This is a genomic window from Sphingomonas oligophenolica (assembly GCF_006438955.1).
Classification (GTDB): domain Bacteria; phylum Pseudomonadota; class Alphaproteobacteria; order Sphingomonadales; family Sphingomonadaceae; genus Sphingomonas; species Sphingomonas oligophenolica_A.
Window position 1 is genome coordinate 440,267 of sequence record NZ_RCZK01000001.1, and the last position, 55,391, is coordinate 495,657.

At 66.9% G+C, this 55,391-nt stretch carries 59 protein-coding genes (2 of these 59 running past the window's edge); 33 read left to right on the top strand and 26 right to left on the bottom strand.

The features are described 5' to 3' along the window. The 6 genes from EAH84_RS02300 to EAH84_RS02325 form a co-directional block, all read left to right on the top strand. Positions 1-791, top strand: partial view of a helicase-related protein gene (locus EAH84_RS02300; protein ID WP_140867028.1) — the 3' end only. 1,711 nt of this gene lie to the left of the window's left edge; the window shows 791 of its 2,502 coding nt (coding positions 1,712-2,502); its start codon lies off the left edge, out of view; its stop codon occupies positions 789-791. Then, positions 784-1,098, top strand: a complete 315-nt coding sequence (locus EAH84_RS02305; protein ID WP_241656410.1) for a S4 domain-containing protein — start codon at positions 784-786, stop codon at positions 1,096-1,098. Before EAH84_RS02300 ends, EAH84_RS02305 begins: the two co-directional genes overlap by 8 nt. A gap of 90 nt (positions 1,099-1,188) precedes the next feature. After that, the gene (gene fdxA, locus EAH84_RS02310; protein ID WP_140867031.1) at positions 1,189-1,530 is read left to right on the top strand and encodes a ferredoxin FdxA; all 342 of its coding nucleotides are present in this window, start codon (positions 1,189-1,191) and stop codon (positions 1,528-1,530) included. Between the two features lie 253 nt (positions 1,531-1,783). Next, complete coding sequence (locus EAH84_RS02315) at positions 1,784-2,317, top strand: CarD family transcriptional regulator (protein ID WP_140867033.1); 534 nt, start codon at positions 1,784-1,786, stop codon at positions 2,315-2,317. A gap of 118 nt (positions 2,318-2,435) precedes the next feature. Then, on the top strand, positions 2,436-3,155 hold the full coding sequence (locus EAH84_RS02320; protein WP_140867036.1) for a head GIN domain-containing protein: 720 nt from the start codon (positions 2,436-2,438) through the stop codon (positions 3,153-3,155). 60 nt (positions 3,156-3,215) lie between these two features. Then, positions 3,216-3,920 carry a GIN domain-containing protein gene (locus tag EAH84_RS02325; RefSeq protein ID WP_140867039.1) on the top strand — a complete coding sequence of 235 codons (705 nt, stop codon included), beginning with the start codon at positions 3,216-3,218 and terminating at the stop codon, positions 3,918-3,920. Positions 3,921-3,924: 4 nt separating this feature from the next. On the opposite strand, the gene EAH84_RS02330 is transcribed toward EAH84_RS02325, so the two are convergent. Both EAH84_RS02330 and mgtE read right to left on the bottom strand, forming a co-directional pair. Next, positions 3,925-4,329 carry a DUF1489 family protein gene (locus tag EAH84_RS02330; RefSeq protein ID WP_140867042.1) on the bottom strand — a complete coding sequence of 135 codons (405 nt, stop codon included), beginning with the start codon at positions 4,327-4,329 and terminating at the stop codon, positions 3,925-3,927. Between the two features lie 16 nt (positions 4,330-4,345). Further along, positions 4,346-5,755, bottom strand: coding sequence for a magnesium transporter (mgtE, locus tag EAH84_RS02335; protein ID WP_140867045.1), 1,410 nt, complete (start codon positions 5,753-5,755; stop codon positions 4,346-4,348). A gap of 104 nt (positions 5,756-5,859) precedes the next feature. On the opposite strand from mgtE, the gene EAH84_RS02340 reads away from it, so the two are divergent. Beyond that, positions 5,860-6,330, top strand: a complete 471-nt coding sequence (locus EAH84_RS02340; protein WP_140867048.1) for a peptidylprolyl isomerase — start codon at positions 5,860-5,862, stop codon at positions 6,328-6,330. Between the two features lie 41 nt (positions 6,331-6,371). Here EAH84_RS02340 and EAH84_RS02345 read toward each other — a convergent pair whose 3' ends face one another. The 4 genes from EAH84_RS02345 to EAH84_RS02360 form a co-directional block, all read right to left on the bottom strand. Next, complete coding sequence (locus EAH84_RS02345; protein WP_140867051.1) at positions 6,372-7,340, bottom strand: carbon-nitrogen hydrolase family protein; 969 nt, start codon at positions 7,338-7,340, stop codon at positions 6,372-6,374. 141 nt (positions 7,341-7,481) lie between these two features. Beyond that, positions 7,482-7,766, bottom strand: coding sequence for a hypothetical protein (locus tag EAH84_RS02350; protein ID WP_140867054.1), 285 nt, complete (start codon positions 7,764-7,766; stop codon positions 7,482-7,484). A gap of 3 nt (positions 7,767-7,769) precedes the next feature. After that, entirely contained in the window at positions 7,770-8,159 is a 390-nt protein-coding gene (locus EAH84_RS02355) for a hypothetical protein (protein WP_338326024.1), read from the bottom strand. Next, positions 8,160-9,083, bottom strand: a complete 924-nt coding sequence (locus EAH84_RS02360) for a LysR substrate-binding domain-containing protein (RefSeq protein ID WP_140867057.1) — start codon at positions 9,081-9,083, stop codon at positions 8,160-8,162. A gap of 284 nt (positions 9,084-9,367) precedes the next feature. Between EAH84_RS02360 and EAH84_RS02365 the strand changes: the two genes are divergently transcribed. Next, entirely contained in the window at positions 9,368-11,662 is a 2,295-nt protein-coding gene (locus tag EAH84_RS02365) for a CDC48 family AAA ATPase (RefSeq protein ID WP_140867060.1), read from the top strand. A 78-nt stretch (positions 11,663-11,740) separates the two neighbouring features. Here the strand turns inward: EAH84_RS02365 and EAH84_RS02370 are convergent, their stop codons facing one another. Then, positions 11,741-13,045: a NupC/NupG family nucleoside CNT transporter gene (locus tag EAH84_RS02370; RefSeq protein ID WP_140867063.1), complete on the bottom strand. Its 1,305-nt coding sequence runs from the start codon at positions 13,043-13,045 to the stop codon at positions 11,741-11,743. A 122-nt stretch (positions 13,046-13,167) separates the two neighbouring features. Here EAH84_RS02370 and EAH84_RS02375 point away from each other — a divergent pair, with 122 nt between their 5' ends. From EAH84_RS02375 to EAH84_RS02395, 5 genes are all read left to right on the top strand, one after another. Next, positions 13,168-13,854, top strand: coding sequence for a queuosine precursor transporter (locus EAH84_RS02375; RefSeq protein WP_140867066.1), 687 nt, complete (start codon positions 13,168-13,170; stop codon positions 13,852-13,854). After that, entirely contained in the window at positions 13,851-14,750 is a 900-nt protein-coding gene (gene argB, locus EAH84_RS02380) for an acetylglutamate kinase (protein ID WP_140867068.1), read from the top strand. The genes EAH84_RS02375 and argB overlap by 4 nt, the downstream gene beginning before the upstream one ends. A 173-nt stretch (positions 14,751-14,923) precedes the next feature. Beyond that, entirely contained in the window at positions 14,924-15,235 is a 312-nt protein-coding gene (locus EAH84_RS02385) for a YggT family protein (RefSeq protein ID WP_140867071.1), read from the top strand. 10 nt (positions 15,236-15,245) lie between these two features. Beyond that, positions 15,246-16,130, top strand: coding sequence for a bifunctional methylenetetrahydrofolate dehydrogenase/methenyltetrahydrofolate cyclohydrolase FolD (gene folD, locus EAH84_RS02390; protein ID WP_140867074.1), 885 nt, complete (start codon positions 15,246-15,248; stop codon positions 16,128-16,130). A 4-nt stretch (positions 16,131-16,134) separates the two neighbouring features. After that, the gene (locus EAH84_RS02395; protein ID WP_140867077.1) at positions 16,135-16,764 is read left to right on the top strand and encodes a MarC family protein; all 630 of its coding nucleotides are present in this window, start codon (positions 16,135-16,137) and stop codon (positions 16,762-16,764) included. On the opposite strand, the gene EAH84_RS02400 is transcribed toward EAH84_RS02395, so the two are convergent. Continuing rightward, the gene (locus tag EAH84_RS02400) at positions 16,765-18,558 is read right to left on the bottom strand and encodes an AcrB/AcrD/AcrF family protein (RefSeq protein ID WP_140867339.1); all 1,794 of its coding nucleotides are present in this window, start codon (positions 18,556-18,558) and stop codon (positions 16,765-16,767) included. Between the two features lie 142 nt (positions 18,559-18,700). Between EAH84_RS02400 and EAH84_RS02405 the strand changes: the two genes are divergently transcribed. Then, positions 18,701-19,072: a GtrA family protein gene (locus EAH84_RS02405; RefSeq protein ID WP_241656411.1), complete on the top strand. Its 372-nt coding sequence runs from the start codon at positions 18,701-18,703 to the stop codon at positions 19,070-19,072. Positions 19,073-19,085: 13 nt separating this feature from the next. Next, on the top strand, positions 19,086-19,814 hold the full coding sequence (locus EAH84_RS02410) for a class I SAM-dependent methyltransferase (RefSeq protein ID WP_140867083.1): 729 nt from the start codon (positions 19,086-19,088) through the stop codon (positions 19,812-19,814). A gap of 1 nt (position 19,815) precedes the next feature. Here EAH84_RS02410 and EAH84_RS02415 read toward each other — a convergent pair whose 3' ends face one another. Next, on the bottom strand, positions 19,816-20,883 hold the full coding sequence (locus EAH84_RS02415; RefSeq protein WP_241656412.1) for a glycosyltransferase family 2 protein: 1,068 nt from the start codon (positions 20,881-20,883) through the stop codon (positions 19,816-19,818). Between the two features lie 125 nt (positions 20,884-21,008). Here EAH84_RS02415 and EAH84_RS02420 point away from each other — a divergent pair, with 125 nt between their 5' ends. Beyond that, positions 21,009-22,004, top strand: coding sequence for a YihY/virulence factor BrkB family protein (locus EAH84_RS02420; protein WP_140867086.1), 996 nt, complete (start codon positions 21,009-21,011; stop codon positions 22,002-22,004). A gap of 110 nt (positions 22,005-22,114) precedes the next feature. Here the strand turns inward: EAH84_RS02420 and EAH84_RS02425 are convergent, their stop codons facing one another. From EAH84_RS02425 to EAH84_RS02460, 8 genes are all read right to left on the bottom strand, one after another. Then, entirely contained in the window at positions 22,115-22,891 is a 777-nt protein-coding gene (locus EAH84_RS02425; RefSeq protein ID WP_140867089.1) for a sigma-70 family RNA polymerase sigma factor, read from the bottom strand. After that, positions 22,888-24,963, bottom strand: coding sequence for a flagellar biosynthesis protein FlhA (gene flhA / locus EAH84_RS02430; protein ID WP_140867091.1), 2,076 nt, complete (start codon positions 24,961-24,963; stop codon positions 22,888-22,890). Before flhA ends, EAH84_RS02425 begins: the two co-directional genes overlap by 4 nt. A 4-nt stretch (positions 24,964-24,967) precedes the next feature. Next, positions 24,968-25,813, bottom strand: coding sequence for a lytic transglycosylase domain-containing protein (locus EAH84_RS02435; protein ID WP_140867094.1), 846 nt, complete (start codon positions 25,811-25,813; stop codon positions 24,968-24,970). A 79-nt stretch (positions 25,814-25,892) separates the two neighbouring features. Next, on the bottom strand, positions 25,893-26,207 hold the full coding sequence (locus tag EAH84_RS02440; protein ID WP_140867097.1) for a flagellar protein FlgN: 315 nt from the start codon (positions 26,205-26,207) through the stop codon (positions 25,893-25,895). Between the two features lies 1 nt (position 26,208). Beyond that, a complete protein-coding gene (gene flgM / locus EAH84_RS02445) occupies positions 26,209-26,493 on the bottom strand; it encodes a flagellar biosynthesis anti-sigma factor FlgM (protein ID WP_140867100.1) in 285 nt (94 codons plus the stop codon). 103 nt (positions 26,494-26,596) lie between these two features. Continuing rightward, positions 26,597-27,118: a flagella basal body P-ring formation protein FlgA gene (locus tag EAH84_RS02450; protein ID WP_140867103.1), complete on the bottom strand. Its 522-nt coding sequence runs from the start codon at positions 27,116-27,118 to the stop codon at positions 26,597-26,599. Continuing rightward, entirely contained in the window at positions 27,115-27,642 is a 528-nt protein-coding gene (locus EAH84_RS02455; RefSeq protein ID WP_140867105.1) for a flagellar motor protein MotB, read from the bottom strand. The genes EAH84_RS02450 and EAH84_RS02455 overlap by 4 nt, the downstream gene beginning before the upstream one ends. Continuing rightward, positions 27,639-28,286 (bottom strand): MotA/TolQ/ExbB proton channel family protein, encoded by a 648-nt coding sequence (locus EAH84_RS02460; protein WP_140867108.1) that lies wholly within the window; start codon positions 28,284-28,286, stop codon positions 27,639-27,641. Before EAH84_RS02460 ends, EAH84_RS02455 begins: the two co-directional genes overlap by 4 nt. Before the next feature lie 282 nt (positions 28,287-28,568). Here EAH84_RS02460 and flgB point away from each other — a divergent pair, with 282 nt between their 5' ends. The 13 genes from flgB (at position 28,569) to EAH84_RS02525 (ending at position 39,188) form a co-directional block, all read left to right on the top strand. Then, entirely contained in the window at positions 28,569-28,919 is a 351-nt protein-coding gene (flgB, locus tag EAH84_RS02465; protein WP_140867111.1) for a flagellar basal body rod protein FlgB, read from the top strand. Positions 28,920-28,922: 3 nt separating this feature from the next. Further along, complete coding sequence (gene flgC, locus EAH84_RS02470) at positions 28,923-29,333, top strand: flagellar basal body rod protein FlgC (protein WP_140867114.1); 411 nt, start codon at positions 28,923-28,925, stop codon at positions 29,331-29,333. A gap of 3 nt (positions 29,334-29,336) precedes the next feature. Continuing rightward, positions 29,337-30,023 carry a flagellar hook assembly protein FlgD gene (locus EAH84_RS02475; RefSeq protein ID WP_140867117.1) on the top strand — a complete coding sequence of 229 codons (687 nt, stop codon included), beginning with the start codon at positions 29,337-29,339 and terminating at the stop codon, positions 30,021-30,023. 25 nt (positions 30,024-30,048) lie between these two features. Beyond that, positions 30,049-31,314, top strand: a complete 1,266-nt coding sequence (locus EAH84_RS02480; protein ID WP_140867120.1) for a flagellar hook protein FlgE — start codon at positions 30,049-30,051, stop codon at positions 31,312-31,314. A 23-nt stretch (positions 31,315-31,337) separates the two neighbouring features. Next, entirely contained in the window at positions 31,338-32,090 is a 753-nt protein-coding gene (locus EAH84_RS02485; RefSeq protein WP_140867123.1) for a flagellar basal body rod protein FlgF, read from the top strand. Between the two features lie 12 nt (positions 32,091-32,102). Continuing rightward, complete coding sequence (gene flgG, locus EAH84_RS02490) at positions 32,103-32,891, top strand: flagellar basal-body rod protein FlgG (RefSeq protein ID WP_140867126.1); 789 nt, start codon at positions 32,103-32,105, stop codon at positions 32,889-32,891. Then, positions 32,891-33,610: a flagellar basal body L-ring protein FlgH gene (locus tag EAH84_RS02495; protein WP_194150344.1), complete on the top strand. Its 720-nt coding sequence runs from the start codon at positions 32,891-32,893 to the stop codon at positions 33,608-33,610. The genes flgG and EAH84_RS02495 overlap by 1 nt, the downstream gene beginning before the upstream one ends. An 11-nt stretch (positions 33,611-33,621) precedes the next feature. Further along, positions 33,622-34,725: a flagellar basal body P-ring protein FlgI gene (locus tag EAH84_RS02500; protein WP_140867129.1), complete on the top strand. Its 1,104-nt coding sequence runs from the start codon at positions 33,622-33,624 to the stop codon at positions 34,723-34,725. Beyond that, positions 34,722-35,063 (top strand): rod-binding protein, encoded by a 342-nt coding sequence (locus EAH84_RS16290; RefSeq protein ID WP_241656413.1) that lies wholly within the window; start codon positions 34,722-34,724, stop codon positions 35,061-35,063. The genes EAH84_RS02500 and EAH84_RS16290 overlap by 4 nt, the downstream gene beginning before the upstream one ends. Continuing rightward, positions 35,060-36,412 (top strand): flagellar hook-associated protein FlgK, encoded by a 1,353-nt coding sequence (gene flgK / locus EAH84_RS02510; protein ID WP_140867131.1) that lies wholly within the window; start codon positions 35,060-35,062, stop codon positions 36,410-36,412. Before EAH84_RS16290 ends, flgK begins: the two co-directional genes overlap by 4 nt. 5 nt (positions 36,413-36,417) lie before the next feature. After that, positions 36,418-37,311 (top strand): flagellin, encoded by an 894-nt coding sequence (locus EAH84_RS02515; RefSeq protein ID WP_140867134.1) that lies wholly within the window; start codon positions 36,418-36,420, stop codon positions 37,309-37,311. Positions 37,312-37,424: 113 nt separating this feature from the next. Beyond that, positions 37,425-38,288 carry a flagellar motor stator protein MotA gene (gene motA / locus EAH84_RS02520; RefSeq protein ID WP_140867136.1) on the top strand — a complete coding sequence of 288 codons (864 nt, stop codon included), beginning with the start codon at positions 37,425-37,427 and terminating at the stop codon, positions 38,286-38,288. Next, positions 38,289-39,188, top strand: a complete 900-nt coding sequence (locus EAH84_RS02525) for a flagellar motor protein MotB (RefSeq protein WP_140867139.1) — start codon at positions 38,289-38,291, stop codon at positions 39,186-39,188. It begins immediately after the preceding gene. A gap of 45 nt (positions 39,189-39,233) precedes the next feature. Here the strand turns inward: EAH84_RS02525 and EAH84_RS02530 are convergent, their stop codons facing one another. The 8 genes from EAH84_RS02530 to EAH84_RS02565 all read right to left on the bottom strand — a co-directional run bounded on the left by EAH84_RS02530 (position 39,234) and on the right by EAH84_RS02565 (position 47,937). After that, entirely contained in the window at positions 39,234-39,701 is a 468-nt protein-coding gene (locus EAH84_RS02530) for a MucR family transcriptional regulator (RefSeq protein WP_140867142.1), read from the bottom strand. Positions 39,702-39,990: 289 nt separating this feature from the next. Continuing rightward, positions 39,991-41,868: an acetyl/propionyl/methylcrotonyl-CoA carboxylase subunit alpha gene (locus tag EAH84_RS02535; protein ID WP_140867145.1), complete on the bottom strand. Its 1,878-nt coding sequence runs from the start codon at positions 41,866-41,868 to the stop codon at positions 39,991-39,993. Beyond that, entirely contained in the window at positions 41,865-42,293 is a 429-nt protein-coding gene (locus tag EAH84_RS02540) for an endonuclease domain-containing protein (RefSeq protein WP_140867147.1), read from the bottom strand. The genes EAH84_RS02535 and EAH84_RS02540 overlap by 4 nt, the downstream gene beginning before the upstream one ends. Positions 42,294-42,438: 145 nt before the next feature. After that, on the bottom strand, positions 42,439-44,040 hold the full coding sequence (locus tag EAH84_RS02545) for a carboxyl transferase domain-containing protein (RefSeq protein ID WP_140867150.1): 1,602 nt from the start codon (positions 44,038-44,040) through the stop codon (positions 42,439-42,441). A gap of 10 nt (positions 44,041-44,050) precedes the next feature. Further along, positions 44,051-45,175 carry an acyl-CoA dehydrogenase family protein gene (locus tag EAH84_RS02550; RefSeq protein WP_194150347.1) on the bottom strand — a complete coding sequence of 375 codons (1,125 nt, stop codon included), beginning with the start codon at positions 45,173-45,175 and terminating at the stop codon, positions 44,051-44,053. 221 nt (positions 45,176-45,396) lie between these two features. After that, the gene (locus EAH84_RS02555) at positions 45,397-46,179 is read right to left on the bottom strand and encodes an SDR family NAD(P)-dependent oxidoreductase (protein WP_140867155.1); all 783 of its coding nucleotides are present in this window, start codon (positions 46,177-46,179) and stop codon (positions 45,397-45,399) included. 1 nt (position 46,180) lies between these two features. Next, positions 46,181-47,335: an acyl-CoA dehydrogenase family protein gene (locus EAH84_RS02560; protein WP_140867157.1), complete on the bottom strand. Its 1,155-nt coding sequence runs from the start codon at positions 47,333-47,335 to the stop codon at positions 46,181-46,183. Beyond that, the gene (locus EAH84_RS02565) at positions 47,335-47,937 is read right to left on the bottom strand and encodes an NADPH-dependent FMN reductase (protein WP_140867160.1); all 603 of its coding nucleotides are present in this window, start codon (positions 47,935-47,937) and stop codon (positions 47,335-47,337) included. Before EAH84_RS02565 ends, EAH84_RS02560 begins: the two co-directional genes overlap by 1 nt. A gap of 124 nt (positions 47,938-48,061) precedes the next feature. On the opposite strand from EAH84_RS02565, the gene EAH84_RS02570 reads away from it, so the two are divergent. The 3 genes from EAH84_RS02570 (at position 48,062) to EAH84_RS02580 (ending at position 52,316) form a co-directional block, all read left to right on the top strand. Then, complete coding sequence (locus EAH84_RS02570; RefSeq protein WP_140867163.1) at positions 48,062-50,209, top strand: transglycosylase domain-containing protein; 2,148 nt, start codon at positions 48,062-48,064, stop codon at positions 50,207-50,209. A gap of 155 nt (positions 50,210-50,364) precedes the next feature. Then, positions 50,365-51,366, top strand: a complete 1,002-nt coding sequence (locus EAH84_RS02575; RefSeq protein ID WP_140867165.1) for a threonine aldolase family protein — start codon at positions 50,365-50,367, stop codon at positions 51,364-51,366. Then, the gene (locus EAH84_RS02580; protein WP_140867168.1) at positions 51,363-52,316 is read left to right on the top strand and encodes a DMT family transporter; all 954 of its coding nucleotides are present in this window, start codon (positions 51,363-51,365) and stop codon (positions 52,314-52,316) included. Before EAH84_RS02575 ends, EAH84_RS02580 begins: the two co-directional genes overlap by 4 nt. On the opposite strand, the gene EAH84_RS02585 is transcribed toward EAH84_RS02580, so the two are convergent. Next, positions 52,286-53,041 (bottom strand): NAD(P)-dependent oxidoreductase, encoded by a 756-nt coding sequence (locus EAH84_RS02585; RefSeq protein ID WP_140867171.1) that lies wholly within the window; start codon positions 53,039-53,041, stop codon positions 52,286-52,288. The two genes, EAH84_RS02580 and EAH84_RS02585, sit on opposite strands and share 31 nt — an antisense overlap. A gap of 116 nt (positions 53,042-53,157) precedes the next feature. On the opposite strand from EAH84_RS02585, the gene pepN reads away from it, so the two are divergent. Continuing rightward, positions 53,158-55,391 carry the 5' portion of an aminopeptidase N gene (gene pepN, locus EAH84_RS02590; RefSeq protein ID WP_140867174.1) on the top strand. 367 nt of this gene lie beyond the right edge of the window, so 2,234 of the gene's 2,601 nt are visible here — the first part of the coding sequence; its start codon is at positions 53,158-53,160; its stop codon lies beyond the right edge, outside the window.

Consider the following 55,391-nt stretch of genomic DNA (forward strand, 5'->3'; position numbering starts at 1 on the left):
GCGGGCATGCGGTCGCGACGCTCGCGGCGGGGCCGTCGCTGGCGCGACCGCGGTTGATCCTCGACGCCTCGCTCGATTGCCTCGCCAAGCCGATTGCGACGCAGGTGCACGCGCGGATCGAGCGTTGGTTCGCGGACGGCATGGCGCGGCACGCGCGCGCGCTGGTGTCGCTCGCGGCGATGACGCGCGATGCGGACGCGACCCCCGCGCTGCGCATCGTCGCGGCTGCGATCGAGGATGGCGCCGGGATCACCGCGCGGCTGCCGCTGCGCGCGTCGGTCGAGGCGCTGTCGGCGGACGAGCGCAAACGGCTGCGGTCGATCGGCATCACCGTCGGCGCACTCGACCTGTACGACCCGCGGCTGCTGAAACCGGCGGCGCAGGCGTGGCGCGCCGCGCTGCTCGCCGCGCGGGATCGCGAACTGCCGATCGCGCCCGATGCCGCGACCGTGCTCGCGCGCGGCACCGCAGGAGCAACGCTGGCCGCGGGGTATCGCCCGCTCGCGCGCCAGGCGGTGCGGATCGACCTGGTCGAACGAATCGCGCGCGGGGTGCATGATGCGCGGCAGGGGCGCGCGCCGTTCGCGCCCGACACCGCGCTCGCGACCTCGATCGGGCTGGAGCCTGCGACGATCGAACGCCTGATGGTCGAGCTCGGCTTTCGCAGCGTACAGTCGGACGGCGGCGCGCGCTGGGCGTGGCGGGGTCGCCCGGCGCCGCGGCGGCAGGAGCGCGAGGCGCCGACGACGGGGGCGTTCGCGGGGCTCGCCGATCTGGTCCGGCATGGCTGACGCGCGTGGAGGCGGGGGCGCGGCGATGCGGCTCGACCGGTTCCTGTGGCACGCACGGTTCGCCACGACGCGGAGCGCCGCGCAGGTGATCGCATGCGAACGGCGACTCAGGATCGACGGACGGACGATCGATCGTGCCGCCGCGCCGGTCCGCGTCGGCAATATCCTGACCTTCGCGCAGGGGCAGCGAGTCCGCGTCATCCGGATCGAGGCGCTGCCGACCCGGCGTGGCCCCCCGGCCGAAGCGCGCGGCTGCTATCAGGATCTGATGGTTGAGAACGGCTCGCAGCAAGCGCCGGGTGATTGACGAGCCCCATCGTCGGGCATAGCAGCAGGTCGAACACGCCGATACCGAACACGCCCACACCGAATACTGCGACAGGGAGCCTTTCGAACCATGACCTATGTCGTCACCGATGCCTGCATCAAGTGCAAGTACATGGACTGCGTCGAGGTGTGCCCCGTCGACTGTTTCTACGAGGGCGAAAACATGCTCGTCATCAACCCCAGCGAATGCATCGACTGCGGCGTGTGCGAACCCGAATGCCCGGCGGAAGCGATCTTGCCCGATACCGAGAACGGGCTCGAGAAGTGGCTCGAGATCAACACGACCTTTTCCGCGCAATGGCCTAATGTGACCACCAACAGCAGCCAGACCCCCGCCGATGCCGACGAGCACAAGGGCGAAGAAGACAAATTCGACAAATATTTCAGCCCCGAACCCGGCAAGGGCGACTGAACCGCGGGTTGCGGTGTCAAGCAGTGGTCCAGCCGGTGGTCGGGTGTGGGCGTTGCGGTGAATCGTGCCGGAGCGGGTCAGCGCGGCTGACTCTTCGCTGGTAATTTTGTTTCAAAGCTGTTAAATACGTCCGTGACGGGCGCGGTGAGCGACGCGCCCTGCCGGAGATTCACACCCCATCTCGACACGACGGCTGCCCGTGGTCCCCCCGACCTCGGCCCGTCACCGTCGGATGCTTGCAGAAAGGCCCCCCATGGCTGCCAAGGCACTGTCCTTCGATGTCGGCGATTTTGTCGTTTACCCCAAGCACGGCGTCGGCCGCGTGGTCGAACTCCAGAAGCAGGAGATCGCGGGAACCAGCCTCGAACTCTATGTGCTGCGGTTCGAAAAGGAGCGGATGACGCTCCGCGTGCCGACCAACAAGGCCGAAAGCGTGGGGATGCGCAAGCTGTCGTCGGACAAGACGATGGGCGAGGCGATGGACACGCTGAAGGGCAAGCCCAAGGTCAAGCGCACGATGTGGTCGCGCCGCGCGCAGGAATATGAAGCCAAGATCAATTCGGGCGATCTCGTGTCGATCGCCGAGGTGGTCCGCGACCTGTTCCGCGCCGACGACCAGCCCGAGCAGAGCTATTCCGAACGCCAGATCTTCGAGGCCGCGACCAGCCGTCTCGCGCGCGAACTCGGCGCGATGGACGGCACCGACGAGCCCGCCGCGCAGGTCAAGATCCTCGAGATACTGAACGCGTCGGCCGCGATCTACAACAAGGACAAGGTGGTCGCCTGATCGCTGATCGATTGACGATCCGATGACGAAGGGCGGCCCCCAAGGGGTCGCCCTTTTTCGTTTGCGGCACCCATCGCGGCGGTGTATTAATTCACCAATACACGATGGGAGCCGAATCATGAACTATGCCGCGATCGCGATGCTCGCCGGACTGACCGCCTGTTCGATGAGCTGGGACGACGACAAGGGCGCAGGGGTCGCCGGGACGGGATCGGGCACCACGCGCAGCTATGCGGTCACCGACTTCACCGGGGTCGAGCTGCGCGGATCGGACGATGTGGATGTCCGCGTCGGCGCGGGGTTCTCGGTGCGCGCCGAAGGCCCCGCAAAGGAGCTCGAACAGCTGCGGATCGCGCGCGATGGCGACACGCTGAAGGTCGGGCGCAAGAGCGGGATGCACTGGGGGGAGCACGGCAAGGTCAAGGTCTATGTCACGCTGCCCCGGCTGGCGGCGGCGGACGTCGCGGGGTCGGGCGACATGGCGATCGATCGCGTCGAGGGCGCGAATTTCGCGGGCACCGTCGCGGGATCGGGCGACCTGGGCGTCGCGGCGATGGCGGTCGACAACGCCAAGCTGTCGATCGCGGGATCGGGCGACCTGCGCGCGGCGGGGATTGCCAAGGCGCTGACGGTCGACATCGCCGGATCGGGCAACCTGACCGCGCGCGGGCTGACCGCGCAGCAGGCCAAGGTGTCGATCGCCGGATCGGGCGACGCGACCGCGGTCGTCAACGGCCCGGCGAAGGTAAGCATCGTCGGATCGGGCGATGTAGACTTGGGCGCGGGTGCGACTTGTTCGGTGTCGAAGGTGGGATCGGGGTCGGTGCGCTGTCGGTGACTCGACCGCGGACGTACGCGCGGGGTTGCCGGGGGACGCGCTAGGATGCGAGGATAGCGGATGACCTTGTCGCTTCGCCTCGCCGTTCTCGCGCTGTCCTGCGCCACCGCCACCGCCTCGGCGGCGGACCGGCCGATCTATATCGGCAGTTTCGACCGGGTGCGGGTCCAGGGGCCGTTCGAGGTCCGGATCGTCAATGGGTCGCCCGGCGCGACGCTGTCGGGGGATCGCCGCGTGATCGAGGGGGTCGAGGTGCGGGTCGATGGATCGACGCTGACGATCCGTAACGGCTTCGGCCAATGGGGCGAACAGCCGCGCGCATCGACGACCCAACCGGTGGTGGTGACGCTGCGCACGCGCAACGTCGTGCACGCGACGGTGATCGGCGCGGGGCGGCTGACGATCCCGCGGATGAAGGCGACGCGGGTCGAACTGGCGGTGACCGGCGCGGGGGTCATCATCGCGGGCGGGATCGACGCCGATCAGGCGAATGCGACGGTGATCGGCGGCGGCGCGATCACGCTGGCGGGGCGTGCGACAAGCACCCGGTTGATCGCCAACGGCCCGGCGACGATCGACGCGGGCGCGCTGGCCGCGGGCGATGCGACAGTGCGCGTCGATGGGCCGGGGGAAGTGAAGGCGAACGCGCGCTTCACCGCGACGGTCGACAATCTGGGGCTGGGGCAGGTGACGGTCGCGGGGCACCCCAAATGCAGCGTCAAGGCGAATGCGGGCGGCCCGGTGACGTGCGGCGGCGGCGCCTGACGCGTCAGATCAGCGCAAGGTCGGCGAGCGCGCCGATCAGCTGAGGCGGCATGTCGGCAAGCCCGCTCGCACCACCGCCGAGATCGAGCGGGGCGTCGGCGCCTTCGAGATAGCGCCAGCCCTGATGCGCGCGCTTGGCGCGTGCCTGGACCAGCACGAGCGGCGGATCGAGGTGGATCGCGACCTTGCCCCCCTCCGCCTCGCCGAAGCGCAGGATCGACGATCGCGCGACGAGCTGGTGCTTAATGATCCAGAACAACGAACCCCGCCCCGCGACTTCCTCGTGGCGCTTGGGCAAATAGCGCGTCGTCAGGAACAGCGGCCCCGCTTCGGCGCGCGCGGCGAGCCGTTCGGCGAGATGATCGAGGCTCGTCGCGCCGAACGCGACTTTGGTCAGGTGGAGCGGCATGAGCCGTCGATGTGGGTCAGCCGTGGAGGCCCCACAAGGTCGCGAGCCCCAGGAACGAGAAGAACCCCATCGTGTCGGTCAGCGTCGTGACGAACACCGCCGACGACACCGCGGGATCGACGTTGAACTTGTCGAGCGTGATCGGGACCAGCACCCCGCCGAGGCCCGCGCTGACGTTGTTGATGATCATCGCCACCGCGATCACGATCGACAGGTCGGTGCGCCCGAACACGAGATAGGTGCCGATGCCGATCAGCGCGCCGAGCATCGCGCCGTTGGCGGCCGCGATCCGCAGTTCGCGCAGGATCATCCAGCGGGTGTTCGAGCTGGTCAGCTGGTTGGTCGCGAGCGCGCGGATCACGACCGCGAGCGTCTGGGTGCCCGCATTGCCCCCCATCCCCGACACGATCGGCATCAGCACTGCGAGCAGCGCGAAGGCCGCGATGGTCGCCTGGAATAGGCCGACGATCGACGAGGCGACCATCGCGGTGCCGAGATTGACGATCAGCCAGATCATCCGGGTTTTCACGGTCAGCCCGATCGGCTGGTTGATATCGCCGTCGCCCGCGCCCGACAGCCGCAGGATATCCTCGCCCGCCTCTTCGGAGATGATGTGAACGATGTCGTCGACGGTGATCATGCCGACCAAACGCCCGGTGGCGTCGGTGACCGCAGCGGAGATCAGCGCGTATTTCTGGAAGCGGAGCGCGACCTCTTCCTGATCCATGTCGACCGGGATCAGCGTCTGTTCGCGCTGCATGACGTCGCCGATCGCAATCCCGCGCGGGGTGCGTAGGATCCACGACAGCGCGACGGTGCCGACCGGCTTGTGCGCGGGGTCGACGACGAACACTTCCCAGAAATCGGTGGTCAGTTCCTCGTGGCCGCGCAGATAATCGATGGCGTCGCCGACGGTCCAGTGTTCGGGCACCGCGATCAGCTCGCGCTGCATCAGCCGGCCCGCGGATTCCTCGGGGTAGGACAGTGCCTCCTCGATCGCGGCGCGATCGTCGGGCTCCATCGCGCGCAGGACTTCGCGCTGGTCGTCGGCGTCCATGTCCTCGATGATCGCGACCGCATCGTCGGTATCGAGTTCGCTGGCGAGATCGGCGACCTGGTGCGGTTCGAGCGCGTCGATGAGATCTTCACGAACATAATCGTTCATCTCAGCGAAGACGTCGCCGTCGAGCAGGTCGCTGACCGCGCGCGCGAGCCCGGCGCGATCCTCCTGCCGGGTCAGTTCGAACAGATCGGCGATGTCGGCGGGGTGGAGCGGCTCGACCAGCGTGCGCGCGGCTTCGTCGTCGCCCGCCTCGACCGCCTCCAGGACAGCGCGGACGAATTCGGGTTTCAGCCGATCGTCCTCGTCGAGCTGGTTTTCGACCTCGGCGTCGCTATCCGATTCGGGAAGCTCGATTTCGCTCACTCGCCGCCTCCCTGATGCTGCGTGCGCTGCCTACCGCGCTGCGCCGGGATTTGCCAGCGTGGGTCTCGCCCCCTATCTGCGCGGCAACCCCGAAAGGAATTATCATGACCGATACCCCCTCTACCCTGACGATGACGCTGGATGCCAATGCTGGAGGGGGGGGCGACGTCACGATCAAGCTGCGCCCCGACCTGGCACCCAAGCATGTCGAACGGATCGTCGAACTGGCGAACGACGGCTTCTACGACGGCGTCGTCTTCCATCGCGTGATCCCGGGCTTCATGGCGCAGGGCGGCGATCCGACCGGCACCGGCATGTCGGGGTCGGACAAGCCCAATTTGAAGGCCGAATTCTCGAAGGAGCCGCATGTCCGCGGGGTATGTTCGATGGCGCGGACCAACCAGCCCGACACCGCCAATTCGCAGTTCTTCATCGTGTTCGATGATGCCGGCTTCCTCGACGGGCAATATACCGTGTGGGGCGAGGTGACCGACGGGATGGACCTGATCGACGCGCTGCCCAAGGGCGAACCCCCGCGCGAGCCGGGCAAGATCGTGAAGATGCGCGCTGCGTGATCGTAGTTCCTCCCCTCGCAAGGGGGAGGAACTAGACTTCACTAAGATTCGCGGGAGCTGACACCATTGCGGGCTGCGCGATCGACGACCAGTTCGAACACATCGGGCCTCGCATAATGGCCATCGACATCCAGCGCGGCAAGTTCTGCATCGCGGTGCGTGAGATCGAGCGTTGCCATTAGCACGTCGGCGTCCGATCCTGCCTCGGTGAGCACGACGCCGTCGGGCCCGGCAATCACGCTGCCGCCGTGCTGGAGCTGTCCATCCGGCATCTCCCTGATCAGCGCCAGCGCATCACCATCGCCGCCGACCCGCGCCAAACCGTCGACGAGGTCTTCGCGGTGCTGGATCGTCCCGGCTGCCAGAACGAAGCAGCGACCCTCAAACGCATAATGACGCGACGCGATGCGGTAGCTTTCGCGAACCGTGGGCCAAGCAGCCACGTGGACCGATTCGCCGGCATGGTGCATCGCCGCGCGCGCGAGTGGCATCCAATGCTCCCAGCAGATCAGGCTTCCGACCGGTCCCCATGCGGCCTGATGGACGTCGAGCGTCGAGCCGTCGCCACGCGCCCAGATTAGCCGCTCACCATGGGTTGGCACGAGCTTGCGATGGATCAGAGGCGGCCTTCCCGGACGAAACAGCAGCTGGCTGTTATAGAGGCTTGCACGGATGCGCTCGTGGGCGCCGATCGACACGAGCGTGCCGGTTCGATCCACCCAGTCCTGCACCGGCGCCAGTCGCACATCGCCCGCCACGACCGCCTGCTCGAGCAGGAGCGCGTGGAGGCGCTTGGCCCCCGGGTGATCCCACAGCGCCGCGCCGGGCGCTTCGTCGAGCCACAGCGGATAGCCACCGAGAAAGGTCTCGCCGAACGCGACGATCGCGGCGCGATGCTCCTCGACACGGCGCAGATGGCCGATCAGCGCCGCGATACCGTCGCCGACCGCAAGCGGCACGGGCGCGGCCTGGACGATGACTGCGGTGATGGTACGGGGGGACGGTGCCATCACTCCCTATAGGTGATTTTCTGCCGCACACGATCGGTTACTGATCAACCAGCCTTTCACATCGCAAGTTGGACGTTCGGCTGATTACAGGCGGTGTCGAGTACGCGCTGAGCACCTACTGATGGGTCACATCGTTATAAGTCAGAGCCCAGCCTTTTCGAGCGCAGCTGCCAGTTCAGGGTCGATGGCGGCGGCTGCCCTCGGCGTCAGGCGGGTCAGTGCGGTCTGGACGCGCTGCTGCGCGACCTGCAATGTCTTGTGCCGAACCTGCCGAATGGCGTTGGTTCGCCAGGACGGGCTCTCGCCTAACAGCGCCGCCCATTTGGCTTCCTCCGTCGCCAAAATCGCGAGCGCGAGCCGCAAGCCATCCCGCCGACCGTGCGCATAGCCTTCGTGCTCGACCGATGCCTTGGATGTTGCGGTCATCGCTTAGCCGTCGTCCTCGATCTCGCGATCGACGGTGTCCATAAAGTCGCGCGCAGCCTCTCGATCCGCCGGGTCCTTGAAGGCGACGTCGAGGTCGGGGGCAGCGCCGAGCATGTACGCCAGACACCAGAGTGCGAACCGGCGTCCGCCGTCCCGTTCTAGGCCGAACTGTACGCGCAGGCGATCGATGCCGTCCGCGAGTTGTCCGGGGGCGAGGTCGGCGATTGCGTCGGTGCCGAAGAAGCTGACGAGCAGTTGATCGAAATCCATGGCGCGTCGTAGCCGAGCGTGCGGCGGCGTCAAACCGTTGGGAGCGCGGCGGTGATCCGTCAGGCTGGTTTCCGGCTCAACCGCGCTGCAGCGGATTCCTACCGGCGTCAGGCGGCCAGTCATTCAGATGCTCGCGATCCTCGTCCGCGACGGCTTCGGCGCCGGTTCTTCGGCGAGCGTGCCGATCAGCCAGTCGTGGAACATCCGCACCGGCTTTTGCTGGAGCGCGCGGGGGCGGCAGACGAACCAATAGCTGTGCGGGCTTTCGACGTCGATGTCGAACAATCGAACCAGCCGCGGATCGTGGGCGGCCTGGAAATGGCTGTCGAGCATGAACGCGATGCCGAGCCCCTGCGCCGCCGCCTCGAGCATCAGCGCGCCCGAATCGAAATGATCTACCGCGAGCGGTTCGAGATCGGGCAGCCCCGCCGCGTGGCGCCAGGCGGTGAAGGTATCCGGCATGTCGCGGTGGATCAGCGCAGTCAGCCCGCCGAGCTGTTCGGGGCGGGTGACGGGATCGGGGCCGTCGAGCAGCGCCCTGGCACCGATGACATAGACCGAATTGCGATCGAGTCGCCGCGCATAGAGGCTGGGGTCGATGTCGCGCGCCAAGGCGATCACCGCGTCGAGCCCGTCGCCGAGCCGCGCGACGCCGTGGCCCGCGGTGTCGATGTCGAGGTGGAGTTCGGGATGCGCGGCGCGCAGCTCGCCAAGCCGCGGAAACAGCCGCTGCGACGCGAACAGCGGCAGGACGCCAAGCCGCAGTCGCAGCACCTCGGTCCCGCTGGTCATCGATTCGACCGCGTCGCTGAGCGAATCGAGCGCGGGCGCGAGCTGCGAGAGCAATTTGTCACCATCGGCGTTGAGCGTCATCGCCTGATGGCGGCGCGCGAACAGCGGCTTGCCGATGAAGCGTTCGAGCGCCTGGACGCGGCGGCTGAGCGCGGGGGCCGACAGCGCGAGTTCCTCCGCCGCGGCCTTAACCGAGCCGAGCCGCGCGACCTGGACGAACGCCTCGATCGCGCCCAATGGCGGCAGTCTGCGCATCGTTCTTCTCCCCCCGACGAGCCCCGGGGCCTGGATCGTATCGCAACGCCAGTAGCGATCGGCGATTGCACTATACGCAATCGTATCAGATGATTTCGCACTTGCAACATAAACTGCTGCAGCGCAAAAAGGGTGCGCCTTTCAGGCATCCTCTCCTAAAAACTTTCATAGGGTCGTCCCTTCTGGGGCGGCCCTTTTTTTGCGCGTGTCGCGCGCCGTGCGGCTCGCACAGCCCGCGATCCGTCCCTATCTGACCGTCGATGCCAAGCGACGAAGGACGAAGAATGGCCGACAGCGACCCCAATACGCGCCGGATTCAGGTGGCCAACAGCCGCCCCGAGGATTCGGGACGCGGCCTGGCGCATCTGCCGCGCGCGCTGATGGCGGCGCTCGATGTCGGCGAGGGCGATGTGATCGAGATCGTCGGCAAGCAATCGACCCCGGCGCGCGCGGTCGGCCCCTATCCCGAGGACGAGGGGCTCGACCTGTTGCGGATCGACGGGCTCCAGCGCGCCAATGCGGGGGTCGGTTCGGGCGACATGGTCGAGGTGCGCAAAGCGGTGTCGAAGCCTGCGACCCGCGTCGTGTTCGCGCCCGCCCAGCATAACCTGAAGCTGCAGGGATCGACCAACGCGCTGAAGCGCACCTTCTTCGGTCGCCCGTTCTGCCAGGGCGACATCGTCGCGACCGCGGGGCATCAACGGGTCGGCAACATGCCCCCCAACGTCCAGCAGTTCATGAACGCGCCGGCGTATGCGTTGCAGGAAATCCGGCTCGCGGTGATCGCGGCGAGCCCAAAGGGCGTCGTCCATATCGACGAGAATACCGAGATCGAGCTGCGATCCGAATATGAGGAACCCGCCGCGGCGCGGCGTGCGGACGTCACCTATGACGATATCGGCGGGATGGCCGCGACGATCGACCAGTTGCGCGAGATGGTCGAACTGCCGCTGCGCTATCCTGAACTATTCCAGCGGCTGGGCGTCGATCCGCCCAAGGGGCTGCTGCTCTATGGCCCCCCCGGCACCGGCAAGACGCGGCTGGCGCGCGCGGTCGCGAACGAATCGGATGCGTCGTTCTTCCTGATCAACGGTCCCGAGATCATGGGGTCGGCCTATGGCGAATCCGAAGGGCGGTTGCGCGAGATTTTCGAAGCGGCGGCGAAAGCCTCGCCGTCGATCGTGTTCATCGACGAGATCGATTCGATCGCGCCTAAGCGGGGCAATGTTCAGGGCGAGGCCGAAAAGCGCGTCGTCGCGCAGCTGCTGACGCTGATGGACGGGCTGGAGGCGCGCGCGAACCTCATCGTGATCGCAGCGACCAACCGCCCCGAGGCGCTCGACGAGGCGCTGCGGCGGCCGGGGCGATTCGATCGCGAGATCGTTGTCGGCGTGCCCGACGAGCGCGGGCGGCGCGAGATCTTGGGAATCCACACCCGCGGCATGCCGCTGGGCGACCGGGTCGACCTCGATGAACTCGCGCGCACCACCTATGGCTTCGTCGGCGCGGACATCGCGGCGCTGGCGCGCGAGGCGGCGATCGATGCGGTGCGGCGGATCATGCCGCGGCTCAACCTCGAGGATCGCACGGTGCCCGCGGACGTACTCGAGGACCTGTCGGTGACGCGCGAGGATTTCATTGAGGCGCTCAAGCGCGTCCAGCCGTCGGCGATGCGGGAGGTGATGGTCCAGGCGCCGCAGGTGCGTTGGAGCGACATCGGCGGGCTCGATAAGGCGCAGGAGCGGTTGAAGGAGGGCGTCGAGCTGCCGCTCAAGAATCCCGACGCGTTCCTGCGGCTCGGCATCCGTCCCGCCAAGGGCTTCCTGCTCTATGGCCCCCCCGGCACCGGCAAGACGTTGCTGGCAAAGGCGGTGGCGCGTGAGGCGGAGGCGAACTTCATCGCGACCAAGTCGAGCGACCTGTTGAGCAAATGGTATGGCGAGAGCGAGCAGCAGATCGCTAAGCTGTTCAGCCGCGCGCGCCAGGTCGCGCCGTGCGTGATCTTCATCGACGAACTCGACAGCCTGGTGCCCGCGCGCGGATCGGGGGCGGGCGAGCCGCAGGTGACCGAACGCGTGGTCAACACGATCCTCGCCGAGATGGACGGGCTGGAGGAATTGCAATCGGTCGTGGTGATCGGCGCGACCAATCGGCCCAACCTCGTCGACCCCGCGCTGCTGCGCCCGGGGCGGTTCGACGAACTGGTCTATGTCGGGGTGCCGAGCGCCGAGGGGCGGCGCCGGATCCTGTCGATCCAGACGCAGAAGATGCCGCTGGCGGACGATGTCGACCTCGACGTGGTGGTGACGCGGACCGATCGCTTCACCGGCGCGGATTTGGAAGATGTCGTCCGCCGCGCGGGGCTGGTCGCGCTGCGGCGGTCGATCGATTCGCCGTCGGTGACGATGGCCGACTTCGAGGAGGCGCTGACCGAATCGCGCGCCAGCGTTACCCCCGAACTGGAACGCGAATACGAACAGATGGCGGCGCGGCTGAAGCAGGATGCGTCCGCGATCCAGCCGCTCGGGTTTATCGCGCCGGGGCAACTGACGCCGCGGGGCCCGAAGGGGGTGGATTGACCTTTCCCCGTCCGTCCTGAGCTTGTCGAAGGGCGGTGGTGAAACCGGGCTTCGACAGGCTCAGCCCGAACGGCAGGGTCAATAAATCAGCAAGCCCGCGAGCGCCGCGCTCATCAGATTGGCGAGGCTGCCCGCCGCGAGCGCGCGCAGGCCGAGCTTGGCGATCATCGGGCGCTGGTTGGGGGCGAGCCCGCCGGTCACCGCCATCTGGATCGCGATCGAGCTGAAATTGGCGAAGCCGCACAGCGCGAAGGTGACCACGCCGACGGTGCGCGGGGACAGCGTCGCGGCCTGTTTGCCGAGGTCGATATAGGCGACGAACTCGTTGAGCACGATCTTCTCGCCGAACAACCCGCCCGCGATCCCCGCTTCGTGCCACGGCACGTTGAGCAGGTACATCACCGGCTGGAAGACGTATCCGATCAAGCCCTGGAAGCTGAGACCGTCGATCCCGAACCAGCCGCCGACCCCGCCGAGCAACCCGTTGGCGAGCGCGACCAGCGCGACGAACGCGAGCACCATCGCACCGACCGCGACCGCGAGCTTGACCCCGGTCTGAGCGCCCTGCGCGGCGGCCATGATGATATTGGCGGGCTTTTCCTCGTCATGCGTCGCATCGGGCATCGGTTCGCCCGCGATACCGCCTTCCGGGAGCAATGCAGCGGGACCTTCGCCGCTGATCCGGGATTCCGGCAATGTCACCGTGTCGAGTTCGGCGACGGTGCGGCGATCGGGCATGATGATCTTTGCCATCAGGATGCCGCCGGGCGCCGCCATGAAGCTCGCCGCGAGCAGATAGTCGATCCGGATTCCCATCGACGCGTACGCCGCCAGGATCGTCCCCGCGACCCCGGCCATCCCGCTGGTCATCACGGTGAACAGCTGCGCGGGGGTGAGCGCGGCGAGATACGGGCGGATGACAAGCGGGGATTCGCTCTGCCCGACGAAGACATTGGCCGCCGCGCACAGCGATTCGACCTTCGACACCCCGATCACCCACTCGATCGCCCCGCCCAGCCAGCGCACGACGAGTTGCATGACGCCGAGATAATAGAGGATCGAGACGAGGCTCGCGAAGAAGATGATCACCGGCAACGCCGCGATCGCGAAGCTGTTGCCGCCGATCGCGGGGGACGCGAGCGGGCCGAACAGGAAATCCACCCCCGCCTTGGCATAGCCCAAGAGGTTCGCGACCCCGCCCGACATATAGCCGAGCACGGTCTTGCCGGCGGGAACGTAGAGCACCAGCACCGCGATCCCGACCTGAAGCGCGAACGCCGCGCCGACGACGCGCAGGCGGATCCCGCGGCGGTCGGTCGACAACAGGACCGCGAGCCCGAGGATGACGACGATGCCGACGAGGCCGATCAGGATACGGTTCATGCAAGCTTTCCGCGTGGACGTGGACGACGCTGCCCCCCGGCTGCGCGCGATGGACATGACACGCGGCATCCCGCTTCGCTAGTCATTTGACGCATCGGCAAATCCCGCTAGCGTCGCGCGCGATGACCACCATGCCCCCCGCGATCCCGCGTTCGCTCTTCGCCTTTTCGATCTTTTACGGCGGCATGGTCTGCATCGCGGGTGTGCTCGGCAACAAACAGGTCGCGCCCTGGCCGATCGATCAGATCGGCGATCTGATCTGGGGGCGGCCGCTCGCGGTCGAGGCGGGAATCTTCGCGTTCCTGTTGCTCGTCGTCACCTCGAGCGCGGTCGCCGAACTCCACGGGCAGAAGACCGCGACGTTGCTGGTGCGGATCGGGTTCGTGCCGCTGATCGCGTCGATCCTGCTCTCGATCGTCGTGCTCGCGGTGCCCGCGAGCCCGCAGATGGACCCCGCGCGCCGCGACGCCTTCGCGCTGATGATGAGCGGGACGCCGCGGATCTGGTTCGGCGGAATCGTCGCCTATGGCATTTCGCAGACCTTGAACGTCACGATCTTCTCGTGGCTCAAGGGGCGCGAGGGCGCGACCTTGCTGTGGTTCCGCGCCGGGCTGGCGAGCATCCTCAGCCAAATCGTCGACACGCTGTTGTTCGTGACGATTGCGTTTGTCGGGGTGTTCCCGATCGGCGAATTGCTGCTCGGCCAGATGCTTGCCAAGGTCGTCCTGTCCGCGGTGCTGGTGCCGCCGCTGATTTATGCGTTCGTGGCGCTGGGCCGGAAGCTGGACGGCACAGAGACGCGCACATGACCGATTATACCCCCGACGCCGCGCTGCTCGCCAAGGCGGAGACGCTGACCGAGGCGCTGCCGTATCTGCAGCGCTACGCGGGGCAGACCTTTGTGATCAAATACGGCGGCCACGCGATGGGCGATCCCGAGGCGCAGCGCGATTTCGCCGAGGATGTGGTGTTGCTGAAGGCGGTCGGGATCAACCCCGTCGTCGTCCACGGCGGCGGGCCGCAAATCGGCGCGATGCTCAAGCGGCTCGGGGTCGAATCGACCTTCGTCGGCGGTTTGCGCGTCACCGACGCGGCGACCGCGGAAGTCGCCGAGATGGTGCTCGCGGGCAAGATCAACAAAGAAATCGTCGGGTGGATTGCCGCGCTTGGCGGGCGCGCGGTCGGGATTTCGGGCAAGGACGCCAACCTCGTCATCGCCGAAAAGGTGACGCGGACCGAGCCCGATCTCAATTCGGGAATCGAGCGCCATGTCGACCTCGGTTTCGTCGGCGAACCGGTCGCGGTCGACCCCGCGATCCTGCGCAACCTTGCGCGCGATGGCTTCATCCCCGTCGTTGCCCCGGTCGCGCTCGGCACCGATGGCGCAACCTATAACATCAACGCCGATACGATGGCGGGTGCGATCGCGGGCGCGCTCGACGCCCGGCGGTTCTTCCTGCTGACCGATGTCGCGGGGGTGCTCGCGAAGGACGGGACGCTGATCACCGATCTCGACGCGACCGCCATCGCCGCGCTCAAGACCGACGGCACGATTTCGGGCGGGATGATCCCCAAGGTCGACACTTGCATCGCCGCAGTCGAGGCGGGGGTCGAGGCCGCGGTCATTCTCGACGGGCGGGTGCCGCACGCGATGCTGCTCGAAATCTTCACCTCGCAGGGCGCGGGCACGCTGGTTCACGCGTGATGTCGGAATACTAGGTTCCCCCGCGCAGGCGGGGGTCCAGAGGCCGCAGGTCTCATCGTTCGCGACTCTGGACTCCCGCCTCCGCGGGAGAACGGTAAGCCCGTCGCAAAGGGTGGCGAGCCTTTCGCCACTCGGCTAGAGGGACGACGAACCCCCTCATCGGAAGGCACATCGTGTTCGCGCTGACCATCATCCAGATTCTCCAGGTGTTGCTCGACCTCGCTTGGTGGATCATCTTCATCCAGTTTGTGCTGTCGCTGCTGATTACCTTCAACGTGGTCAACATGACGAACAGCTTCGTCCGGTCGATCTGGTACGGGCTCGAGAAGATGACCGACCCGATCTATCGCCCGATCCGCCGGGTGCTGCCCAACACCGGGGGGATCGATTTTTCACCGATGGTCGCGCTGATCGTCATCACGATCCTCGACATCATCCTGCGCAACATCGCGATCAGCATCGTCACCGGCCCGGTCGTCGTCTGAGGCAGGGCACATGACCGCCATGATCATCGACGGCAAGGCGCACGCCGCCGCATTGCGCGCGCGCGTCGCCGACGGTGTCGCCGGCTTCGTCGCCGCGGCCGGGCGCAAGCCGGGGCTGGCGGTGGTGCTGGTCGGGGAGGACCCCGCGAGCGCGGTCTATGTCCGGACGAAGACGCGGATGACCGCGGAAGCCGGGATGGCGGGATTCGAACACCGGCTGCCCGCGGACACCACGAGCGACGATTTGCTCGCGCTGGTCGACCGGCTCAACGCCGATGACACGGTCGATGGCATCCTCGTCCAGCTGCCGCTACCCGCGCACATCGACGAACGCCGCGTGCTGACCCGGATCGACCCCGACAAGGATGTCGACGGCTTCCACCCGGTCAACGTCGGGCGGCTCGCGACGGGACTCCACGGCTTCGTGCCGTGCACGCCGCTCGGCTGCCTGATGCTGCTGCGCGCTACGCTCGGCGAGCTGTCGGGGCTCGAGGCGGTGGTCGTCGGGCGCTCCAACATCGTCGGCAAGCCGATGGCGCAATTGTTGCTCCAGCAAAGCTGCACCGTCACGGTCGCGCACAGCCGGACGCGCGACGTCGCCGCACACGTCCGGCGTGCCGACATCGTCGTCGCCGCGGTCGGCATTCCGCACTTCATCAAGGGCGACTGGATCAAGCCCGGCGCGAGCGTGATCGACGTCGGGATCAACCGCATCGCCAAGGAAGACGGGGGGGCGGGGCTAGTCGGCGACGTCGATTTCGCGGGCGCGGCGGCGGTCGCGGGGGCGATCACCCCGGTGCCGGGCGGGGTCGGGCCGATGACGATCGCGTGCCTGATGCGCAACACGCTGGTCGCCGCGTGCCGCCGCGTATGCGCTGCCGAACCGGAGCTGTAACATCGTGAACACGCTCCTCGAACTCTACGTGTCTTCGCTCATCACCTTCTTCGTGGTGATCGACCCGCCGGGCTGCGCGCCGATCTACGCCGGGCTGTCAGCGGGCGCGAAGCCTGAGCAAAAGCGCAGCATGGCGATCCGCGCGGTCGCGATCTCGACCGCGATCCTGCTCGTTTTCGCGCTGTTCGGCGAGGATCTGCTCAAGGGGCTCGGGATCAGCCTCGGCAGTTTTCGGATTGCGGGCGGGATCATGCTGTTCCTGATCGCGCTCGAAATGGTATTCGAAAAACGCACCCAGCGCCGCGAGGACCGCGCGCAGAAGGTCTTCGACGATCCCGAGGTCGACGATGTCTCGGTCTTCCCGATGGCGATGCCGATGATCGCGGGGCCGGGGTCGATCGCGTCGGTGATGCTGTTGATGGCACGCAACGACGGTGTCGAGCGGACGCTGACGGTGCTCGGCGCGATGATGACGATCCTGCTGCTCACGCTGGTCGCGCTGCTCGCGGCCGGGCCGATCATGCGGGTGCTCGGCGCCAAGATCGAGGCGGTGATCACGCGCCTGCTCGGCGTGCTGCTCGCCGCGCTCGCGGTGCAGTTCGTGATCGACGGGTTGCAGCTCGTCCTTCGATAATCAGTCGATCCGGAACAGCCGGAGCGGCGAGCCCTTGGGCAGCGGTAGCGGGGTGAGCCAAGCGGGCACCGTGCCATGCGCGAGCTGGTCGTAGAAGCCGCCCGGATTGCGCGCGCGGTAATTGGTCGATTCGGCGGCGTTGGGGCAGATCAGCAGCAACGTCGCGCCATGCCGCTTCATGATCGCGCGCGCGCGATCAGGCGTGCCGCCGAACGCGTGCTGAACATCGAGGATCGCATCGCCGTTGCGATGATACGGCCCCGCGATCGCGTCATGATGCGTCAGCGTAATCAGCCGTGGCCCGAGATCGACGAAGGTGAAGATCGTCTGCGCGGGATAATAGTCGAGCTTCGAGAGTACCGTGGTGCGGATACAGCTACTCGTCGCGAGATTGACCCGGCGGGTGTAGGCGTTGGGGCGGTCGACCGGCAGATATTTGATGATCAGCCCGGCGAAGAGCCCCGAGACGATCAGGAAACCGCCGACGGTGCCGATCACGCGGACCGGCATCGAGCGGTGGTTGAGCAACCAGGGCAGGATCAGCCACGCCAGCGCGACCGATCCGGGAATCGCCATCAGCTGCGCGGCGGGGGCAACGCGGACCTGCCACAGCAGCATCAGTGTCGCGAAGGTGACGAACAGCGCGACGCACGCCCAGCCAAGCAACGTCGGCGTGCGGCGCGCACGCCAGGTGCCCACCGCGACCCCGATCACCCCGACGATCGGCAGCGCCGCCATCGGGAAGGCGAGGCGGAAGGGATGTTTGTAGATCGGTTTGGCTTCGCGAACGTTGTCGAGCCAGTTGCGCTGGAGTTCGGGCGAGACTTGTTCGGGACGCCCGAGGCACTGCGGGAAGAAATGCACGAAGCCCGCGACGATCACCGCGCCCGCGAGCACGGCGCACCCCAATCGCACCGCGCGGCTGGCGGGATTGGCCCAGGCGAGGACGAACAACAGCACCCCTGCGGCGACCATCACCGAGAGATAGACCGGGGTCAGCGCATCGCAACGCAGGACGTAATTGGCGTTCGAGGCGAACCCCGCAAACCCCGCCGCGGTACCGCCCGCCAGGCTGATCGCATAGGCCGCAAGCCGGGTCGCCTCGCCGCCTTCCCCGTTTCCGGCCCAGATCCAGCGCAGCGTCAGGATCGCGCCCGCCATCGCGGCATAGGGGAGCATTTCGAGCCCGATCGAAATCGACACCGCGCTTGCCAGCCCAACGATCACGCCGCCGCGCAGCGCGCGCGGATCGCACAGCCCCGCGACGCTGAGGCTCAACATCGCGAGCTGCCAGCCGTGGTGGTCGATCCGTTCGGGCAGGTACATCAGCATCGTCACCGAGGTGGCGAGCAGGAACACCACCGCGAGCGGCCAGGCGAGCGGGTGGACCAGCCGCCGGACGGTCGCGCCGATCCCAACCATCGTGATCGACAGCGGGATCAGCGGCGCGATCCCGCACGCCAACCGTTCCGCCCAGGCATTGGTGGTGAACAGCCGGAAGAACAGGATCAGCCCTGCGATCGGCAGGTCGACGATCCGGCTCCAGTGGATGTTGAACCCGGTCGGCGGGTTCAGCCGGTAGTTGGTCAGATCGAACCAGCCCTGCCCCGCGAGCAGCCCACGGACCTGCATCAGCCGCATGTTGTCGTCGGTATCGCCGAGCGAGAGCCAGCGGACGTAGTTCCAATCGCTCCAGACGTAGAAGATCGTCACCGCGACCCAGGCGAGGAGCGTCAGGCGGATCCAGTGGCGGTCGAGCTCGGCTTCGATCTGGCCGCGCAGTTGTTGGTTCAAGGCGTAATCGTCCCACAGACCGGCACTATCCGGTTTCACTGCCGCGCGACTGCTCCTAGTGCGGGCGGCAAGTGGAGGGAAGCGCAACGTGCTGACGGGACGATTAGAGCAATGGCGGACGAGCGGGGTGCTGGGGCAGCTTATGCGCTTTGCGATCGCTGGCGCGATATCGAGCCTCGTCTACACAATCGTCTTCCTGCCTTTCGCCTGGTACGTCACCGGCGAGCGGCTGGCGGTGATCGCGGTCGTCCCCGCCTTCTTCGCGGCGGCAACGGTCGGCTATGTTCTCCACAGCAACTGGAGCTTCAAGGGGCACGGCACGCGCGACAACCCGCGCGCGCGCCAGGTGAAGTTCCTGATCGTCCAGGCGCTCGGCATGGTGCTCAACCTGGCCTTCACCTGGATCATTACCGGGCCGCTGTTCCACGGTCCCGCCTGGGCGTCGCTGATCCCGTGTTTCCTCGTCACCCCGTTCGCAACCTTCGCGCTCAACCGGCAACTGGTATTCAAGTAGGATGGCCCGATAGATGGACCGTATCGTCTACGATCGCATGGCGGCGCATGATTCGACGCATTGGTGGTATCGCGCGCGCCGCGAGATCCTTAGCGATTACCTCAGCCGCTACGGCGACCTGCCCGAGGGTGCGCGCATCCTGGAGATCGGGTGCGGCACCGGGCACAATTTGCCGATGCTTGCGCGCTTCGGCAGCGTCGAGGCGATCGAGATCGATCCTGCCGCACGGGCGATCGCGAGCGAACGACTGGGGCAGCCGGTCGGTGATGCGCCGCTCCCCGCGCTCCCCGGCATCGAACGTGGCGCGTATGATCTGGTCGCGGTGCTCGATGTCGTCGAGCATATCGAGGACGATGTCGCCGCGCTCGCCGCGATGAAGACGCTACTGAAACCCGGCGGGAAGATCCTGATTGCGGTCCCCGCGCACCAATGGCTGTGGAGCGCGCACGACACCGTCAACCACCACCACCGCCGCTATTCGAAGGCGACGCTGTGCCGCGCGATCGGCGCTGCGGGGCTGACTTCCGCCAAGCTCAGCTATTTCAATTCGCTGCTGTTCCCGCTCGCGGCGGCGGCGCGCATTGCGGGGCGGCTGACCGGGCGCGACGACAGCGACGATTCGCCACCGGTCAAGCCGCTCAACGCGCTGTTCGAGAAGGTGTTCGGGCTCGAGCGTTACCTCGTCGGCAGGGTGCCGATGACGCCGGGGGTCTCGATCGTGACGCTGGCGATGCCAGCCTGACCTAATCCGGTTCGTGCTGAGCCTGTCGAAGCATCGGGGACTCATGCCCTTCGACAAGCTCAGGGCTGACGGTTGAGAGTGGCGTCGACTGGCTCTCCTGCGCCGCATTGAACCCCAGTGTTGCATGCCCCTGCACCGGTCCTGCGATGTCCGCGACCAGGTACAGCGGTCGCCGCTTCGATTCGATGTAGAGCCGCCCGAGATATTCGCCGATCATGCCGAGTACGAACATCTGCACCGAGCTCAGCACCACGACGACGAGCATCGTCGAGGTCCAGCCCTGGACCGGCGCGCCCTCGAAGAATCCCCAGGCGATGTAGAACAGCAGCAGCAGCGACAGCCCCGCGAGTAGGACCGAGGCGTGGCTTGCGAAGCGGAGCGGCGCGGTCGAGAAGCCGGTGACCGCGTCGAACGCGAGCCGCATCATCTTGGCGAGCGGATAATTGGTCACGCCCGCATGCCGCTCGGCGCGGTCGTACGGAAACGGCACCTGCCGGAAGCCAACCCACGCGACCATCCCGCGGATGAATCGTGCCTGTTCGGGTAAGCTGAGGAACGCGTCGAGCGCGCGGCGGCTCATCAGGCGAAAATCGCCGGTGTCGAGCGGGATCGGGGTATCGGTGACGCGGTCGAGCACGCGATAGAACACCGACGCGGTCGCGCGCTTGAAGATCGTCTCGCCTTCGCGCTTGCGGCGGACCGCGTAGACGACGTCGGCCTGTTGTGCCGCCATCGTGTCGCGCATCGCCGCGAGGAGTTCGGGGGGGTCCTGCAGATCGGCGTCGATGATCAGGATCTGCGCGCCCGAACATAGATCGAGCCCCGCAGTCAGCGCGAGCTGGTGGCCGTGGTTGCGCGACAGGTTGATCGCAACGAGGCGCGGGTCGGCGGCGCTGAGCCGCTGCATCACCGCCCAGCTGTCGTCGCGGCTGCCATCGTTGATGAGGACGATCTCGTGATCCTCGCCCACCGCCGCGATCGCCGCCGCGGCGACGCGGGCATGGAGCAGCTCGAGGCAGGCTGCCTCGTTGTAGCAGGGGATGACGACCGATAGCGCGGGACGTTGCATGGCGCCGCTGTAGCGCGCCGTCGCGCCCCCGTCACCGGGGGGTGATCGGGGAACGCCACATGGCATTCTCGTGTCGGGTGCCCCGGGATGGAACCATTGGGGGCCGTCGACGATACAGAAGGGCAATGAATTCCCCCTTAAACGAATCCTGGCGCGACCCGTGGGGGCGATTGCGCGGCGGCTGGTGGGCGATTGCCACTGCGGCCTTGCGGCGCGCGGGCGACGATAACATCTCGCTGATCGCAGCGGGGGTTGCCTTTTATGCGTTCACCGCGATCGTCCCGATGCTGGCGGCGGTGGTGCTGTCCTATGGGCTGGTCGCGGATGCGCATAGCGTCGCGGCGGACATCCGTTCGCTCGCGACCGCGCTGCCCGCCGAGGCGGCGTCGATCGTCGGGGATCAGTTGAAGCGCGTGGTGTCGACATCGCAGGACAGCAAGGGCTTCGGGCTCGTTCTGGCGCTGCTGATCGCGGTGTACGGCGCGACCAAGGCGACCGCGGCGATGACGATCGCGCTCAACGTCGCGTTCCGCGTCGACGAACGGCGCGGGTTCGTGATGCTCCGCGTGGTCGCGCTGGCGATGGTGGTGGGCGGGGTCATCCTGGTGCTGTCGGCGATAGCGACGACGACGGTCCTCACCTTCCTGACCACTTGGCTGCCGTGGACCCCTACGGTGCTGGTCGTGGCGATCCGGGTCGGCGGGTATCTACTGCTGGCACTGCTCGCGATCACGGGCGCGGCGGTGCTGTACCGGTTCGCGCCCAACCGCCAGGACGCGCGCTGGCGGTGGCTGTCGCCGGGGGCAGTGCTCGCGACCCTATTGTGGCTCGGCGCGACTGGATTGTTCGGGGTGTATGTCGGCAATTTCGGGAATTACGGCGCGACCTATGGGTCGCTGAGCGCGGTGATCGTGCTGCTGACATGGCTGTGGCTATCCGCCTATGTGTTCCTGTTGGGGGGCGAATTGAATGCCGCGCTGGAGGTGGCGGAGGATTCGGATCCTCCCCACGCCGCGCCCGAGGCACCCACGGCACCGGTGCAATCGCCGGGGCTCGTTCGTAGCGCGATCGGCGTGGCGGCGGCGTTGGTATTGCTCAAGCTGACCGAACGCCGCGACTAGCGTCGTTTTTACCGAGGCGCCGTTCCGCAGGTGGGATTAATACCCAATTGGGCACTGACGGAGGCTCAACGACTTGGCCACGGCCTTCGCCGGGGAACGTCGAACCCCGCCTAGATTTTCTTGGCCAGCGCCTTCTTCAGCCTGGCGTGGGCGGCGGCCTTGATCTGGCAGACCCGCGCGGAGCCGACGCCGAGCACCATGCCGATTTCTTCGAGGTTCAATTCCTCGACATAATAGAGCTGGACGACCTGCGCCTCGCGTTCGGGCAGCGCGGCGATGGCGGCGACCAGCGTTTCGCGCAGGTTGCTCTCGGCGAGTTGGTCGAACGCGTCGGGGCCGTCATCGGCGAACCAGGGCAGGTCGTCCGAATACAGGTCGTCGATCGAATCGAACCGGATCGCCTCCGCGGTCGCATAGTCCGCGCGCAGTTTTTCGACCGAGACGCCGAGGTGCTCGGCGATCAGCGCCTCGCCGGGGGGGGTGCCCGTCGTCGCGGTCAGCGCCGCGATGGCGTCGTTGTACGCACGCCGCCGCCGCATCGCGCCGCGGGTCGTCGTCGCCTGGCGGCGGAGTTCGTCGATCATCGCGCCGCGCAGCCGCGTCGCGAGATAGGCGGTGAAGGCGGGGCCGCGGTCGTGCGGCGCACCGACGGTCTCGACCAGCGCGACGAGGCCGATCTGGATCAGGTCTTCGACATCGACGATCGTACTCATGCTGCCATGGACGTGCCATGCGATCCGGCGGACCAGCGGAAGGTGTTGGCGGACCAGCGCCTCGGTATCCGCGGTGGCCGATCGCTTGGGGGCGTAGACCAGCGGGGTCGACAGCGCGCCGAGGGCGACCTGCTGGGCGTCCGCGAACGCGTCCTGCATCGGCTCGGCGCTCATGCCGCCAGCGCTTGGTGCGCGGGCTGGGGCGCGCCGATGACCGCGACGACCTCGACCGATTTTTCTTCGGGCACCTCGAAGAACGACAGCACCGGGGTGTCGGGCAGGCAGGTGCGGACGAGCTTGCGGATCGCGATCCGAATCGCAGGCTGGACGACCAGCGCGAAGGGCTTGGCTTCGTCGATCAGCGGCTGCGCGGCCTGCTGCAATGCCTCGACGATCCGGCGACCGAGATCGGGTTCGATGACGTGGCGGCGCGACGTGTCGTTGCGCATCGCCTGACCGAGCAGCCCTTCCAGTTGCCCCTCCAGCGTCATGACGCGCAACGGCTCGCGCACACCGCACAGTTTCTGGATGATGAGCGCGCCGAGATCGGGACGAATCATCTCGATGATCTCCTCTGCATCCTGCGATTTCTGCGCTGCGACCGAGATCGCCTGCGCGATGCGCCGGAATTCCTTGAGCGGGATATTTTCAGCGAGCAGACCCTTCAGCACCTGGGTCAGCGTGGTGAGCGCGAGGGGCTGCGGGGTGAGCGCCGCGACGAGGCTCGACGCGCGTTCCTTGAGCCCGTCGAGCAGCGACTGGACCTCGTCGGGGCCGAGCAGGTCGGCGGCGCTCTGGCCGAGCAGATGGTTGAGGTGGGTCGCCATCACGGTGCCCGCATCGACGACGAGATACCCCGCGCCGGTGGCGGCATCGGCGTCGCCGGGATTGATCCAGGTCGCATCGAGCCCGAAGGTCGGATCCTTGGCCGCCTTGCCGTCGAGCGCGCCATAAGCCTGACCGGTATCGAGCGCGAGCATGTCGTCGGGCGATACCTGATCCTCGCCGACGACGACGCCGTTGACCAGGATGCGATAGGTGAAGGGGGCGAGATTGATGTCGTCGCGGACCCGGCATTGCGGCACGATGAAGCCGAGTTCCTTGCTGAGCTGGCGGCGCACCCCGGTGATCCGGCCCATCAGCGGCGCGCCCTTGCGCTCGTCGACCAAGGGTACGAGGCCGTAGCCAATATCGAAATTGACCTGCATCCCGTCGGTCACTTCCTCCCAGCCGATCTTGGACGGATCGACGGGTTCGGCGGGCGCGACCGCCGCGGCTAGCGCGGGGCGACCTTCGATCTGGCGCAGTTTCCACGCCGCGAAGCCCGCGATTCCCGCGGCGCTGAGGATCAGGATGTGCGGCATCCCCGGAAAGATACCGAGCAGCGTCAGGATGCCCGCGACCGGAATCCAGGTCTTCGACGCGCCAAACTGGCCGCCGATCTGGCCGGCGAGGTCCTTATCCGAATTGACCCGGGTGACGATTGCGGCGGCAGCGATCGAGAGCATTAGGCTCGGCAGCTGCGCGACGAGCGCGTCACCGATCGCGAGCAGGATGTAGTTGTGCGCGGCGTCGGCGAGCGACAGCCCGTGGCTGACCGGGCCGAGGATCAGTCCGCCAACGATATTGGCGGCCAGGATCAGCATCGCCGCGACCGCGTCGCCCTTCACGAATTTCGACGAACCGTCCATCGACCCGTAGAAATCGGCCTCGGTCGACACCTCGACGCGGCGTGCCTTGGCTTCGTCGGGGGTGATGAGCCCGGCGTTCAAGTCGGCGTCGATCGCCATCTGCTTGCCCGGCAACGCATCGAGCGTGAAGCGCGCGCTGACTTCGGACACGCGGCCCGCACCCTTGGTCACGACGATCAGGTTGATGATCATCAGGATCGCGAAGACGAAGATGCCGACGACATAGTCGCCGCCGATCAGGAATGTCCCGAACGCCTCGATGACGCGCCCCGCGGCGGCTTCGCCTTCGTGGCCGTGGACCAGCACGATCCGGGTCGAGGCGACGTTGAGGCCGAGGCGGAAGAGCGTCGCGAACAGCAGCACGGTAGGAAAAGCGGAGAAATCGAGCGGCTTTTGCGCGTTGAGCGCGACCATCAGCACCGCGAGGCTGATCGCGATATTGGCGACGAAGAAGATGTCGAGCAGCGCTGCGGGGATCGGAACGACCATCACCACGACGAGTAGCAGGATCGCGAGGGGCAGCGCCGAGGCGCGCGCGGTGGCGAGACGGAACATCGCGCTAGTTGCCGAGATTCGCAAGCATCAGATACGCGAGCCGCGCGGTGTCGGGGGTCGGGCGCATCAGGTTGGCCGCCGCGGTGGGGTTGGCCTGCGCCGCGAACTTGCCGAGTGCGCTGGTCGCCCACGTCAGCGCGTCCGCCGCGCTCTGGTTGTTGCCGGTGATGACGGTGGAATCGCCGAGGTTCAGCGCCTGCGCGGCGTAGTTGACGGTGCTGGCGATACCGGTGTCGCCCGCGCCCGCGCCGAGCTTGTCGGCGAACCGGTCATAGACGTCCGACACCGATCGCGGCGCCCCCGCGGGCGTGTAGAACACATTGCGGTTGGCGCCAGCGGCGGCGGGGAAGAGCGCGGCGGCGTTGGCATAGGGGTTCGACGCCATCGTCGTCAGGAATTTCTTGGCACCGCCGAGCCCGAGGAAATGCGCCATGTAGAGATCGGTGCCGGTCGCATCGCGGCCCAGCGTGCCTTCGAGCGCGTCCTTGTTGTCCGATGCATGTTCCGCCGCCATCAGCGATGCGGCGTTGGGGTCATTGCGTAGCGCGAGGATCGACGCCTTGGTCGCGCCGTCGCCGACGACGTAGCGTCCGCTCGCGGTCTGCTGGATGTTGTCGGCGGCCCAGGCCATGCCGTTGTCGGCACCGTGTTTCTTGACGACCGCGAGCCAGCTTTGTTCGACGAATTGGTACAACCCCGACGCCGACGAGGTGCCCGCCTTCGCATTGGCGTTGAGGCCGCTTTCGACCTTCGCCTGGTTGAACAGATAATCGAAATCGATTCCCGTCTTGCTGCTCGCAGTGGCGATGGCGGACTGGATCCGGCCGGCTGAGATAGGATTGACGGTCATGCCGTGATGCGAAGCCCCTGTTAACTATGGGACCATCAGCAAGAGGCGTGCCAGATTACCCGGTGCGCCGGGCGCGGCGTCAGGCGTAGGCGCCCGCGAGCCCCGGACGATACGCACCCGCGGCGTTGCCGGTCAGGGTTTGCAGGCGGCGGCGAACATTTGCCGCCATCAGGTTCACATAGATGCGGCAGGTTTCGTTGAGGCGGTTGGCCTCTTCGGCGAGTTCGCGAATCTCGTTACCCGCGGGGCCGGTGCCGAGATCGGCGACCTCGGCGATCGCGGCAAGCTTGTCCTGCGTCGCGCGTTCCAGCCCGCCGACATCGTTCGATTTCAGCGCGGCGATCTCCGCATGGAGCGCGTCGATCACGCGGATCAGGGCGTCGCGCCGAGTCACGTCAGTTTCCTTCCGCGGTCAATTTGAGCCGCAGCGCGATCAGATTGTCCGCGATCGTGCCGGGCAGGATCGGATAGGTGCCGTCGGCGATCGCCAGCTTGAGCCGGGCGACGCGGTCGAGATCGATCGGTGCTGCCGCGGCGAGTTGCTGCGCGAGGCTGCCCGCCTGGGCGATCGGTGCCGCATCGGCGGTCACGGTCGAGCGCGCCGGCGCCGTCGGCGTTGCCGCCACGACGCGCGTCACCCGGTCCGCAGTTGCCAGCCTTGATCCGATCGAATCCACCATGTCCGCACCCTCTTGGTTTCGCTGACATGGCGTAGAACGACCCTTGCGAGGCAAACTTTAGAAAAAATTTATGCATGGGGCACCCCGGCTCAATCGACTTGGCTCAGTCGGCCCAACCGGGCAGCGTGGCGTGCCCGGTCTCGACCGCGACCGCCTGGACCGGCGTGCGGGTGCCATCGACCCGGACCATGAAGCGTTCGCCCGGCGCGGCGTCGCCGATCGCGACGCCTTCGCGGCTGATCGAAAAGCCCGAATCGCCTGCCTCGATCGTGACCGGATCACCGCGCTTGATGACGGGTTCGAGTTTGACCGGCGGGGCATAGGCGACCCGCGAAGTGCCAGGTGCGGCGGCGCTTGCGGCCGGGGTGCCAATGACGGGAACGAATAGCCGCCAGCTCGGCCCCGAGCACGCGACGACAACCGCATCGTGGCGCTCTGTCCGCCAGGAAATCGCGACCGTCGGGCATTGCGCAAGCCGGAGCCGCGCGTCGATCGCGGTTCGCGCGCCGCCATCGTCGCCGATCGCATGGCCGGTGAAGGCCGCGACCGCGCGATCGAGCGCGGGGGTGTCCTGATGGCTCACCGCGACGGGCGCGGTAGCGGCGAGCAGGAGGGATAGAATCATGACGGCGTCCTGTTCTTGTCGGCTGGAGCGTGCTCGCCGGTGAAGGCGAGCGTGACCATGGCGGCGCGTCGGCCGGGCTTGGCGGCGGTGGCGATCGCCATTCGCGCTGGCGCGACCGCGGCAATCGTCGCAGCGACCGCACGCGCGCGGTCGGCGGCAAGGATCGTGGAGCTGCGGGTGACCGGGTCGACATCGGCGGCGGTGCCGTCGACCGACCCGGTGATGGTCAGCGTCACGCGGGGATCGCGTGCTGCATCGCGCGCCCAGCCGACGAGAGTATCGGTCGGGCCGGGAATGACGGCGGAGCCGACCGCGAAATCGAGCATGCCGGTGGCGGCGACGGGCATCGGCGCCAGCGGTTCGTCGTTGTCGAACCCCGCGCGCAACCCGCGCGCGAGCGCGTTGCGATCGAGCTGCTGGGTCGCCTGGAGCAGGACGAAGAAGCCGACCAGCAGGAGCGCCAGATCGGCGAGCGTGATCAGCCAGAGCGGGCGCGCGGTGACGGGGGCAGGATAGTCGGTCACGCCGCGGTCTTCAACGCGAGCGGGCGTTCGCGATCGGCGAGCGCCACCAGCGGCGGGTCGAGGCGCGCGCGCTCGAACGCCTCGGCGCGGCCCGCGACGCGCAACCGGTTGGCGATCGGCAGGAAGACGAGGTTGGCGAGCAGCGCGCCATAGAGCGTCGCGAGCAGCGCGATCGCCATCGCGCCACCGATCGCGGCAGGATCGGTCATCGTCGCGAACATTCGCGCGAGGCCGATCAGCGTGCCGACCATCCCCATCGCAGGGGCGAGCTCGGCGGCGCCCGCCCAGATGTCGGCGGCGGCGACGTGGCGTTCGATCCGTGCGCGGCGACGATGCGCGAGCAGCGTGGTGACCTCTTCGCCGCTCGCGCCGTCGACGATGGTCGCGATCGCGGCGGCGACATCGGGATCGGCGATGACCGATCGATCGAGCGCCATCGCACCATGGCCGCGCGCGATCCGCGCCTGCGCCGCGATCTGATCGAGCAGCGGATCGGCAACGAAGCGGCGGCGGGCGAGGATGCGCAGCGCGGACAGCGCACGACCGAGGTCTCGCAACGGGGTGCGCAGGACGACGCCGAGCGTGGTGCCGCCAGCGACGATGGCGAACGCGAGCGGATCGGCGAGTTGAGCGACGAGCGTCATGCGCGTCGATAAGCAAGAGGCGGGCCAACCGCGTGAGCCGCTTCCTGCTTCGCGTACAGCGCGAGGGGCAGGCGAACACAAGCGGGGCGGCCCCCGACAAACGCCGCGCCCCGTCGGTTGCCGGACCCGGCAACATCGGACGGCAAAGCGGCAATCCCTTGCCGTGTGCGCCTGCCGTCGGGTTGCCGCCCGCTGAAATCGAGCGTCCGGCCGCGGCAAACCGGAAACTGGCACGCCCATTGCTTGGTGTCGGCTAGCGCATGGGGCGCGAGGAGTACGGCGATGGCCGGAGACAGTTTGTTCGGGGTTCATGGCGCGGCGCTGGAAGTGCGCTCGCAGCGCATGGGCGTGCTGGCTTCGAACATCGCGAACGCCTCGACCCCCGGCTTCAAGGCCAAGGACATCGACTTCAAGGCGGCGCTCGCCAGCATGACGAGCGGCACCCCCGACAGCGGTGCGATCGACGCCGCCACCAAATATCGCGTGCCGACCCAGACCTCGATGGACGGCAACACCGTCGAACTGTCGGCCGAGCAGACCGCCTTTGCGGAAAACGCGGTGCAGTATCAGACCACGCTGGCGTTCCTCAACGGGCGGATCGGCCAACTGACCCGCGCGCTGAGGGGAGAATAAGCCATGGCCGACAACCCCATGACGATCTTCCAGGTCGCAGGACGCGCGATGAGCGCGCAGCTCGTCCGGATGAACACCACCGCGTCGAACCTCGCCAATGCGGGCGGCGTCGCAGGATCGGCCGAGGCCGCCTACAAGACGATGAAGCCGGTGTTCCGCACCAGCTTCGACGCCGCGAGCGGGCTGTCGACGGTCGACGTCGAGAAGATCGTCACCGCGGGCGAAGCGCCGACCAAGCGCTACGATCCGACCAATCCGCTCGCGGACAAGGACGGCAATGTCTTCGAGGCCGCGGTCGATGAGACCCGCGAGCTGGTCGACATGATGGAATCCTCGCGGACCTACCAGAACAACGTCGAGGTGATGAACACCGCCAAATCGCTCATCGTCGATACCCTCAAGCTAGGACGCTAGATCATGGCCTCCACCTTCGATTCCACGCTGTCGAGCCTGGGCATTCCCCGGACCGCGACAACCGCCGTTGCCGACACCTCGAAGCTCGGCGAACGCTCGCTCGACCAGTCGGACTTCCTGTCGCTGATGACCGCGCAGCTCAAGAACCAGGATCCGTTCGCGCCCGTCGACAACACCCAGATGGTCGCGCAGATGGCGCAGTTCTCGTCGGTGGCGGGGATTTCCCAGATGAACACGACGCTGTCGAGCCTGGCCGCGAAGCTGGGCGGCACGACGAGTTCCGACGCACTTGCCTATGTTGGCAAGACGGTGCTGACCGAAGGCGGCGTCGCCTATGGTCGCGCTGCGGGCGGAATCGCGGGGGCGGTCGAACTCGACGGCGATGCCAGTGACGTCCAAGTCCAGATCAGCGATGCGGCCGGCCAGCCGCTCAAGACCATCGACCTTGGCCAGCAGTCGGCGGGTACGGTCAAATATGATTGGGACGGCAAGGACGCCGATGGCGCGGATGCGGGCGCGGGGCCGTTCACGGTCGCGGTCGCCGCGGTATCAGGCAACGCCAGCGTCGTCGCGCGCAGCCTGGTCTGGGCGCCAGTCGAATCGGTGTCGATGCCGAGCAGCGGCACCCCCAAGCTTCAAATTACCGGGATCGGCCCGGTCGATCCTTCCGCCGTCCGCCAAGCCGGCTGACCCCAACCAACTAGGAGTATACACCATGTCCTTCTACACCTCGCTCAGCGGCCTGCAGGCCTCGCAAACCGACATGTCGGTCATCAGTCACAACCTCGCCAACGTCGGCACCAACGGTTTCAAGAAGAGCCGCAGCGAATTCGGCGACGTCATCGCCTCCAGCCTGGCATCCGATCCGCTGAAATCGGTCGGGTCGGGGGTCGTGGTGAAGGCCAATCGCCAGCAGTTCGGCGAAGGCAATCTGAAGACCACCGCGTCGGGGCTCGACCTCGCGATCTCGGGCGATGGCTTCTTCGCGGTGCAGACCGCGGGGATCAACAGCCAGGTCGATTATACCCGTAACGGTTCGTTCCTGATCGACCCCAATCGCTATGTCGTCGATGCGCAAGGATCGAAGCTGCTCGTCAACGCGGTCGATTCGGAGGGCAACGTCATCGCTTCTGGTCCGAACAACCTCAAGCCGCTCCAGCTTCCCGAAAACAGCGGCAAGGCGGTGGCGACGACCGCGGTGTCGCTCGCGGTCAATCTGTCCTCCAAACAGCCTCAGCCGACCGCGACGTTCGATCGCAACGATCCGGCGAGCTTCAACTATTCGACCGCGACGACGGTGTTCGATGCCGACGGCAATCCCTCGACGCTCGCCAACTATTACGTCCGCACCAAGACCGGCACCGCGGCGAGCCCGACCAGCGAATGGGAAGTCCATTCCTATATCGGCGACGAAGAGCTGGCGCAGGGTGGCGTCAATGCGCCACAAAAGCTGGTGTTCGATGCGACCGGCAAGCTGACATCGCCTACCGCGCCAGTGCAGTTCGACGCGGTGTCGATGCCCGGAGCGTCGGCGCCGCTAACGCTGAGCGAGGATTTCGCGAATACGTCGCAGCTGACCTCCGCGTTCCAGGTTATCGACCGCCACCAGGACGGCAGCGCCGCAGGGCATTTGTCCGGCGTCAGCGTCAACGAGACCGGGGTCGTCACTGCCAGCTTCTCGAACGGCGATTCGGTCGCGATCGGCAAGATCGCGGTTGCCAATTTCAACAATCCCGGCGGGTTGCGCCAGCTCGGCAACAGCTATTGGACCGCGACCGGGGTTTCGGGCGAGCCGAAACTCGGTTCGGCGGGCGAGAGCGGCTACGGATCGCTGATGACGGGGACGCTCGAGGGATCGAACGTCGACATCACCGAGGAACTCGTCGCGCTGATTTCGGCGCAGCGCAATTTCCAGGCGAATGCCAAGGCGCTCGATACCGCCAACCAGATTTCGCAGACCATCTTCAACATCCGTTCGTGATCTAGCGACGGCGAGGGAGCCTTATGGACAAGCTGGTCTATACCGCGGCAACGGGCCTGCGCGCGCACATGGCGGCGCAGGCGGCGATCGCGAACAACATGGCGAACGCGTCGACCACGGGGTTCCGCGCCGACCGCGTCGTGTTCGACCGGGTCGAGTTGAAGGGCGGCGGTTCGCAGCTCGAGGCACGCAGCCCTACCAGCGAGGAGGTGACCGACGCGGATCGCCGCGCGGGTGCGATCCAGCAGACTGGCCGTCCACTCGACGTTGCGGTGGCGGGGAACGACGACTGGATCGCGGTCCAGGCGGGCGATGGCAGCGAAGCCTATACCCGCCGCGGCGACCTGGAGGTCGCGCCGTCGGGCGTGCTCCAGACGGGCGATGGCTTCATCGTCCAGGGATCGTCGGGGCCGATCACGGTGCCGCCGTATGATGCGCTGTCGATCGCCGCCGACGGAACGATCGCGATCGTACCGAAGGGCGGCGATCCCAGGAATCCGCAGGCGCTCGACAAGATCAAGCTGGTCAGCACCAAGGGAACGGACACCGTCAAGGGGCTCGACAATCTGCTGCGCGTGCGCGGCGGGGGGACGCTGCCCGACAATCTCGACGCCAAGGTGCAGACCGGCGCGATCGAGGGATCGAACGTCAACATGACGCAGGCGCTGGTCGACATGATCGAGAACCAGCGCAGTTACGAAGTGCAGGCCAACCTGCTGAAATCCGCCAAGGATATGGACGAAAGCGGCGCATCCGTGATGCGCCTGCCGAGCTGAAGGAATTAGCCGATGCCAACCGCAGCCATGCATATCGCGCGTACCGGGCTCGACGCCCAGGACATGCGCATGCGCGTCATTTCGAACAACCTCGCCAACGTCAACACGACCGGGTTCAAGCGTGATCGCGCGGCGTTCGAGACGCTCGCCTACCAGGTCGTGACGTCGCCCGGCGCGGCGTCTTCGAGCGAGAGCAAATATGCGACCGGGCTTAACCTCGGCACCGGGGTCAAGATCCAGGGCACCGCGCGGATCGATACGCAAGGATCGACCCAGCAGACCGGCAACAGCCTCGACATGATGCTCGACGGCGACGGCTATTTCCAGGTCCAGCTGCCCGGCGGCCAACTCGGCTATACCCGCGCGGGCAATTTCAACCGCAGTCCGGAAGGGCTGCTGGTGACCAGCGAGGGCTATCAGGTCCAGCCCGGCATCACGATTCCCCAAGGCGCGACGAGCGTCACGATCGGCACCGACGGCACCGTGTCGGCGACGATCCCGGGGCAGGCCGAGGCGCAGCAGATCGGCCAGATCCAGGTTGCGAGCTTTCCCAACGGCGCGGGCCTGCAATCGACCGGCGACAACTACCTGACCGAAACCGCCGCAAGCGGCGCCGCCAATCTGGGCGTCGCGGGCGAGGACGGCCGCGGCCGGGTCCGCCAGGGCGCGCTCGAATCCTCCAACGTCAACGTCGTCGAGGAACTCGTCGACATGATCGAAACCCAGCGTGCCTATGAGGTCAATTCGAAGATGATTTCGGCGACCGACGACATGCTCAAATATGTGAATCAGAACATCTGATGGCCAGCCGTACACCCTTCCGCCCCGGTTCCTACTGGATCGAACTCGCGCTCGCCGCCGCGACCGCCGCGCTCGTGCTCGGGGCGCTCGCGCCAGCGCCTGCCAACGCGCGCAAGAAGGAGAAGCCCGAAGAGGTGTTCCAGGCCGCCTATCCGCCCGCGGCCGCCGCGCCGCCGGTGGTCGCGACCGGATCGATCTTCCAGGTCAACGACGGCTATGCCGCGCTCTACGAGGGGTGGCGCGCGCGCAGCGTCGGCGATCCGCTCACGATCGTGCTGGTCGAGCGCACCGCGGCGTCGAAATCGTCTAATTCGAAACTCGACAGCGGGGGTGGCGCCAGCCTGACCCCGCCGACGACCGGGCTGCTCAACCTGTTCAGCAAATCCGACGCGACGTTGAGCGGCAGCCGCAATTTCGGTGGCGGCGGCACCGCCGACCAGGCCAATTCGCTGTCGGGTGAAATCAGCGTGACGGTGGCCGCGGTCTATCCCAACGGCACCATGCTCGTGCAGGGGCAGAAGCGCGTGACGCTGAACCGCGGCGACGAGTTCGTCCGGATCAAAGGGCTGGTTCGCACCGCCGATATCAGCGCCGACAACCGCGTGCTGTCGACCCGCGTTGCCGATGCGCAGATTTCCTACACCGGCAAGGGCGATGTCGCCCGCGCCAGCCGCCAGGGGTGGCTGAGCCGGTTCTTCCAGATCATCAGTCCGTTCTGAGGATGCATCCGATGCGTTTCCTGTTCGCCTTCCTCGCCAGCTGTCTGACTGCCAGCCTTGCCGCGAGTCCCGCCGCGGCCGACCGGATCAAGGATTTGGGCGGGTTCCAGGGCATCCGCTCGAACCAGCTCACCGGCTATGGCGTCGTGGTCGGCTTGCCGGGGACCGGCGACGACAACCTCGAATATACCGTCCAGTCGCTGAAGGCGGTCGCGTCGCGGTTCGGGTTGCAGCTGCCGCCGCAAGCCAATCCCGGGATGAAGAACGCCGCGGTGGTGATGATCACCGCCGACCTGCCGCCGTTCGCCAAGCCCGGCCAGCGGGTCGACATCACTGTCGCCTCGATGGGCAAGGCGAAGTCGTTGCGCGGGGGCAGCCTGATCCTGTCGCCGTTGCTCGGCGCGGATGGCCAGATTTATGCGATGGCGCAAGGCAACCTCGCGGTCGGTGGGCTCGGGGCCGAGGGCGCGGACGGATCGAAGATCGTCATCAATATTCCCTCGGTCGGGCGGATTCCCGATGGGGCGACCGTCGAACGCGCGGTGCTGACCGGGTTCGCCGACGCGCCCAACCTGACCTTCAACCTGCAACGCGCCGATTTCACGACCGCGCAGAACGTCGCGCTGGCGATCAATCGGCGGCTGGGGGCGGGCTCCGCGCATGCGATCGACGCGGTGTCGGTCGCGGTTCAGGCGCCGGTCGGTGCCGATATCCGCGCCACCCTGATGAGCGAGATCGAGAACCTCGACGTCGTCACCGCGGAGCCGCCCGCGAAAGTAATTGTAAATGCGCGCACCGGTACGGTCGTTATCAATTCCGCGGTCCGGGTCGGGCCTGCCGCGGTGACCCACGGCAAGCTGACCGTCCGGATCGACGAAAACCAGCGGATCAGCCAGCCGGCGCCGCTCAGTCAGGGTGTGACCGCGGTGGAGCAACGCTCCAACGTCGGGGTCCAGGAAGAGGTGAAGCCGATGTTCCTGCTCGATCCCGGTCCCAAATTGGCGGATATCGTCAAGGCGGTGAACGCGATCGGCGCGAGCCCGGCAGACCTGGTCGCGATCCTGGAGGCGCTGAAGGAAGCCGGCGCGCTCAAAGCCGAACTGATCGTGCTGTGACGAGCGCGGTTTCGAATAGCGCGCTTCCGAGCATCACCGGCACGACCGGGATCAGCTCTGGACTGGGGCGTGGCCAGACCAAGGACAATCTCGACAAGGCGGGCAAGCAGTTCGAATCGATCTTCACCGGCATGATGCTGAAAAGCATGCGACAGGCGAAGCTGACCGATTCGCTGTTCGATTCGAAGGCGATCGACACCTTCACCGAGATGCAGGACGCGCAAGTCGCCACATCGATGGCCGAGCACGCGCCGCTCGGCATCGGCAAGGCGATGACCGATTTCCTCAGCAAATCGCAAGCCAATCTTAACCTATCGGCGGCAGACCCGCCCGCATGAGCGACCTGCTCTCCATCGGCGCTTCCGGCGTTCGCGCGTATCAGACTGCGCTCGACACTGTCGGCGAGAACATCGCCAACACCGGCACCGCGGGCTATTCCCGGCGGGTCGTCGGCTTGCACGAAATTTCGGTGGGAAGTGGCACATCGGCGGGGGGCTATGCCGCCGGGCTCGGTGTCCTCGCGTCGGGGGTGCTGCGGACGTCGGACACCTATGCGGCGGCGGCAATGCGCAGTGCGGGGACCGACCTGTCGCGCACCACCTCGACCGCGGCGTGGCTCGATCGCGTCGGCAAGGCGCTCGACGGCAACGACATCAGCGGGCGGATCACCGATTTTTTCGGCGCATCGAGCGCGCTTGCCGCCGAACCGGCCTCGAGCGCGTTGCGCGCGACCTTCCTCGCCGCGGCGGGTAACGTCGCCAACGCGGTGTCGGCGACTGGCATCGCGTTCGACCAGGTCGACGAGGATATCGATGCCCAGGCGACCCAGACCGCCGCGACGCTGACCTCGCTCGGTGCGTCGCTGGTGCGGATCAACGACGGACTGGGACGTACGACGGCCAACACCGCAGCGGCGGCGCAGTTGCTCGACCAGCGCGACGCGATCCTCGACCAGATGAGCGCGATCAGCGACCTGAAGACGAATTTCGATCAATATGGCCGGGTCACCGTCGCACTAGGAGCGGGCAACGGCGCGCCGTTCGTTGAGATCGCCCGCTCCAACGTTGTATCGTATCTCGCCGATCGCAGTAACGGCGGCACGGTCAGTTTCAGGGTCTCGAACAAGGCGAGTTGGACAACGATCGATGCGACGGGCGGCGCGCTCGCTGGACTTGTCGAGGGCGCGCAACGCTCTTTAATCGCGCGAGACGGCGTCGAATCGATCGCCGCGGATTTCACGACCAAAATCAACGCCATTCATCGCGGTGGCGAAGGGCTCGACGGTTCGAGCAAGCTGGACCTGTTCACCGCGGGCGCGCGTGCCACCAATCTCTCGGTCAATCCGCTGGTCACCTATGCGAAGGTCGCCGCGGCTGGGATCGGCGGGGGTCCGCGCGATGCGAGCAACCTGGCGGGCTTCGCGGCGACACGCGCCGCGAGCGGGTTCGAGGCGAACGTCACCGGCCTGATCACCGACAATGCCGCGCAGCTGAAGCAGCGCAACACCATCGCCGAGGCGCAGACCGCGATCCGCGCGGGTGCCCAGACCGCGCTATCGACCGCGACCGGGGTCAACCTCGATTCCGAAGCGATCGACCTGATGCGGTTCCAGCAGGCGTATCAGGCCTCCAGCCGCGCGATCCAGGTCGCGCGCGACACGCTCCAGTCCATCCTCGACATACGGTAACCGCCATGCAGATCGCCACGACCCTCTTCTACGACATGGCCGCCACGCGGATGACGACGCTGACCAGTCGTGCCAATGTGCTCCAGACCCAGATCGCGACCGGCAAGCGCGTGCAATCCGCGTCGGAGGACGCCGCGCTGGCACAGCAAGTCGCCGAGTTCGATCGCAAGGACGCCGACACCGCGGTGTATCAGACCAACCTGACGCTCGCGGGTTCGCAGCTCACCCAGGCCGACAGCGTCCTGGGGGACATGACGGCCCAGCTACAGCGTGCACAGGAATTGGCGATCCAGGCCTCGAACGGCACCCAGACCCCGGCATCGCGGCGCCTGATCGGCGTGGAAATGGCGGCGATCGTCGACGCGCTGGTCGGCCTGGCCAACACCAAGAACCTGCGCGGGCAGCCGCTGTTCGGGACACCCGACGGCACCGATGCGGTGACCAACAACGGCGCGGGCGGGTTCTCGTTCGCGACCACCACGGTGGCACCGATTCCGATTGGCACGGGTCAGTCGGTCGAGGCGACCGAAGATGCGGGACGTATCTTCAATTATGACAAGACGACGGGCACCAGCACGCTGTCGATGCTGTCGATGCTGGCGGCAACGCTGAGCATGGGCGACGCCCCCGATCCCGCAACACTCGATGCGCTGAACGCGGCGGGGGATAAAATCTCGCTGGTCCAGGCATCGGTCGGTGCGCGCGGCGCGCGGGTCGAATTGCAACAGTCCCAGCTGACCGCCGCCTCGGTCGATCGCGCCGCGCTGCGATCCAGCGTCGAGGACGTCGACATCACGACCTCGGTCGCCGAGCTTCAGAAAATCATGACCGTGCTCTCGGCGACCCAGGCCAGTTTCTCGAAACTGTCGGGCCTGTCGCTGTTCGACTACCTGCGCTGAGGCGCGTCCGGCGAAACTTTCGCCCGCTTGGTAACCGATTAGCTACGAAGTCTGGTTAATCCTCGATCTCAACCCTCGGGCGCGAGACGCTCAGCGGTCGGGAGATTGTCCACGTGTTCCCCATCATCGGCTTCGTCGTCCTGCTCGTCATGGTGTTCGGCGGCTTCGCATTTACCGGCGGCGCGCTCGGCCCCGTCATGGAGGCGATCCCGCACGAGATGCTGATCATCGGCGGCGCCGCTGCCGGTGCGCTGATCATCGGCAATTCGGGTAAGGAATTGAAGGCGATGGGCGGGGGCCTGGGTAAGATCTTCAAAGGCCCCAAATACACCAAGCAGGATTATCTCGACGTCATCTTCCTCGTCAGCAAGCTGATGAAGATGCTGCGGATGGACGGGCCGATCGCGCTCGAACCGCATGTCGAGGATCCGCAATCGTCCGCAGTCTTCGCCGAATATCCCAAGCTGCTCAAGGATCATACGCTGGTCAACTTGATCGCTGATACGCTGCGCCTCGTCGTGGTGTCGTCGGGGACGCTCGACGTCCACGCGGTCGAGGACGTGATGGACAACGCAATCAAGACCCACCACCACGAGGTTGAGGGGCCGCATACCACGCTCGCCAGCCTTGCCGACGCGCTGCCCGCGCTCGGCATCGTCGCCGCGGTACTCGGGGTCGTGAAAACGATGGGCTCGATCGACAAGCCCCCCGCAATTTTGGGCGGGATGATCGGATCGGCGCTGGTCGGCACCTTCATGGGGGTGCTGCTCGCTTATGGCATGGTTGCGCCGCTCGCGTCGCGGCTGAAGCAGATCATCGATGCCGATGCCGCGATCTATCACGTCGTCAAACAGATCATCATCGCGTCGCTCCACGGCCACCCGCAGCCGCTCGTCATCGAGGCGGCACGGTCGGGCATCGCGCACAAGAACCAGCCGGCCTTCGCGGAAGTCTTCGACGGGCTGCGGGGCAAGTAAGTGGCCGCGCGCGCTCCGCATGGATCGAATCAGCCAGCCAAGATCATCGTCAAGAAGATCTATATCGAAGCGCATGGCGGCCATCACGGCGGTGCTTGGAAGGTCGCCTATGCCGATTTCGTGACCGCGATGATGGCATTTTTCCTGTTGCTGTGGTTGCTCGGCGCGACCACCGAGAAGCAGCGCAAGGGCATCGCGGATTATTTCGCGCCGACACTGTTGGATACGCATACGATCGGGATGGGCGGATCGGGGCTGCTCGGCGGAGAGACCATAATGAGCGACCAGAAACTGGGACCGCAGGCGGCCAACGCGGCCCGCGCGACGCCCGGCGTCATCCCACCGCCTGCGGTCGGTGGCCCCAAGGACGGGCTCGGCAACACGCAGGGTCGCGAGGCGCTGGCGGCGGAGGATCGCAAGAATTTCGACGCGATGCGCCGTCAGTTGTCGCGCGAGATCAACGGATCGGCGCGACTGGCCAAGCTTGCGGCGCACGTCCGCTTCGTCCAGACCCGCGACGGGCTGCGGATCGACCTGGTCGACGATGCCAATTATTCGATGTTCGCGCTCGGCACGACGGTGCTCGCATCCGACGCATCCGACCTGATCGGGCTGATCGCGGATTCGATCAAGGGAATGACGAACCCGATCATGATCCGGGGCCATACCGACAGCCTGGCGTTCGGTGACCCGCGCGCGATGAACAACTGGATGCTCTCGTCCGGGCGTGCGGAGGCGACGCGGCGGCGGCTGGCGCAGGGCGCGATCGGCGAGCCGCGATTCGAACGGATCGAAGGGGTCGCGGATCGCGAACCGATGATCGAAAAGGACCCCACCGACCCGCGCAATCGTCGGGTCGCGATTACCTTGCTCTACCGGCGCGGGATCTTCGGCCGGTAGGCGAAGCCCGCCCTCCCGTGATGGGAAGGCGGGTTCGAGGCGATGTTATTCGTCCGACGAAGACTTGCGCGTACCGCTGCCCTTGCGGGCACCGGGTTTCCGGCCGAGGCCGATCTTCTTGGCCATCGCCCGGCGGCTTTCCGAATAGCTTTCGGCGACCATCGGATAGTCGGGCTTGAGGTTGTAGCGTTCGCGATACTGCTCTGGCGTCATGCCATTGGTGGACAGGTGCCGACGCAATGTCTTGTAGGGCTTGCCGTCGACCATCGAGATGATGTGATCCTTCGACGCCAGCGACTTGCGGACCGACACCGCCGGGACATATTCTTGGGTCGAGGCGCCGTCACCCGACGCGCCGCCCGAGCCGAGCAGCGAGTTCACGGTGTCGTGCATCTTGCCAAGAAAACCGGGAACCTCCTCGGCGGAGGTACGGGTGTTGGGATTGGACAGCCAAGCAATCGTTAGTTCGGTCGCTAATTCGACCGCGCTCAAGTCAGTGTTTTCCTCAGTCATGTTTCGCTCCTTTGACTGATATCGGGCCTAATCACACTGCGGCGTGCGTCAAGCCCGGCGGAACAGTTTTCGTCCCGCCAGCCGCGAAAACAGCGGCGTAGAATTCAAGGCGCCGCACGATCGACACCCGACTCTCAATAGGATTGGGGTCTATGTTGTTGGTGTTCCTTCCCAAAGTTATCAGCCCGGGTCTTACCGCGGAGTGATCGGGTTAGAATGGCGTTCTCGTCCGACCCCTTGCGCGGACGCAAACCTCCGTGCCGAGCGCGCCAACTCGATCATTGCCGCGTTACGTGTGTTCGCCGGTTCGATCTATCCGCGCGAGCACTGCGCCTTCCGACACCTGCACGCCTTCGCTGGCGGCGAGGTGCGCGACGGTGCCGTCGAACGGCGCGACGAGGCTATGCTCCATCTTCATCGCTTCGAGGGTCAGCAGCTTCTGCCCCTTGGTCACGGCATCCCCCTCGGTGACCTCAACCGCGATGATTCGGCCGGGCATCGGCGACAGGATCGCGCCGTCCGCCGCGCCGTCCGCCGCGCCGCCCGCCGCAACGCCCGTGGCGCGCCACCGCCCGAGTTCCCAGGTCTGGCCGCCTTCGGAGACGAGCAGCGAGGCCTCGTCGGTCGTTGCCTCCCCGCCAGCCTCGGCGAAGCCGATCTCGATCGGCGCGCCGTTCAGCAGAAACATCGCTTCTCGGCGCGGCGGGGCGTTGAGGCGGAAGCCCGCGAACGCGCTTGCATCGCTCAGCGCTGCGGCGGCATCGGCGAGCGCCCCGTCGCTCGGCTCGGCGGGCGGCATCAGCGCGTCGCCCTCGCGCGCGATCAGCCCGGTGTCGAGGTCGCCCGCGACGAACGCGGGGTGGTCGAGCGCCTGGACCAGGAAACCGGCGTTAAAGCGCACCGGCCACATCACCGCCTCGTCGAGCGCGTCCGCCAGCGTCTCGCGCGCCGCCTCGCGCGTTTCGCCCCAGGCGATCACCTTGGCGATCATGGGGTCGTAGAAGGGAGAAATCTCCGCGCCCTGCTCGACCCCGGTGTCGACCCGGATGTTGTCGAGTCCGCTCGCGTTGCCGAGGTCGAACCTCTCGAGTCGCCCGATCGAGGGCAGGAAGCCCTTGGCGGGATCCTCGGCATAAAGCCGCGCCTCGATAGCATGTCCATCGATGCTCAACTCTTCCTGCCGCTTAGGCAATGGCTCACCGGAGGCCACCCGCAACTGCCATTCGACCAGATCCTGCCCGGTGATCGCCTCGGTCACCGGATGCTCAACCTGGAGCCGCGTGTTCATCTCCATGAACCAGATGCGGTCGGCGCGCAGACCCTCGCTCGCGTCGGCGATGAACTCGATCGTCCCCGCGCCGACATAGTCGACCGCATTCGCCGCTTTCACCGCCGCGGCGCAGATCGATGCGCGCGTCGTCTCGTCCATGCGGGGCGCGGGCGCTTCCTCGATCACCTTCTGGTGGCGGCGCTGCAACGAACAATCACGCTCGAACAGATGGACGACGTTGCCGTGGCGGTCACCGAACACCTGCACCTCGATGTGCCGCGGCGAGAGAATGTATTTCTCAATCAGCACTTGCGTGTTCCCGAACGACGATGCCGCCTCGCGCTGGCACGACACCAGCGCACCGGCGAACTCGCCCGCCTCGTCGACCCGCCGCATCCCCTTGCCGCCACCGCCTGCGACCGCCTTGATGAGCACGGGATAGCCGATCGCATCGGCCTCGCGCTGCAGCCGGTCGGGGTCCTGATCCGCCCCGAGATAACCTGGAGTGACGGGCACGCCTGCCGCGATCATCCGCTCCTTGGCGGCATCCTTCAGCCCCATCGCGCGGATGCTGTCGGGGTTCGGGCCGACCCAGACCAGCCCCGCGTCGATCACGCTTTGCGCAAAATCCGCATTCTCGCTGAGGAAACCGTAACCCGGATGGATCGCCTCGGCCCCGCTGTCGCGCGCCGCGGCGATGATCCGCGCGCCGACCAGATAGCTCTCGCGCGCCGGCGAGGGGCCGATATGCACCGCCTCGTCCGCCTCGCGCACGTGCAGCGCGCGTGCGTCGGCGTCCGAATAGACCGCGATCGTGCGCATATTCATCGCGCGCGCGGTGCGGATGATCCGGCACGCGATCTCGCCGCGATTGGCGATGAGGAGGGAGGTGATCATGGGCATTTCCGCAATAATACCTCCCCGGAACGGGAAGGGGGACCATCCGGCAACGCCGGATGGTGGTGGGGCAGCCGCGCGCGGGCGGCTTCGACAATATGGACGATAACGCCGTCGAGATTGGTTAGAACGTCCGCCGCGGTGATGCGTAGCGTGTCGATGGCATGGAGGCGCAACCACGCGTCACGGTCCGCATCGAATGCCGGTTGGTCGCCACGATCATGCGCTTCACCGTCAACCTCAATGCAAAGCTTCGCTTCGGCGCAGAAAAAATCCAGGACGAGCTCACCTGCGAGATGTTGCTTGCGGAATTTATGCCCGCCCGGATGCTGGCGGAGTGCTTGCCACAACAGGATTTCAGGCAACGTCATAGTGCGCCGAAGTGCACGCGCGCGCTGTACCGTTATCGCCGACGCGCTCAACATGACATTCCTCCCCGGGACGGGGAGGGGGACCACGCAGTGGTGGAGGGGCAGCCACGGACGAAGGCGCTGCTTGGCTGCCCCTCCGTCACGCCTTCGGCGCGCCACCTCCCCGTGCCGGGGAGGCGTGCTGATCCATCGCTCGACATCACATCCGGAACACCCCGAACGATTGCCGCTCGGGAATCGGCGCGTTGAGGGAAGCCGCGAGCGCCAGCCCGAGCACGTCGCGGGTTTGCGCGGGGTCGATGATGCCGTCGTCCCACAATCGCGCGGTGGCGTGCCACGGATTCCCCTGTGCCTCGTAATCGTCGCGGATCGGTTGTTTGAACGCCTCGGCCTGTTCGGGCGTCCAGCCCTCCGCGTCGCGGTGGACGGTGGCGAGCACGCTCGCGGCCTGTTCGCCCCCCATCACGCTGATCCGGCTGTTGGGCCAGGTGAACAGGAAGCGAGGGCCATAGGCGCGCCCGCACATCCCGTAATTGCCCGCGCCGAAGCTGCCGCCGATCAGGATTGTGAGTTTAGGAACGGTCGCGGTGGCGACCGCGGTGACGAGCTTCGCGCCGTGCTTGGCGATCCCCTCCGCCTCGTATTTGCCGCCGACCATGAAGCCGCTGATGTTCTGGAGGAACAGCAACGGCACCCGGCGCTGCTGCGCGAGCTCAATGAAATGCGCGCCCTTCTGCGCACTTTCGCTGAACAGCACGCCGTTGTTGGCCAGGATCGCGACCGGATACCCGTGGATGTGCGCGAACCCGCAGACCAGGCTCGATCCATAGAGCGCCTTGAATTCATGGAATTCGGATGCGTCGACGAGGCGCGCGATCACCTCATGGACGTCGTACGGCGCGCGCACGTCCTGCGGCACAATCCCGTACAGGTCCTCAGGCGGAAACGCGGGGGCGCGCGGCTCGGCCAGGTTCACGTCCGCGCTGCGCTGGAGCGGCAGCGTCGAGACGATATCGCGGACGATCGTCAGCGCGTGATCGTCGTTCTCCGCGACATGATCGACGACCCCGGATTTGCGGCCATGCGTGTCCGCGCCGCCCAGCTCTTCCGCGCTGATGACTTCCCCGGTCGCGGCCTTCACCAGCGGCGGCCCGGCGAGGAAGATCGTGCCTTGCCCCCGAACGATGATCGTCTCGTCGCTCATCGCGGGAACGTACGCGCCGCCCGCGGTGCAGCTGCCCATTACGCACGCGATCTGCGGGATCGCCGCGGCGGACATCTGCGCCTGGTTGAAGAAGATCCGCCCGAAATGATCGCGGTCGGGAAACACCTCGGCCTGGTGCGGCAAGTTCGCGCCGCCGCTGTCGACGAGGTAGATGCACGGCAACCGGTTCTCGAACGCGATCTCCTGCGCGCGTAGATGCTTCTTGACGGTCAGCGGGTAATAGGTCCCGCCCTTCACCGTGGCGTCGTTGCACACGATCATGACCTGGCGGCCCGACACGCGCCCCACCCCGCAGATCAGCCCCGCACCCGCGATGTCGTCGTCATAGAGGTCGTGCGCCGCCAGCTGCCCGATCTCGAGGAACGGCGCGCCGGCATCGAGCAGCCGCTCGACGCGCTCGCGCGGCAGCAGTTTCCCGCGCGCGGTGTGGCGGTCGCGGCTCTTCGCGCTGCCGCCGAGCGCGGCGCGCGCAACATCGCCACGCAGCCGCTCGGCCAGCGCCGCATTATGCGCGGAATTGGCGCGGAATTCTTCCCTGTCGCGCGCCAACTTGGTGTCGAGGACGGGGGCCGTCATGCCGCCCCCCTCATTGCGCCACCCGCTGGCCCGCCCCGATCAGCTCGCGCCCGATCAGCATCCGCCGAATCTCGTTGGTCCCTGCGCCGATGTCGAGGAGCTTGGCATCCCGCGCATAGCGTTCGACCGGCCAGTCCTTGGTGTACCCCGCGCCGCCCAGCGCCTGGATCGCCTCGTTGGCGACGCGCACCGCGCTCTCGCTCGCGAGCAGGATCGCGCCCGCCGCATCGAACCGCGTCGTCCTGCCCGCATCGCAGCTCCGCGCCACCGCATAGACGTAGGCGCGCGCCGAATTGAGCGCGACGTACATGTCCGCGATCTTCGCCTGCATCAGCTGGAAATGCCCGATCGGCTGCCCGAACTGCTTCCGCTCGCGAACATAGGGCACCACCACGTCGAGGCACGCCTGCATGATCCCCAATTGGATTCCCGCGAGCACCGCGCGCTCGTAATCGAGCCCGCTCATCAGCACGCCCACCCCACCGTTGAGCGGCCCCATCACCTGCGCGTCGGCGACGAAGCAATCGTCGAACACCAGCTCGGCGGTCGGGCTCCCGCGCATCCCCATCTTGTCGATCTTCTGCCCGATGCTGAACCCTGCGAAATCCTTCTCGATCAGGAACGCGGTGATGCCCCGGCTGCCCTCGCCGGTCTTGGCATAGACCACCAGCGTGTCCGCATAGGACGCGTTGGTGATCCAGAATTTGGTGCCGTTGAGCACATAGCCGCCGTCCGCGGCCTCGGCCCTGAGCTTCATCGAGACGACGTCGGACCCGGCGTTCGCCTCCGACATCGCAAGGCTTCCGACATGCTCGCCCGAGATCAGCTTGGGCAGGTATTTCGCCTTCTGCTCCGGCGATGCCCAGCGGCTGATCTGGTTGACGCACAGGTTTGAATGCGCGCCGTAGCTGAGCCCGATCGACGCCGATGCGCGGCTCACTTCCTCGACCGCGATGACATGCTCGAGATAGCCGAGCCCGAGCCCGCCATCCTCTTCCGCCACGGTGATGCCGTGCAGCCCGAGTGCGCCCATCGCGGGCCACAGTTCGCGGGGGAACCAGTCGTCGGCGTCGATCCGCTGGCTCAGCGGCGCGATTTGCTCGCTCGCAAAGCGCTGGGTGGTGTCGCGGATCATGTCCGCGGTCTCGCCGAGCGCGAAATCGAAATCGGGGGTCACGGGAGCCTCTCCGGTCAGTCTGTTTCACCGCCGCCTAGCATGTCGGGCGATCATGTCGAACCCTCACCCTAGCGATTTGAGCGGGATCGCGACATCGGCGAGGTGCACGCGATCCGGGGGTGGCGCGGCACGTGACGAGCATACTCACCCGCCGCTAATTCGGCGCGTCAACGTAAGCGTCAGTCATCGCGCTTCACCGCGAACGGGCCAAACGCCTGCTGCATCGGCATCAGTTCGATCGTGTTGACGTTGACGTGGCGGGGCTGCTGGAGAATCCAGGTCACCGCGTTGGCGATGTCGTCCGCCGACAGCGGGGTCATCCCGGCATAGACCTTGTCCGCGGCGCTGCTGTCGCCATCGAAGCGGACAACCGAAAATTCGGTCTCGCACATTCCGGGTTCGACCGAGGTGACGCGGACTCCGGTGCCGACGACGTCGGCGCGCAGGTTGAGCGAGAATTGGCGCACGAACGCCTTGGTCGCGCCATAGATGTTGCCGCCGGGATAGGGATAGCTTGCCGCGACCGACGACATGTTGACGATATCGCCGCGCCCCCTCGCGACCATGCCGGGGAGCACCGCGTGGACGAGTTCGGTGACCGCGGTGACGTTGGTCGCGATCATCTGCCGCCAATGCGCGATCTTAGCGTCCTGAGCGGACGAAAGCCCGAGCGCGAGCCCGGCGTTGTTGAACAGGATGTCGATCGCGGCGAAATCGTCCGGCAGTCCTGCGACCGCCGCGGCAATCGCGTCGCGATCGGTGAGATCGAGCTGGAGGGGGTGGAGGCGACCGCCGAGCGCGTCACGGAGCGCAGCGAGCCGATCCTCGCGGCGCCCGACCGCGATCACGCGGCCCCCCGCGGCAATCACCTGGCGCGCCACCGCATCGCCAAACCCCGATGTCGCCCCCGTGACCAACGCCACGCGTCCATCAGCCCAGTTCGTCGTGTCCCGATCCGTCATGTCATCGTCCCAATATGTTGCGCGCGACTACCCAATGGTGAACCTCGGTCGGGCCATCATAGATCCGCATCGTGCGCAGGCGCGACGCCATCAGATGCAGCGGCAGTTCGCGGGTCATCCCCATCGCGCCGAACGCCTGCATCGTGCGATCGACGACCTCCCACGCCATTTCGGTGGCATAGGCCTTGATCATCGAAATCTCGCTGCGGACGTCGCGGCCCTGGTCGAGCTTCCACGCGCAGTCATAGGTCATCAGCCGCGCGGCATGGATCCGGGTCGCGGCGTCGGCGACCCAGTTCTGGATCGTCTGGCGTTCCGACAGCCGCGCGCCGAAGGTGGTGCGTTGCGGCGCGTAATCGACCAGCATGTCGAGAGCGCGCGTTGCCATCCCGATCGACCAGCTCGCCATCTCGATCCGGCGGGTGCCGAGGCGCAGCTGCATCGGCGCGAAGCCCGCGCCCTCTTCGCCGAGCAGCTTCCATCCTTCGACCCGGCAATCCTCGAGCGCGATCTCATAGGTCGCCTGGCCGCCGATCATCGGGATGCGACGCAGGACGTTGAACCCCGGCGTGTCGCGATCGACCAGGAAGGCGGAAACCCCGCGTCGCGCGTCCGGATCGGTCACCGCCATCAGGATCGTGAAGTCGGCTTCCGCGGCGCGGGTAATCCAGATTTTCCGCCCGTTGATGATCCAATCGTCGCCGTCTCGTACCGCGCGGGTCTTCATCGCCGAGGGATCGGAGCCCGCACCGGGCTCGGAAATGCCGATCGCGGAAACTGTTTCGCCCCGTACATAGGGCGCCAGATACGCCTCGCGCTGGCGATCGGTGACGGTCGCGGCAAGCATCCTGAGGTTCGGGGAATCGGGGGCCAGCGTATAGGGGACGATCGTCCGCCCGATTTCCTCGTTGACGCCGACCATCGCGACCGCGGGCAGGTCCATGCCCCCGACATCCTCGGGTGCATCGAGCCCCCATAGCCCGAGATCGCGCGAGGCGGCGTCGATCGGCGCCTGTTCCTCGGCGGTCAGCGCGGGCGATTGCCCGGTCGCTTCGCGTTCGAGGATGCGCGGTTCGAGCGGCATGAGCTTGTCCGCGACGAAGCGGTTGACGAGTTCCTTGAGCATGCGGTGCTCGTCGGAAAGGTCGAAATCCATCAGCGCGCAGGGCCGTGCTGCGCGAGCGGCGCGAAGCGCGCGACCTGGCGGCCGATCAGGCAAAGCTGTTCGACCACCGCGGGGTCGTTGGCGCTGCCCTCGCCGTCGAACTTGGTGAGTTGGGTATTGATTGCGGCGGCGAACGGCGTCGGCCAGCCGCGCAGCGCGTGGACGATCGAGCGCAGCGCCGCGATCGTCGATCCGGTCGCCTGCCAGCCATAGGCGGTCGCGATCAGGCCGACGGGCATGTCGGCGAGATAGGCGCGCTCGTCCTTCGCGGTCTCTTCGAGCAGGTCGAGCGCGTTCTTGACCACGCCCGAGATGCTGCCGTGATAACCGGGGCTGGCGATGATGACCCCCGATGCGGCGCGCACCGCCGTGACGAACGCGCGCTCGTCCTCGGTGCGGCTGGTCGCGCGCGGATCGTAGAGTGGCAGCCGCGCCATGTCGGCACCGCCGAACATCCGCGTCGCGAAACCTTCACGCTCCACCGCGTCGAGCGCGATCCGCAGCGCGCGCTCGGTCGACGAGGTGCCGCCGATCGTGCCGCCGATGCCGACGATCAGGGGTGCGGGCGGGGGTGCGGTTAAGGAATCGCTCATCACAGCGCGGATAGCGCGGGCTGGCGCGGGTGGCCAGCGCCGGACTTTCGCGGCGCGGGGTAGCGCGTATACTGTGCATCGGCGTGCGCGCTTGCACCGGCTGTTTTAGGAATGTAATACACTAATGGCCGATCGCCTGGACGACCCGATGCGCCATGACCCGATGGATTACGACCGCACCACGCCGATCGCGCAGCGTTATGCGTTCGACGCTGCCGTGGAGGATGAACGCTGGGACCCGAGTCGGGACGGCGGCGACCTCCCCGAACCCCCGCCAAGGCGCCGCGGTACGGGGCCGTGGCGGTGGTTCGTGCGGGGCCTGGGCGCCGGGATCGTGCTGCTGGTCGTCGCGATCGGGTGGCTCGCGGTCACCGCGCCGCTGTCGAAATCGCTCAAGCCACCGACCCCGCCGTCGATCACGCTGACCGCCGACGATGGCACCCCGATCGCGCGGCGCGGCGCGATCATTGGCGCCCCGGTCGACGCCGCCAAGCTGCCCAAGCATGTAACCGAGGCGTTCGTCGCGATCGAGGACCGGCGCTTCTATTCGCACTGGGGGATCGACCCGCGCGGCATTGCGCGCGCGGCCTGGACGAACCTCGGCGCGGGCGGGGTGCGCCAAGGTGGCAGCACGATCACGCAGCAGCTCGCAAAAAATGCGTTCCTCGATTCGGATCGCACCGCGGCGCGCAAGATCCGCGAGGTGATGATCTCGTTCTGGCTCGAGGCGTGGCTGAGCAAGGATGAGATCCTGTCGCGCTATCTGTCGAACGTCTATTTCGGCGACAATTGCTACGGCCTGACCGCCGCCGCGCAGCATTATTTCGGAAGGACGCCGGCCAATCTCAACCCCGGTCAGGCGGCGATGCTCGCGGGGCTGGTGAAGGCGCCGTCGCGGCTCGCGCCGACGAGCAACCTGGCGGGCGCGCGCAAGCGCGAAATGGTCGTGGTCGGCGCGATGGTCGACGCGGGATTCCTGACGAAAGCGGAGGGCGACGCCGTCCAGCCGCAGCGCGTGCGCAGCGATTCGACCGCCGGGCAACTGCCCAACGGCACCTATTTCGCCGACTGGGTGCTGCCCGAGGCGCGCGATCAGTCGGGCGAGATTCGGACCGAGGCGACCGTCGAGACGACGCTCGATCGTGGCCTGCAGGGCACCGCCGAACGCGTCGTGCGGCGGGCGGGACTGCGTCAGGCGCAGGTCGCGCTGGTCGCGATGCGCCGCGACGGACGGGTGGTCGCGATGGTCGGAGGCAAGGATTACGCCAAGAGCCCGTTCAACCGCGCGACGCAGGCGCGCCGCCAGCCGGGGTCGACCTTCAAGCTGTTCGTCTATCTTGCCGCGATGCGCGCCGGGATGACCCCTAATTCGCTGGTCGACGATTCACCGGTCGACATCGCGGGATGGAAACCCAAGAACGACGATGGCCGCTATCTCGGCAAGATCCCGTTGCGCCGCGCGTTCGCGCGATCGTCGAACGTCGCCGCAGCGCGGTTGACGCAGGAGGTGGGCGTGCGCGCGGTCATCAAGGCGGCGCGCGACCTGGGCATCTCGACCCCGATCCCCAACGAGGCAACGATCGGACTCGGGACCGCGGAGGTGTCGCTACTCGAACTGACCGCCGCCTATGCGGGGGTCGCCAACGCAAGTTACCCGGTTCAGCCGCGCGGGCTGGAACATGTCGCTGACAAGAGCTGGTATCAGTCATTGTCGGGTCACGCGGCGACATTGCCGCCGACCATCCACGACGAGATGCTTGATCTGCTTGGCGCATCGATCCGGGGGACCGGGCGACAGGCGTCGCTGTCGGTCGATAGCTATGGCAAGACCGGCACGACGCAGGACAATCGTGACGCCTGGTTCATCGGGTTCGCGGGCGACCTGGTCGTCGGGGTATGGGTTGGCAACGACGACAATTCACCCAACCCGGGGCTCCACGGCGGGGGCATCCCCGCGCAGGTGTGGCGCAATTTCATGGTGTCGGCGCTCGACCTTGCCCCCGTGGTCAAAGCGCAGCCGGTCGAGGCCGTCGACCCCGAGGCGACGATGGCGCCCGACGGAGATGAGAATGGCGACCAGATCATGCCGGATATACCCGACATGTCGGCGATGGAGGGGACGGTACGCGGCTTAGGGCTCGAGATGAAGATGGGCCGCGACGGCAGCATCAGCATCAACCCGTCAAACGATCGCGGACCGCCGCCGCCGCGCGACGCGCCGCCGCCGCGCGAGCCGCGCCGAAGCGAGGATGGGCCGCCGGAGGGATTCTGACGATAGCGATGGCTATTTAATTACCGTTTGGTCTGAGCTTATCGAAGGGCGTCCCCGCCACCCGTGCGTCGACAGGCTCATCACGAACGGGGGTGGTGGGTTGCGCGCACTATCCCGCGGTTGACGCCGCTCCCGCGCCGCAGCAAGGCGCGGCGATGCGCTTCTTTTCCGACAACGCCGCCCCCGTCCATCCCCGGGTGATGGAGGCGATGGCTGCCGCCAATCACCTCGACACCGCCTATGACGGCGATGCGCTCTCCCAGCAACTCGACCAGCGCTTGTCGGAAGTGTTCGACACCCGCATCCGCGCGCTGTGGGTGCCGAGCGGGACCGCGGCGAACTGCCTCGCGCTCGCTGCGCTCTGTCCGCCACATGGCGGCATCGTCTGCCACCGCGATTCGCACATCCAGAACGACGAGGGCGGCGCGCCCGAATTCTACACCCACGGCGCCAAGCTGTTCCTGGCCGAGGGCGAGGGTGCGAAACTGACCCCGGATTCGATCGCTGCGGTGCTCGATGCGATCCCCGACGACGTCCACCGCGTCCAGCCGCACGCGATCAGCATCACCAACGCGACCGAATATGGCCGCATCTATTCGCCCGACGACGTCGCCGCGATCGGCAAGCTGGCCGACCAGCGCGACCTCGGGCTGCACATGGACGGCGCGCGCTTCGCCAACGCGGTGGCGATGCTGGGGTGCAACCCCGACGAGGTGACGTGGCGCGCCGGGGTGGACGCGTTGTCGTTCGGCTTCGTCAAGAACGGCGCGATGAGCGCGGAATGCCTGGTGTTCTTCGATACCAAGCTCGCCGACGCGACGCTGTATCGGCGCAAGCGCGCGGGGCTGTTGCTGTCGAAGGGTCGATATCTGGCGGCGCAGATCCTCGCGATGCTCGATGGCGATCTGTGGATCGACAACGCGATCGCGGCGAACGCGCGCGCGCAGACGATCGCGGCGGCAGCGGGGGAGCGCGCGATCCACGCGGTCGAGGCGAACGAGGTGTTCCTGCGCGTGACTCCCGACGAGGCGGCGGCGCTGCGGGCGAAGGGCTTCGACTTTTACGACTGGGCACCGGGCGAAATCCGGCTGGCGACCGCGTGGGACACCGCGGAGGCCGACGTCGCGGCGCTCGCCGCCGCGATCGGCGCGCTGTGACCGCGGGTGCCGCTGCGGCGCCCCCCAATTCGACTCGCGCCGCGATCCTGATCCCGTTCTTCGTCGTGACGCTGATCTGGGGGTCGACCTGGCTCGTGATCCGCGATCAGATCGCGGTGGTGCCGCCGAGTTGGTCGGTGGCGTATCGCTTCGCGGTCGCGGGCGTCGCGATGGCGGCATGGGCGCTGGTGCGGCGCGACAGTTTCCGGTTCGACGCACGCGGCTATGCGTTCGCCACGGCGATCGCGGTCAGCCAGTTCTGCTTCAACTTCAACTTTGTCTACCGCGCCGAACATTACATCACCTCGGGACTGGTCGCGGTGGTGTTCGCGCTGCTGCTCATCCCCAACGCGGGGTTCGCGCGCGTGTTTCTGGGGCAGCGGATGGGGCGGCAACTGCTCGCCGGATCGGCGGTCGCGATGGGCGGGGTGGCGCTGTTGTTCCTCCACGAGGCGCGGACCGATCCGCATGGCCCCGCGTCGTCGCTGACCGGGATCGCCTGGACACTGGCGGCGATCCTGTCCGCGTCGAGCGCCAACGTGCTCCAGGCGACCGAGACCGCGAAACGCTATCCGATGGCATCGACGCTTGCGATCGCGATGCTGCTGGGCGCCGCGCTCGACGCAGGGTTGGCCTGGATGCTGACCGGGCCACCGGTGATCGAACCGCGCTGGGGTTATGTCGCGGGAATCGTCTATCTGGGCCTCGCCGCCTCGGCGCTCGCCTTCCCGCTGTATTTTAGCATTATCCGCGTGATCGGCCCCGCCAAGGCGGCCTATTCGAGCGTGATCGTCCCGGTGATCGCGATGCTGTTGTCGACGCTGTTCGAAGGGTATCGCTGGTCGCCGCTCGCGGTGGGTGGCGCGGTGCTCGTCGGCGTGGGGCTGGTCATTGCGCTGCGGGCGCGACGGCCCGCCGCTCAGACCAGCGCGCGCAGGCCCTCGCGATAGGTCGGGTAGGCGGGGGTCCAGCCGAGCACGCGCTTCGCCTTGCCGTTCGCGACCCGGCGGTTTTCGGCGTAGAAGCTGCGGCCCATCGGCGAGAGCGTGTCGAGCGCGACGAACGGCGGCGCGGGCAGTCCAAGCAGCGACGCCGCGAATTCGGTGACGCGATTGTGCGACATGGGGAGATCGTCGGCGAGGTTGTACGCACCCGCCGGCGCGCTGATCGCGGCAACCACCCCGCTAGCGATGTCGTCGACATGGACGCGGCTGAAGACCTGGCCCGGCACGTCGACGCGGTGTGCTTTCCCTTCGCGGACGCGATCGAGCGGCGATCGGTCGGGGCCGTAGATGCCGGGAAGCCGAAAGACCCGCGCGCCGCGCGCCAGCCAGGCGCGGTCGGCGGCGTTGCGACCGACGCGTCGCCCGGCCACCGGAGTGCTCTCGTCGACCCAGCCGCCGCCTGCATCACCATAGACCCCGGTCGAGGAGAGATAGCCGAGCCATTGGTCGCCGAAGCCGTCGCCATAGCTGTCGAGCACCGGATCGGCATCGCCGTCGGGAGGAACCGACGACAGGAGGTGCGTCGCGGTGCGCAACGCGACGCGGACCGCGTCCCGGTCGTCGAACCGCAGCGTCCCGCCGTGCCCGCTGCGGGTGATGCCGATTACCGGCGCGGGCCAGCACGCCGCGATCCGCGTCGCGGTATAGCCGAGGCCGAAGATCAACAGCATCGGCGCGCCATCGAAGCGGTCATCAGGACATCCCGGCCAGTGTGGGTCGACCGACTAGCACGGCGCGGCGCGCGCACAAGCTTCCGCTGGCGAGGGCGCGCGCCTATATCGCGGCGATGCTCGACGTTCAGAACAGCCTCGCCCAGCCCGCCCACGCCGTTTCGGTCACGCGCCGGGAGGATTATGCGCCGCCCGCGTGGCTGGTGCCGCACACGCAGCTCGATTTCGACCTCGATCCCGCGACGACCCGCGTTACCGCGACGCTGTCGGTGACGCGCAACGGTGCGCACGATACCCCGTTGCGGCTCGATGGCGCCGGGCAGCAGCCGGTGTCGGTGACGGTCGACGGCGTCGCGGTGAACGACTGGCGGATCGAGGACGATCAGCTCGTCATCCCGCTGGCGGGCGACGCGCACGAGATTGAGACCGTCGTCGAGATCGCGCCCGAACGGAACACCCAGTTGATGGGGCTGTATGCCTCGGGCGGGAACCTTTGCACGCAATGCGAGGCCGAAGGGTTCCGCCGGATCACCTGGTTCCCCGATCGCCCCGACGTGCTCAGCCGCTATGCGGTGCGGATGACCGCCGACAAGGCGCGGTATCCGATCCTGCTCGCGAATGGCGATCCGGTCGCACAGGGCGATCTCGACGATGGGCGCCACTGGGCGGAATGGAATGATCCCTATCCCAAACCCTCCTATCTCTTCGCGCTCGTCGCGGGGGACCTGGCGGTCAATCGCGACACGTTCACGACGATGTCGGGCCGGACGGTGGAGCTCGGTATCTGGGTCCGCGCCGCGGATCTCGCCAAGACCGAACACGCACTCGCGGCGCTCAAGACGTCGATGGCGTGGGACGAGCGGGCCTATGGCCGCGAATATGATCTCGATGTGTTCAACATCGTCGCGGTCGACGATTTCAATTTCGGCGCGATGGAGAACAAGGGGCTGAACATCTTCAACAGCCGCTATATCCTGGCCGACCCCGATACCGCGACCGATTATGATTACGACGCGATCGCCGCTGTTGTCGCGCACGAATATTTTCACAATTGGTCGGGCGACCGGATCACCTGCCGCGACTGGTTCCAGCTGTCGCTGAAGGAAGGCTTCACGGTCTATCGCGACCAGAGTTTCTCCGCCGATCAAGGCTCCGCGGCGGTCAAGCGGATCGAGGATGTTCGCGGGCTTCGCGCGGCGCAATTCCCCGAGGATGCCGGCCCGCTCGCGCATCCGGTCCGTCCCGACAGCTATCAGGAAATCTCGAATTTCTACACCGCGACGATCTACAACAAGGGCGCCGAACTCATCCGGATGATGGCGACGCTGCTCGGTCCGGTAACCTTCCGCGCCGCGACCGATCTGTATTTCGAGCGGTTCGACGGCACCGCCGCGACGTGCGAGGATTTCGTCGCGTGCATGGAGGAAGCGGGCGACGTCGACCTGACCCAGTTCCGGCTGTGGTACAGCCAGGCGGGCACCCCGAGGGTGTCGGCGAGCCTGACCGAGCGCGACGGGCGGACGACGCTGCGGCTGGCGCAGCATGTCCCCACCACACCGGGTCAGCCCGACAAGCGGTCGATGGTCCTGCCGCTCAAGCTGCGGTTGTTCGGTGCGGAGAGCGGGCGGGCGCTGACCGACGAGCGACTGGTGCTGCTTGACCAGCCGAGCGAGACGCTGGTGTTCGAAGGCCTCGCCGAGCGCGCGGTCCTGTCGATCAATCGTGGCTTTTCGGCACCGGTGATCGTCGAGACCGACCGCACCGCCGCCGATCTCGGCTTCCTCGCCCGTCACGACGACGATCCGTTCGCGCGCTACGAGGCGATGCAGCAGCTGATGCTCGATTCGCTCGTTGCCGGCGCGATGGGGGATACCGCGGGACACGATGCGGTGATCGCCGCGGTATCGGACACGCTGGCGAACCCCGATCTCGATCCTGCGTTCGTCGCCGAAGCGGTGCTGCTGCCGTCCGAAAGCTTCATCGGCGACCAGCTCGCGACGGTCGACCCCGAGGCGATCCATGCGAGCCGCGAGGGGCTGCGAAGGGCGCTCGGGCAACGGCTCGACGATCAATGGCGTGAGGCGTACGACATCGCGCCCGAAGCCTATGTCTATTCGCCGCAGGCCAAGGGTCGGCGGCGGCTGCGCAGCGTCGCGTTGGGCTATATCGCGGCGAGCGGCGCGGGCGATGCGGCCACGCTGGCCTTCTCGCAGTTCACCGCGGCGGACAACATGACCGATCGCCAGGGCGCGCTCGCTACGCTGGCCAACAGCGACGCGGATGAACGCGAGGCGGCGCTCGACATCTTCTACAATCGCTATGCCGACAATTCGCTGGTGATCGATAAATG

Excerpts from the sequence above, each read along its gene's own strand:
- EAH84_RS02515 (WP_140867134.1), top strand. The coding sequence starts at position 36,418 with ATGCAGATCGCCACGACCCTCTTCTACGACATGGCCGCCACGCGGATG.
- EAH84_RS02415 (WP_241656412.1), bottom strand. The coding sequence starts at position 20,883 with ATGCAACGTCCCGCGCTATCGGTCGTCATCCCCTGCTACAACGAGGCA.
- EAH84_RS02305 (WP_241656410.1), top strand. The coding sequence starts at position 784 with ATGGCTGACGCGCGTGGAGGCGGGGGCGCGGCGATGCGGCTCGACCGG.
- EAH84_RS02315 (WP_140867033.1), top strand. The coding sequence starts at position 1,784 with ATGGCTGCCAAGGCACTGTCCTTCGATGTCGGCGATTTTGTCGTTTAC.
- EAH84_RS02535 (WP_140867145.1), bottom strand. The coding sequence starts at position 41,868 with ATGATCACCTCCCTCCTCATCGCCAATCGCGGCGAGATCGCGTGCCGG.
- EAH84_RS02560 (WP_140867157.1), bottom strand. The coding sequence starts at position 47,335 with ATGGATTTCGACCTTTCCGACGAGCACCGCATGCTCAAGGAACTCGTC.
- EAH84_RS02555 (WP_140867155.1), bottom strand. The coding sequence starts at position 46,179 with ATGACGGATCGGGACACGACGAACTGGGCTGATGGACGCGTGGCGTTG.
- EAH84_RS02410 (WP_140867083.1), top strand. The coding sequence starts at position 19,086 with ATGGACCGTATCGTCTACGATCGCATGGCGGCGCATGATTCGACGCAT.
- EAH84_RS02570 (WP_140867163.1), top strand. The coding sequence starts at position 48,062 with ATGGCCGATCGCCTGGACGACCCGATGCGCCATGACCCGATGGATTAC.
- EAH84_RS02360 (WP_140867057.1), bottom strand. The coding sequence starts at position 9,083 with ATGCGCAGACTGCCGCCATTGGGCGCGATCGAGGCGTTCGTCCAGGTC.
- flgM (WP_140867100.1), bottom strand. The coding sequence starts at position 26,493 with ATGGTGGATTCGATCGGATCAAGGCTGGCAACTGCGGACCGGGTGACG.
- EAH84_RS02420 (WP_140867086.1), top strand. The coding sequence starts at position 21,009 with ATGAATTCCCCCTTAAACGAATCCTGGCGCGACCCGTGGGGGCGATTG.
- flgK (WP_140867131.1), top strand. The coding sequence starts at position 35,060 with ATGAGCGACCTGCTCTCCATCGGCGCTTCCGGCGTTCGCGCGTATCAG.
- EAH84_RS02320 (WP_140867036.1), top strand. The coding sequence starts at position 2,436 with ATGAACTATGCCGCGATCGCGATGCTCGCCGGACTGACCGCCTGTTCG.
- EAH84_RS02530 (WP_140867142.1), bottom strand. The coding sequence starts at position 39,701 with ATGACTGAGGAAAACACTGACTTGAGCGCGGTCGAATTAGCGACCGAA.
- EAH84_RS02340 (WP_140867048.1), top strand. The coding sequence starts at position 5,860 with ATGACCGATACCCCCTCTACCCTGACGATGACGCTGGATGCCAATGCT.
- flgC (WP_140867114.1), top strand. The coding sequence starts at position 28,923 with ATGGCCGACAACCCCATGACGATCTTCCAGGTCGCAGGACGCGCGATG.
- EAH84_RS02545 (WP_140867150.1), bottom strand. The coding sequence starts at position 44,040 with ATGACGGCCCCCGTCCTCGACACCAAGTTGGCGCGCGACAGGGAAGAA.
- EAH84_RS02435 (WP_140867094.1), bottom strand. The coding sequence starts at position 25,813 with ATGACCGTCAATCCTATCTCAGCCGGCCGGATCCAGTCCGCCATCGCC.
- EAH84_RS02585 (WP_140867171.1), bottom strand. The coding sequence starts at position 53,041 with ATGCTGTTGATCTTCGGCCTCGGCTATACCGCGACGCGGATCGCGGCG.
- flhA (WP_140867091.1), bottom strand. The coding sequence starts at position 24,963 with ATGTTCCGTCTCGCCACCGCGCGCGCCTCGGCGCTGCCCCTCGCGATC.
- EAH84_RS02375 (WP_140867066.1), top strand. The coding sequence starts at position 13,168 with ATGACCACCATGCCCCCCGCGATCCCGCGTTCGCTCTTCGCCTTTTCG.
- EAH84_RS02355 (WP_338326024.1), bottom strand. The coding sequence starts at position 8,159 with ATGACTGGCCGCCTGACGCCGGTAGGAATCCGCTGCAGCGCGGTTGAG.
- EAH84_RS02485 (WP_140867123.1), top strand. The coding sequence starts at position 31,338 with ATGGACAAGCTGGTCTATACCGCGGCAACGGGCCTGCGCGCGCACATG.
- EAH84_RS02480 (WP_140867120.1), top strand. The coding sequence starts at position 30,049 with ATGTCCTTCTACACCTCGCTCAGCGGCCTGCAGGCCTCGCAAACCGAC.
- EAH84_RS02475 (WP_140867117.1), top strand. The coding sequence starts at position 29,337 with ATGGCCTCCACCTTCGATTCCACGCTGTCGAGCCTGGGCATTCCCCGG.
- EAH84_RS02540 (WP_140867147.1), bottom strand. The coding sequence starts at position 42,293 with ATGTTGAGCGCGTCGGCGATAACGGTACAGCGCGCGCGTGCACTTCGG.
- EAH84_RS02565 (WP_140867160.1), bottom strand. The coding sequence starts at position 47,937 with ATGAGCGATTCCTTAACCGCACCCCCGCCCGCACCCCTGATCGTCGGC.
- EAH84_RS02460 (WP_140867108.1), bottom strand. The coding sequence starts at position 28,286 with ATGACGCTCGTCGCTCAACTCGCCGATCCGCTCGCGTTCGCCATCGTC.
- folD (WP_140867074.1), top strand. The coding sequence starts at position 15,246 with ATGACCGCCATGATCATCGACGGCAAGGCGCACGCCGCCGCATTGCGC.
- EAH84_RS02350 (WP_140867054.1), bottom strand. The coding sequence starts at position 7,766 with ATGACCGCAACATCCAAGGCATCGGTCGAGCACGAAGGCTATGCGCAC.
- EAH84_RS02425 (WP_140867089.1), bottom strand. The coding sequence starts at position 22,891 with ATGAGCGCCGAGCCGATGCAGGACGCGTTCGCGGACGCCCAGCAGGTC.
- EAH84_RS02370 (WP_140867063.1), bottom strand. The coding sequence starts at position 13,045 with ATGAACCGTATCCTGATCGGCCTCGTCGGCATCGTCGTCATCCTCGGG.
- EAH84_RS02345 (WP_140867051.1), bottom strand. The coding sequence starts at position 7,340 with ATGGCACCGTCCCCCCGTACCATCACCGCAGTCATCGTCCAGGCCGCG.
- flgG (WP_140867126.1), top strand. The coding sequence starts at position 32,103 with ATGCCAACCGCAGCCATGCATATCGCGCGTACCGGGCTCGACGCCCAG.
- argB (WP_140867068.1), top strand. The coding sequence starts at position 13,851 with ATGACCGATTATACCCCCGACGCCGCGCTGCTCGCCAAGGCGGAGACG.
- EAH84_RS02450 (WP_140867103.1), bottom strand. The coding sequence starts at position 27,118 with ATGATTCTATCCCTCCTGCTCGCCGCTACCGCGCCCGTCGCGGTGAGC.
- EAH84_RS02550 (WP_194150347.1), bottom strand. The coding sequence starts at position 45,175 with ATGATCCGCGACACCACCCAGCGCTTTGCGAGCGAGCAAATCGCGCCG.
- flgB (WP_140867111.1), top strand. The coding sequence starts at position 28,569 with ATGGCCGGAGACAGTTTGTTCGGGGTTCATGGCGCGGCGCTGGAAGTG.
- EAH84_RS02330 (WP_140867042.1), bottom strand. The coding sequence starts at position 4,329 with ATGCCGCTCCACCTGACCAAAGTCGCGTTCGGCGCGACGAGCCTCGAT.
- EAH84_RS02495 (WP_194150344.1), top strand. The coding sequence starts at position 32,891 with ATGGCCAGCCGTACACCCTTCCGCCCCGGTTCCTACTGGATCGAACTC.
- EAH84_RS02325 (WP_140867039.1), top strand. The coding sequence starts at position 3,216 with ATGACCTTGTCGCTTCGCCTCGCCGTTCTCGCGCTGTCCTGCGCCACC.
- EAH84_RS02365 (WP_140867060.1), top strand. The coding sequence starts at position 9,368 with ATGGCCGACAGCGACCCCAATACGCGCCGGATTCAGGTGGCCAACAGC.
- EAH84_RS02575 (WP_140867165.1), top strand. The coding sequence starts at position 50,365 with ATGCGCTTCTTTTCCGACAACGCCGCCCCCGTCCATCCCCGGGTGATG.
- EAH84_RS02500 (WP_140867129.1), top strand. The coding sequence starts at position 33,622 with ATGCGTTTCCTGTTCGCCTTCCTCGCCAGCTGTCTGACTGCCAGCCTT.
- fdxA (WP_140867031.1), top strand. The coding sequence starts at position 1,189 with ATGACCTATGTCGTCACCGATGCCTGCATCAAGTGCAAGTACATGGAC.
- EAH84_RS02405 (WP_241656411.1), top strand. The coding sequence starts at position 18,701 with ATGCGCTTTGCGATCGCTGGCGCGATATCGAGCCTCGTCTACACAATC.